Genomic DNA, 56,922 nt, shown 5'->3' with positions numbered 1-56,922 from the left:
TCCTTCAAGTCGGTTGCTACCGGTATCTCCCGACAGGATATCGTCGTGGCTGGAGCCCAGAAGGTTCTCAATACTCGTCAGCCGGTCGATCCCACCGTACCCGTTGCTTGCCGTGCCTTTAGCCAGATCTACGACCACGCCGGTTGGGGCGCCTTCATAACTGGCCATATCATTACCGGCACCACCGCTCAGCACGTTGTTTCCGCCCTTGCCCGTCAGAACATCATCACCGGCCCCACCATTGAGTACGTTGTCCCGACTGTCACCGCTCAACCGGTCAGCGAAAGCACTGCCGTTGAGGTTTTGCACATGGGTAAAGCCATCAAAATCCCGTGGCGTGAGTGAGTCAAGTTGCGCAACTATCCCTTTGCTTGAACCGGAGTAATCCACGGTAGCAACACCTAATAGATTGTCGTACAGGGAGAGAGCATTGAGATTGACCCCGGTTAAGGTCAGTAAAGGAGTGCCTGGCGAGAAAGACAGACGGGCCTGCGCCGAAGCATCTTCATCCAGGTAAGCCGTGCTGGAGGCTGAACTCAGCAGCAATCGGTCGCCTGAAACTCCGGCCTGAAAAGCATTGATGCGGTGACCGGTTGCTCCCGCCGACTGCGTGAACAAAAACATATCGCGGCCTGCACCGCCGGTCATGCCATGCCCATTCCCGGCGCCTGAAATCAATAAGCTTGCGGACGCAGCAGCGACCGCTGAGACTTGGCTACCCGAAACGAACTGAACATCAGCGTAACCCAACACCGATCCCAACGCCGTTTTGTAGGTTTGCAGACTGGCGCTTGCTTGGGTGTACGCTTCTTGCGCACTCGCCTGAGCCGTTAGCAATGCATTGGCTTTGTCCCTATCGACAGTAGACGCCCATTCGTAACGGCTGGTGCTGGTCACCGTTACCCAGTGTGCCGGAGTAAAAGGCGGAAATAGACTCTTGGTAACGTAACGTTGTGTTGTCGTAACGACAGTTGGCGGCAGGATGCTTGCGAGGTTGGCCGCTGTTTGAGCGATCAGCGCCGATGAGCCTGCCAAGCCATCGAGTGCATTTTGATAGAGTGAAACCGTACTGCCCAACCCGCGCTCAAATACGGTCGCTGCCTCTTTGGCTGAGTGTGCGGTCGCGGCACTTTTCGTGTCATTCGCGTTGACCGCCTGGCCCAACGCAGATTGCCGAGCGCTGGCTGAAGACGCCACTGCTTGCCCCACGCTCGTAGTCAGCGACAGTGAACTGTTGATCGATGCGAAGGCGGCAACAGAGGCGGCAACAGCACCCACGCCACGTTCCAGATAGGGGTTGCTGGTCGTCGAGGACGGCGGAGAAGATACCTCGAAAATATGCTTTACATAAAAGGCATCCGCCTTCAGCGCGCTGATGCGCTCGTAGCTGACCACGCTCTTGGGTCGGCCCGTCATTGGGTTGGTCGAATCGAAATTGAACTGTGTCGTGAGGATATAGGCCTGTGGGTCCTGGCTATTGTAATAACGGTAGGTGTTCATACTGGGGACCAGGTAAATCAGCGACACCTGACGGCCAAGGCTGCTGGCCTGAGCACTCTTGCTGCCCAACGCCGCAATTGCCGCCGCGGCCTGGTTGGCGGCCGTCGTCGCCAGACCTGCGCCTTGCGTGACCGCGCCCGACTCATAAACCCTACGCGTTTCGAGCGCGACATTTGAAATCGAAGGCACCAGTGGCACGTCCACATGGGCGGTAAAATAAGCGTCCAGCGACGGAGGCTTATTTATCGTCAATGGGTCTACGGGATTAAAACCGGAATTGGCTTGTTTCCAGGATTGTTGAGTGGCAATGGCCAGTTCCAACGCATCGTTGCCAAGCCTCAGACCGTTGGACAGTTCGATAGCCGCGAGCTGGCGGTAGTCGGCTGCGAACCAGTCCTGAATTTCGATGCGGTCACGGCTGCCCAACACAGCTACAAGCAGGTTGTTGCCTTCGCGTGCCAACCACAAGTCGGCCGCCTTTATACCTGCTTGTAACTTCAGTATCGAACTCGGCCCGGTATTGCCCGAGACACCATTGATCACTTTATCCTGGCCGTCTCCCCGATCGAAGACGTACACATCGTTGCCACCACCGCCTTCAAGCCGATCATTGCCTCGACCACCTGCCAACACATTATTGGCGGTGGTGCCTGTCAATGTGTCGCTCCACGCGGAGCCGATAACGTTATCGATGTTATACAGCGTACTTTCCAGGCTATCGCGTCCTGAGGACAAATTGACGTTCACACCGCCGGCTATCTCTGTATAGCTAACGACATCGGTGCCCGCTCCACCATCGATCCAGGCGCCTCGCCCGGTTACCAGAAAAGTATCGTTGCCAATGCCGCCTCTGAGCACAGAACTCCAATCGCCACTTATCAGCGTATCGCCGTAGCGTGAGGCAATGATCTCGTTGATATGCACTTGGCCGTCGTTGAGCCCGTTATTTCGCAGACTGCGTACTCCGGCCTGGTCATAGCCAGCGAACGACAGTGTGCGTACACCGCTGAAATTGGCAAACAGGCTCAAGTCCGATGCATTGGCGCCCAATAGATCAACATAGCGTTGGCCGCCGGCGGCTATTACACGCAGGCCATCTTGGGTGCGAATGAGAGAGGCGCTATCGCCAAGTCCAAGCAACTGAACCTGATCGCCAGCGCTGCCCGCCTGAAATCCTTGCAGAGTCACCTGCCCGGAAGCCTGGCTGACCAGCACGTTATCGACACTGTTATTGAGCACGAAGCGTTGCGCGCCGCTGCCCGCGAGAATCAAGTTGTAGCCTTTGTCGACAGCCACTGTCCCTCCCGCCACACCGGTGTAGGCCTTGGCGTAACCCGCTGATTGCGCGAACGCCCCAAGAGACGTGTCGATACCGACTTTGAGGTCCCTGGACAATTGCAATAAGGCGGCGTAAGCGGTAAAGGTATCCGCAGCGAAACCCGCATCATCGGGGGAGAAAAAAGTATTATTCCCGGGTAAATGGCCGATTGAATTCTTATTCACCGGAACCAGGCTGTTCACTTGGCCGCGCAAGGCTTCCAACCTGCCGGTGTAAGCAGCCCACGCCTCTGAGGTGGTCAAATACGAGGCCGCTGCGGCGCCCCATGAGATAGCGGCAGAATGTGCCTTGGCTTGGGCGGTCGAACGCGCCTCAGCGCTCGGCACGGCGTTGCCAATTTGCGCCGCAGTTTGCGCCTGCTCCAGCGCCATCGTCCCCGCATCAACGGCTTGCAGAGTGGCGCGAACAGAGCCGTAGTACGTCGAGCCCTGCTGTAGCAATGCCATCACTTGCTTACCGGCAGTGCTCCCTTGTTGGGCACCACTTTCACCTTCATAGAAGGTGATGAGCGTTCGATCGCGCACCCCGAGCAAAGGGTTGGGAAACCCCTGGCTACTGCGATAACGCTGCTTGACTGACCAGGCCTGCAACGCGGCCGTATAACCTACAAAGTCAGGCGCCGTCGTTGCCAGCGCCGCGTCAGCACCGCGCGCCTGGCCTGCGGCCATCGACGCGTAACCTTTGGAGGCGTAATCGGCAAATATCAGGGTGCCTGGGTTGATGGGCGCGGCCCCTTGAGCAGCCTCGGCTTTCTCGGCCAACCCAATATCGGCAATATCTCTTCGTGTGCCATTGGTGAACGTAAAACCGGCGGTGGAATCGATTAACCCCCCTCCCACCTGACGGCCGTCATGCGTCGATATCAGGTCAATGGATGCGATACCCAGAGACGTCAATGTTTTCAGTTCGTCAGGTGTAGAAATGCCATTCTGATCCGCATCCACCCAAACTTTAACGGCGTCAAAATAACTGCCCCCGGTCGAGGGGTTGATCAACGCGGTATCCCGAGAGAAAACCGCACTCCCAGAAGCGGCGAGGGTCGCCAGTGCGGAAAAGCCATTTTGCCCTGCAGGTGCCTTGCTTCCAGGTACCGAGAAGGACTCCCCAAACCACTCGGTTGCATTATCGATAGCGCCATTGCCATTGGTATCAAACACCAGGATGCCGTTGTCCGCCCCGACCCATCCCACCGCGCTCTTTATCCCATCGGCGTTATGATCGAACATGGCGTTGCTTTGTGACGGTGGGAGCATTTTTATGCCGTTGCCTGCCAAGTCCAACACCAGCGGCAGATGGTATTGGCCAGATCCCGATACCTCCAACGGTAGGATGGTGACGACCCCAACGTTGTAAGTACCCCAGCCTTGCTGAGCAATATTGAGTACTTGCTGGATTGCCGCCTGTAAGCCGTTCGACAATCTCAGTGCAAAAGGAATACTGGCGCCCAATGCAGTGGGTGACCAGCGATCAGAATAGGGTTCCTGGGCCAGGCGATGCTGCAGAGCCTTCAAGGACAGGGCATTTTCTGCAGCAGCGAATGCCCCCTCGGCAGGTGCAGCCAATAGGGCTCCTATTTGTGTCTGCTGAGATGCCAGGGTCTGGGACAAGACCAACGCGCCAGCTTGGGTAGACGTCTGGCTGATGAACGCGGCCAGATCCTGTGCAGGTCCGGTGAACGTTTGACCGTTCTGCTTCCAGGTGGTGTTTACAGGCAGTCCATCGAAACCGTAGGTCTGCTCCACCGCCAATCCACCATCGGCGTTTCTCCATGCGACGGCTACCCCTTGAGCCGTCAAACGATAGGTAGCCGACAAGTCGCCATAGCTGTGTGATACAGAAACGTTTTGCTTTCCAACGGTAATAGTCGAATCTTTCGGGACCTCCATTAAGGAAATTCCGGCGACGCTGATTTGAACGCTATCTTTCTTGTAGAGCAATGTCGCTTCACCAACAGCACTGGATGCAAGCGGCACCATCAGTTGCACATTGCCGTCAGCATTGACGTCGATGGCACGTATACCCTCGGCCGTGGCGAGTGTCGACGGCTGGAGGGGATTGTCGAGGGGCGCAAGCCCTAGGAAAGGCATGAGGATAAGTTTTTGCCAGTCAACTGTTCGGGTAACGATAATGACTGCTTCACCGGTCTCCTCTACGCCGTGGGCAAGCCATCGACCGATACCCGCGGCATTTTGTATAAGCGAAAAACCGTAATTGCTGACAAGTTCAGTGGAGGTCTCACCAGGGATCTGAACATAGTCATAACCGAGGCCACCGAGCGCAACCGGAAGTATATCGCCTACCGTTCCGGCCCACTGCCAACGTGCCAGTCCAAACTCATTTACAGCGGAGTTTACATCTTCGTCGAGAACGTTCTGAGTTTCAGGAAAACCGCCTAAAAATAATGTTCTGCTTAAAACAGAACTTGCCAGGTTATCTGACGCTTTTTGGAATTGAGCATCCGTAAGGCTACCCCCTGATAATGCAACAGCCGCCCACATGGAACCGCGTACCATCTCACTGGTAAACGAGCCATCATTCCGATTTATAGCACTCGCAGACTTGAGCCACGTGGAAGCAGCCTCAAGATCTTGCCTCACTCGCTCATCAGTCGTATGAAGTAACGTTTCATTTATCAGCAAACGCATATAGTCATACGCAGCCGGGTAATTTTTTTCGACTAAAAAGGCTCGAAGTGCTGAGTCTTGCTCGGCGTTAAAATTGACGATATTCATACATCAGCACCTCAGCGAATAAGATGTTCATCGAGAAAGGACAGAACAGCAGCATCCATGTCCTTAACGTTTTTATGGTTTGAAGAGTATTGGTAAGAAATAGAAATATCGTGCGCGAACAGACGTGTCGCCACGTAGGTATTACCCCAATCACTGACAAAAACGATGGCACCGTCTTTGCCTCGAAAACGATACACATCCAATGAGCCGACAACATAAACATCTATATCGTCTATGTGTCTGTCTGGCTTACGCCCTTCGATCACCCTATCTTGGTCATATCGCTCAGGATCAATATGGCTCATACGCAAAATTATCAATTCACCATCTAATACTCTTTCCTTGACTAAGCGCATTTCCGGGTATTGAACGGAAAGTGCCAACGAACTACCATCCCGAGTAAAAACTCGCTGACAGTCCTCCTCGGAAAAATTAAATTTAAAAGATAACTCGCCTCCGCGAGCGTTACTTCCAAAAGTACATGGCACTGAGGCGCTCCCTATAAGTGGAATAGTTGTAAGAAGTATCGCAGTGAGAAGTATTTTCAGTTTTAGCTGCACAGAGCATTCCATCGAAATTGAGGACCTTGAACCTAAGACTGTTCGAGCCGCGCCAGACCGAACCCCATCCATGAAAATAGTCCGCCTAGCGCTCTCTCAAACTCTCCTGAACATGCTGGCGCAAAGGGCTCAGGAAGTAATCCAGCACCCGACGCTGATCCGTCTTGACCTTCGCCGTCACCGACATACCCGGCGACAGCGCAACGCGTTCTCCCTTGATATTCAAATAATCTTCTTTCAGTCGAATCCGACTGCTGTAGACGGGCCCACGCTTTTCATCGTCTATCGCATCGTTGGACACCCCGATCACCTCCCCTTCAACGGTGCCATAACGGGTGAAGGTGAAGGTTTCCACCTTGATGGATTAGAATCAAACTCAACAAGATTCATACTCAGTCCCTCAGCGAACCAGTTTCTGACTTAAAAAACCCGTGATAGTCGCATCTAAATATTCAAGATCCTGATGGTTTTTTGAATATTGATAAAAAACAAATACGTCTCCCGCCACAAGCCTTTTAGCCAAATAGGTATTTCCCATATTCCTCACAAAGACAACTTCACCATCCTTGCCACGAAAACGATACATTTCGTCAGATCCAACATCATAAATATCGATAGTGCCCAAGCGCCTATCTGGCTCCCGCGTTCCGACGATTCCATTTTGGTCGTATCTTTCAGAATCAATATGGCTCATCCGCAAGACAACCACAGAGTCATCCACCACTCTGGCACCTATCAATTTCATCTCCGGATATTGAACTGTAAGCGTCACAACACTGCCGTTACGGGTTTCCACGAGTCGGCACTCTTCTTTTGAAAAATTAAACTTAAAAGACGGCCCACCACCCAGCCCCTTATTTTCAAAAGTACATGGCACTGTGGCGCTCCCTATAAGTGGAATCGTCGTAAGAAGTATCGCCGTGAGGAGTATTTTTAGTTTTAGCTGCACAGAGCACGCCATCAAAAGTGAGGACCTTAAACCTAAGACTGTTCGAGCCGCGCAAGACCGAACCCCATCCATGAAAATAGTCGCCTAGCGCTCTCTCAAACTCTCCTGAACATGCTGCTGCAAAGGGCTCAGGAAGTAATCCAGCACCCGACGCTGATCCGTTTTGACCTCCGCCGTGACCGACATACCCGGCGATAGCGCAACGCGTTCTCCCTTGATATTCAAATGATCCTCTTTCAGTCGAATCCGACTGCTGTAGACGGGCCCACGCTTTTCATCGTCTATCGCATCGTTGGACACCCCGATCACCTCCCCTTCAACGGTGCCATAACGAGTGAAGGTGAAGGTTTCCACCTTGACGGTCACCGCCTGGCCGGCGCGGACAAAACCCACATCCTTGTTTTCCAGCAGGGCTTCCACTTCAACGGGCTGGTCGGTAGGCACGATGACCATCAATGCCTGCGCTGGCGTTACCACACCACCCACGGTATGCACCGCCAGTTGCTGGACAGTGCCAGCTACCGACGCCTTGAGCTGGGTAAGGGTTTCTTGATAGCGGGCCTTGGTCAGCAGCTGAACCAGGCTCGCTTCCTTCTGGACAGCCTCTTGTTGCAGATCCAGCATGGCGCGTCGAGTCTGCGCCACCACGCCTTCGCGTCGACGTTGTGCTTCGCCCCGGGCAGCCGTGGATTGCAATACGCTGGCCTGTTGCACACTCAGTTGGCGCAACACATCCAAGCGTGCTTGTTCCTTTTGCAGGTACTCATGGCGGGCAACATATTGCTGGGCTAGCAAGAGTTGATAGTCCTTAGCCAACTGTGTCGCGATCGGCAACGCCTGACGCAAGCTGACCACCTGCACCTGCGCAGCCTGGATGTCCGCAGTGCGCTGCAGAATCTCAGCTTCTGCCTGCGCCAACTGGCTTCGATACTCTTGATATTGCCCTTGCAACCAGCGCTGGGCATTCAGCGTCTGCTCGGGGCTGAGATCCACCATGCTGTCACGCGCCAGCATCGGCTCTTGCTGGTGCTCGATAGCCTGCAGCATCGCCGTACTACGGGCGCGATCTATACGCGCTGCCAATAAGTCACCCTGCGTGCGTCGTACCTCAGTATCAGCCGAAGTCGCATCCAGTTCGATCAGCACCTCACCCACTTGCACACGCTGCCCGTCACTGACGTGGATCGCCTTGACCACCGCAGTTTCGATGGATTGGATCAGCTTGGTTTTACCACTGGGGACTATTTTCCCGGAGGCGACGGCCACCACTTCGATGGTTCCAAAGTAAGCCCAGGCAAGCGCCAGGACAAAAAACAGCATGATCCCCCAAACGAAGACTCGCGGGGCCGGATGCGCCGGGCTGTCCTGCAAGGTCAAAGCAGCCGGCATAAACGCCAGCTCATGGGGTAGTCGCTTGGGCGTTTCCATCCTCTTGCGCTGGCCCCAGGACTCTCTCCAGACTTGCCGATAACGCTGTAGCAGTGCCAATGCCATGCTAACTATCTCCCTGCCCTGTTTTTATCCTTGTTGCATGCGGTGCAGGCGTGAGTAATGTCCTGCCTGATGTGCCAACAATTCAGCATGGGATCCCTGCTCGACAATTTGTCCGCGGTCCACCACCAGAATGCGGTGGGCGTCACGCACTGCGGACAGCCGATGCGCAATGATGATGACGGTGCGACCGGCGCAAATGCTTTGCATGTTCTGCTGAATGACGCGCTCCGACTCATAGTCCAACGCGCTGGTGGCTTCGTCGAAAATCAGGATGCGCGGGTTGCCGATCAACGCGCGAGCGATGGCGATTCGTTGACGCTGGCCGCCAGACAAGGAGGCCCCGTGCTCCCCGACCACGGTGTCGTAGCCTTCAGGCAGTTCCAGGATGAACTCGTGGGCGCCGGCCATCTGTGCGGCCTGCATGACCGACTCCAACGCGATACCGGGGTCTGTGAGTGCGATGTTTTCCCGAATGCTGCGGTTGAACAGCATGTTGTCCTGGAGCACCACACCAATCTGCCTGCGCAACGACGACACATCGGCCAACGCCAGATCCATGCCGTCGACCAGTACTCGCCCACGTTCCGGAACATACAAGCGCTGGAGTAAACGCGTCAGCGTGCTCTTTCCAGAACCCGAACGCCCCACCACGCCAATGACTTGCCCTGCCTCGATCTGCACGCTGATACCGCGCAAGACTTCAGAGCCATCCACCCGATACCGGAAATGCACTTGGTCAAATTCAATATGACCTTTCAACGGTGGTAGCGCACTGCGCGCCGCCTGAGCCATTTCCGTGCGCGAGTTCAGAATATCCCCCAGGCGCTGCACAGAAACGCCGGTCTGCTGAAAACTGGTCCAGAGCTGCGCCAGACGCATAATCGGTTGGGAGACCCTGCCGGCCATCATGTTGAACGCTATCAGTGCGCCCACCGTCAATTGACCGTCAATCACCAGGCGTGCGCCCATCCAAAGCGTCGCTACCGTGACCAGTTTTCCAATAAAGGACACACTCTCGTTGGCAATCGCCGACAGGTTTTGGGTCTTGAAACCTGCGGCAACGTAGCCAGCAATCTGATCCTCCCATTTGCGGACGACCTGAGGTTCAACCGCCATGGACTTCACCGTATCGATGCCATTCACGGTCTCGACCAGAAATGCCTGGTTTTCCGCACCGCGTGCAAAGCTATCTTGCAAACGCGCACGCAGGACGGGTGTAACTATCAGCGATACCAAGAAATACAAGGGCAGCGACAACAGGACAATCAAGGTCAGCCACGCGCTGTAGTAGAACATCACAGCAATAAAAACCACTGAGAACAGCACATCGAGCACCACCGTAATGGCGTTGCCGGTGAGGAAGCTGCGGATGTTTTCGAGCTCACGCACCCTGGCCACGGAGTCCCCAACCCGCCGAGCTTGAAAGTACGCCAAGGGCAGATTGACCAAATGACGGAACAGCCGCGAACCGAGCTCGACATCAATGCGGCTGGCGGTGTGGGCAAACAGGTAAGTGCGCAGGCCACTCAAGGCCGACTCGAAAATCATGATGCCCAGTAATCCGGTGGCAACCACGTCCAGAGTCGTAAGCCCGTTATGGACCAATACCTTGTCCATCACCACCTGGAAAAACAGTGGCGTCAGCAGCGCAAACACTTGAAGTACGAACGACACCAACAGCACTTCACCGAGCAACTTGCGGTACTTGATGATGGCTGGAATAAACCAGGTGAAATCAAACCGAGAAGGTTGATTGGACGACCCCGTTTCGGATCGCAGGAGAATCAACTCGCCGGTCCATCGTAACTGCAACGTTTCATAGTCGATGACTTCGGCACGCGCCTGACGGGGATCGTGAATCAGCGCCTTTCCCTGGTCGACCCTGGCAATGATAAAGAAGGTGCCATCAAGGTCTGTCGCAATCGCCGGAAGTGGGGTTTGGTCGAGGCGCCCCGTCGTCGTGTGGATAGCCTTTGCCTTGAGGCCCGACTTCATCGCCGCCAATAGCAATTCCTGTTTTGCACAAGAGCGGCCTTCGGGGCCAAATTCGTGAGCCAACTGCTCGGCACTCACCGCAATGTCATGCAGGCGCGCCAGCACCACCAAACAGGCCAGCCCCGTGTCTACAGGTAATTCCGTATGTGAGCCTTGTTCGCTCATAGCGCATCCATGCCAGTTCAAAAGTGTTCAATCAAAAAGTGCAGCACACATCTACGCCAGATTCATGGTGGTTGTGTGACAGTGGGGTCTTGTGGAAGCTTGAAGTGCGCACCTTGATTAACGCTGATTTCGTGCATCCACCGGCAGAAAGTCTCTATCGGCGTCGTAGTTTTTAGTCAGGTACATAGCCAGGCTGGAGAGATCGGCTGGACTCAGCGTCCCAGCGGCCTGTTTGAGTTTCAACGTGTTGATGATGTAGTCGTAGCGTGCGTTGTTGTAATCCCTGACCGCGTTGTAGAGTTGACGCTGGGCATTGAGCACGTCGGCCGTATTGCGTGAGCCCAGTTCACGCCCAACCTGGTTGGCTTTAACAGATGCCTGGCTGGACAAGATAGTCTGGCGCCTCGCGATCACTTGCTCGGTATCGGAGTTGACGGCGCGGTGCAAATTACGCACGTTCTGCACGACTTCACGCCGTTGGTCTTCGCGCTCATCCTCGCTCTGTGCCAGACGCTCGGTGGCTTCACGCACCTGGGAACGCGTAGAACCACCCGAGTACAGCGGAATATTCAACTCAAGCCCCACACTGCGTTGCGCGACGTCGCCGTAATAGCCGGAACGCCCAAAGTCCGTGGGATTGCTGTAGCCGAAATTGTCGTTATCGCCCTTGCGATAGGAGACCACCGCATCCAGCGTCGGCGCAAAACCCGCCTTGCGTTGGCTACGCGTATGCTCGGCGGCGGCGACGGCATAGTTGCTCGCCGACAACGCAAGATTTTGTTGCACAGCCCGGCTGACCCACACATTTGAGTCGTTGGGCTGAGGCGTTTCTATTGGAAGTTGATGCGCAATCGCCTCAATGGACGAATAACGCTGTTTCGTCAGTCGAGAAAGCCCCTCGAAGGCATCCTCCACTTTTCGCTCAGCCAGCTTGCGATTAGCGGTGGCCGTGTCGAAGGCAGCCTGCGCATCCAGTAAATCGGTAATGCTTGAAGCGCCATTGTCCAAACGAGCCTGCGCTTGCTGCTGCTGACGCAGCAACGCGGCCTCTTCAGCCTTGGATGCAGCCAATAAGTCCTGTGCGCGCAGCGTTTCAAAGTAAGCCTGCGCAGCGCTTAACATCAATTCCTGCTCTTTTGCCGACAGCTCCAGTTCTGCCTGAGCGGTACTCGCCTGCGATGCTTCAAGCGCAAACCAGCGATCAAGCCGGAACACCGGTTGATTTAAATTGGCTTGGAATACTTTTTGATTACGGGTACGCGTCAACGAAGGTTGGTCGCGTTCCAGTCGCACCGCTTCCACCGACCCGCCAGCGCTGAGGGTGGGAAGTAACCCCGCTTGCGCTTGAGGGATAGCCTCACGTTGCGCACCGAACGCGTGTCGGGCGGCGGAAAGCTTTGCATCGTTAATGACTGCTTGCTGGTAAACACTCATCAGGTCTGCGCGCCGAAGCTGATCCTCGGCTAGTACCGGATTGAAAACGCCCAATACACAGGCAATCACACAGCAAATCCTTGTGCAGTTACTCATGACAATCCATTTTCAAAACCATGCCTCTCGGCATTCGTGGGGCTACAGGTATCGCAAATCGGCAAGGATTGTAGAGCGTTAATTGTTACCGTTTGGAGTTTGCGCGCATCCGCGAATTGCCAAGAATCACTTGCCGTTGATCTATAGGGCACATCCAAAAAAACGCAAGCGGCCGGGGAAGGCCCGTAAACCATCGTGCATCCTAAATCGGATGCTCACGATGTGAGTGAGTAAGCCATTTGCGGCGCTCGACATCACTAATTGATTCGGGATAATCGTTACCGATTGAGGTACTAGATTCTTAATGCGGCATAACCTGCACCTTACGCCAAATGGTTTGAATCGGTCCTTCTTCCGTAGACGCTTTCAAAGGACCGCTTCTGGCCGACTGCTGCCCTTCGCGGTAGGCTGCTTAGGATCCCATACGACCGCAGGGAAGCCAGCTAAACGATCCGTCCGATGATGGCCGTTTTCTGACTTTCACGACGAGCAGAAAACGACCGAAAGCTGCCCTTGGCTGACTTACCCAATCACTACCTCACTGTCGGGGCAGTCCTAGCGTTTCAAGTGGCTACCTCATGCAGCTAATACGCCGTTCCTACTCCAAACCCTTCAAAGGCTAGGTAATTCAGTAGTGTGCCCGGCCCGATGCTTTGATTGCCAGTGTCGGATTCAGCACGCAATGGCAGGCTCAGCAGTTTCTGGTGCAGTTGCAGGAACGGCTGGCCAGGTTCGGTTTATCGCTCAACGCTTCGAAGACACGGCTGATTGAGTTTGGTCGTTTTGCTGCGAGAAATCGTAGAAAGCGAGGCTTAGGTAAACCGGAGACGTTTGACTTCCTGGGTTTCACGCACTGTTGTAGTACCAACAGAGGCGTTGGGTTTCAAATACTGCGACTGACGGTCAAGAAGCGAATGCGTGCGACGCTGCTGGCTATTCGGGATGAGCTGAAGCGCCGACGTCATGAACCCATCCGGCCTCAAGGGCAATGGCTCACTCGGGTGGTGAGTGGTTACTTCAATTACCACGCGGTGCCAGGAAACTTGAAACTACTGAGTGGTTTTAGGAAGGCCCTATGCCGATATTGGCGTCAGGCTCTCGGGCGACGCAGCCAGCGAAATCGGCTGCAATGGTCTCGCTTCGGGTTGCTCACAGATCACTACATACCGAGCCCAAAGAATGCACACCCGTATCCTGAGGATCGCTTCGCGTCACGTACCCAAGGCAGGAGCCGTATGCGGTAGTTCCGCACGTACGGATCTGTGCGGGGGGTGGCAGGTAACTGCCATCCCTACCGCGACCAGAAGTTCTCAGCCGTGCTGCTAATCGCTGGTCACTGGGAATCGTCCACATACTAGGTGTGGCGGGACGGTTGTCGCATGCAGAGATAGTCAGGTGCATGAGCGGCGAGACGCAGCAAATATTGACCCGTAGCTTTCGCCAGTTGGAAAGAGACGGTTTGGTAAAATGCCAGGATTACAACGAGGTGCCGCCACGTGTCGACTACGAATCATCCGAACTGGGGCGGGGCCTGCTAGCGCGGGTGACTCCATTGTGGACGTGGGTGGCAGAGAACAGAGAAGGTTTTCGCGATGCTCGCATTCTTTACGACTTTGACATCTCGAGTGATACGACGTGACGGCTTCTGGCCGATTTCTGCCGGTCAAGGCTAACCAGTGTGCTGGTCAAGTCAATGCAAACGACCGGTCAAGTCCATGCAATTACGCATATGCGCAAGTGCTTAGGGACGTCAGCTGAAAAAAGGTCAAACGCGATGCAGCTAGCTAATAGAGGGTTGGATCAATGCAATGACGTATGGGCACCCCTTAGATTTTTCGCGGGAAAATGGAGGTGAAGTATGGACATCAGAGATCAGAGTCAACAGCAGACCATGACTGCTCTGTGGCTATGTCCATAGTTCACAATCTTCCCTTTAGATTGATGAGATTTTCTGCGACCTGACAGGCATGCCTGGCGACCTCACGGAATTCGGCCGAAAGATCCGTGCCAAAGTCCTAAAACACACCGGGATCCCAGTAGGTGTGGGAATTGCCCACACCAAAACCCTGGCGAAACTGGCCAACCACACCGCGAAACGGCTGCAGGCGCAAACTGGGGGCGTTGTGGATCTGTGCGACCCTTTCAAACGCGACTGGGTGTTGCGCAACACCGCTGTTGAGGAGGTATGGGGCATAGGTCGACGCATGACGGCGCACATGCAGGCCCTGGGCATTCACACGGCCATGGACCTGGCCAAGGCGGATCCTGTCTTGCTCGGCCGCAAATTCAGCGTTTTCCTGGAAAAAACCGTGCGTGAGCTGGCCGGCACGTCGTGCCTGGCGCTGGAGGAAGCGGCGCCGGCCAAGCAGGAGATCTGCTGCAGCAGAATGTTCGGCGTGCGCCTGGAGAAGATTGAGCCGATCAAAGAGGCGGTGGCCACCTATGCGCAGCGTGCGTCGGAAAAGCTCAGGGCCCAGCATTCGCTGTGCAAGAAGATCCGCGTCGGCATCCGCACCGGCATGTTTAACCCCGACGAAGCCCGCTACGCTAACGGCGTGCTGGTGGAGCTGCCTTATCCTACCAACGACGTGCGTTTGATCACCAAGGCCGCCACACAGGCCGTGGAACGTCTTTTCCGCCCAGGGTTCCGATACAGCAAGGCTGAGGTGTTGCTGATGGATTTGCGTCAACCAGGTGAATTTACCGATGATCTGTTTGCGCATACCCAGCCGGCTGCGGCCGACAAGGTGATGAGCGTCCTGGACGAAATCAACAACCGATGGGGACGCGGCACGCTGCGCGCCGCGGCTGTGCCGGCGGCGCCGGCCTGGGCAATGCGCCGGGAATTGAAAAGCCCGAGTTACACGACCAGGCTCGACCAGTTATGGACGGTAAATGCCAATTGAGGCGTCAGGATCCGGAGGAATTTGTGTATGTGCAGCCATTACGAAGCACCGGCGCCGCAGCGAGTGGCCGAGACATTCGGCATCGAGCCTTTCGAGCAGGGCAAGTTGGAACTGTACCCAGGCTACACCGGCCCCTTCGTTCGCCAGGTGGAGCACGTCGAGGTCGATGCGGATTCGCCGGCGCCGGTGGAAGGGCTGGCAGGCTCGTTCGGACTGATTCCGTCCTGGAGCAAGGACATTAAAATCGCTCGGCACACCTACAATTGCCGATCGGAAACAGCCAGTCAAAAACCATCGTTTCGCACGGCTTGGCGCAAGGCCCAGCATTGCATCATTCCTGCTGCAGCTATTTACGAGCCTGATTGGCGATCAGGGAAGTCAATTTCAACGCGTATCACCCGCGCGGACGGCGAATTGTTGGGCATCGCGGGACTATGGGAGCAATGGCGCGATCCCGGTACCGGGAAGATCCTGCACAGTTACACTATGTTGATCATCAATGCGGACGACCACCCCTTCATGCGTAACTACCATAAGCCTCAGGATGAAAAGCGCATGGTGGTGATTTTGCCTAAAGGGCTGTACGCCGATTGGTTGAAAGCCCCGGCCGTGGATAGCATGGAGTTTATGCGCCAGTACCCGGCCGGCCGCCTGGCCGTCGCCATGTAGTCCTGGGTGCAACCCACCACATGACCCGACCTGATACAAATGAGAGTGGTTGAATGACCAAAGATGAACTGCGACAACAGCTGCAGCAGCAATTTGAGCAGCATCTGCAGACGAATCCCGATGCTGTGACGCTTTATGCGGCAGAGCCGGAACCGGAAACACGACCTTGGAAAAAGAAACCGAGCCTGCTCGACCAGGCGTTTGCACAAGACCTGGCCGAGATTGAAAAAGAACTGCAGGCCAAAGACTAACTTTCCGAGAACACCAGGCAGGGCCTGCGACAGCCTGCAACAAACGTTCAGTCGGCTTTATCGGCAAGCAGGCATCAAGCTTGGATCGTCACATAGCTAGCCAAGGTGCTGACTGCAACCGGCGACTTTGAGACTGTTCCAACCATCCTTGGCCACGCCCAACTCGATCATACCAAGCCTTATCTTTCAGTTGATCCGATCACTATACGGCGTGCTGTTGAATTTGCATTGTAGAGACTATGTTTATACAAAGTGCTTGAGATTGCTGCGCTGCGTATCTACAATGTGTCTACGATATGGAGGTATTTATGCAAGTGAAAATACAGCAGTGGGGCAATAGTCAGGCGATCCGTTTGCCGTCTACCGCTCTCAAGCAGATGAGCCTGGTCAATGGAGATGTCCTGATTCTTGATGTGTCAGCTGAAGCTATGACGCTCAAGCCAGCCAAGGCTAAACCTCATTACCGTCTGACCGATTTGATGGCGCAATGCGATTTGACCGCACCAGAGCCAGCAGAGCTTGCTGCTTGGAACGCAATATCACCGGTAGGACGTGAAGCGTGAAGCGAAACAAATTTAACCGTGCTGACATTATTCGTCTGAATCTGAATCCCACCGCGGGCCGCGAGCAGCAAGGTGATTTTCGTCCGGCGTTGGTCCTAACGCCGGCGGCCTACAACGCCTCTGGGCTTGCAGTTATTGCCCCAGTCACGCAGGGCGGCGACTTTGCTCGCTATGCCGGATTTGCGGTGCCATTGAGCGGTTCAGGCACCGAAACACAGGGGGTTGTCCTGTGTAATCAGATTCGTACTGTTGATCTTGAGGCTCGTGGCGCTAAGCGAGTTGAGTCAGTGCCCGAGATGGTGATTGACGATGTGCTGGCTCGTGTCCAAGCGCTCTTTGAATAACAGGGATGCGTCGATGAGCACTCCAAAAACACACCTGCCTGCATTCCAGGTCGTCACCTATGCGCGTGATTTCCTGCGTGCTGCTCAAATACTTGAGCAGCACGCAATCGGCGGAGAAACCGATCTTTTCTCGGTAGCCGCTATGACTGCGGGGCTTGCTTCGGAGCAGTATCTGAAGTCATTTCTGGTCGAGCAGAACCCAGCGTCACCGTCATTTTTGAAGCTCGTTTCAGGGCTTCCCCAGAACAAGCATGACCTCTTTGGCCTGTACCAGAAAATTCCACCTGACCTATGCGCCCTTTTGCATGACGTATCCGAACGGCTTAGCCCAGGATTTCCATTGATTGACCGGATCAAGCAGTGTTCTCAGCTTTTCACGCACACACGCTACGGATATGAAGCGGATTCCCTTGCAGTGCTGCGGTCGGAGGTGTTTGAGCTTGCACCTCATCTGGATAGGGTTCTTACAGAACTGACAAAGTCCGTCGTTGCATGAGATAGCCAACGATCAGGGAAAAGCCATGAAATACAAAATTTTAGCTTCGTTGATGGCTGTGAGCCTGAACACCGTAGCGGCTCAGAAAAGCTTTGAGCTGCAGAGTTGTGATGTAGAAAGCCAGCGTGCAGTGGTTGGTGAAACTGGCGGTAAGATCAGTGACACCAGACAAGCCCACATATCAGTGAGAGCAAACGTTCTGAGTGCTGATATCAGCACAACGCGAAAAGCGCGCAAGCTTACCCAGGTTGAAGCTGAACGTATGCTCAACCGTGTTGAAGCGATCCGGGACCAAACCAATCAATTCGTCGAGCAGCAGGGTTTCTTGAGCGCGGCAGAGAAAGCTAGCTTTGACCGCGAATTCGATGCTATTGCGATGCGGCTGTGTAAGTAGGAAAAGAAGCAATAACCACAGGTCAATTAGATAAATGACATCCTCCTGCTTGGAGTTAACTATGCGCGATGCGCTGCCCCCTCTAGAAAAAACATCGCACCAGTTGCTCTATCTCATCTACGGCGACCAGGCTGTCTACCGGCGCGAAGCAAAATTCAGCATGCTGACCGCCTTGGCCCAGCTCAAACGGGGCGAGTCGCTGTGCATCAGAGTTATGACTGATCGCCCGCAGGATTACGCCGGTTGGCCGGTTGACACAATCGCCCTGAGCAATCAGACCATGATCCAATGGCAAGGTGAAAACGGCTACCACCACCGACGTAAGGCCTGCGCGATCGCGGAAGGGCTAAAACTGGCAGAAAAAACCCTATTCGTAGATACCGACACGCTGTTCCTGGATTCCCCCCACCGTATATTCGGACGGATTGATCAAGGACGGTATGTGATGGATCGCTTTGAATACGACTGGAGCTATGTCTGCGAACGTCCAGACTATGTAAAGCTCGGTCAGCGGCTAGAAGCATACGGTATCTCGGCCAGCAATAGTTTCAAGCTGTACAACAGTGGTCTGTGTGGTCTCAATGACAGTGATACGCCGCTGCTCGAAGAGTCGATTCGACTGATCGACGAGTGGACTCAAGGATCATTCGATATCCATACTATCGAGCAAATCGCCCTATCATTCGCGATGCGCAACAAGCCAATTCAGGAAGCGAAAAACTACGTTTATCACTACTTCGCCGAAAAGCGCTTCTTCCATGCTATGCAAAAGCACTTTTTCAGTCGACATGGTGAACAGTTTCACCCTGAACTGCCCGCCCTCTGCACTGAAGTGCCGCGCTGCAAACCTGTGCCGTCACCCTGGCAGCGCCTGCGGATCAAGTGGAAACTGCGTAATACACGCAAAGGCATGAAAAAAGTCTGCCGTGATCTACTTTACGGAAGCGCCGCACCTAACCATCCGTACTTCGAAGTGTGCCGTCATGAATGGTGGGAATCAGCCTCCCGGGAGATTTTGCGTTGGGACGAAGGCCAACAGAAAAGATTTTTCGGCGCGGAATATGGTCGATGGCCGAAACACCTGCCCAAACCGAAACGGTCGACCGACGAACAGACCATAATCGCCTACCTGCGCGAGCGAATGGGGCATTAACGACTTCTTGGATTGCTGCTCCAAGACTCGCAGATGCTCCAGGCGGCCTTTGATGATCAAACAGGCTGGCCAACGCCGCCAGTTTGCACCGGATCGTGGCGCCGGCCAGGCCTCAGGTTTCCAGTTGAGCGCGCCAGGCCAGCACGCGCGCGGGTGACTGCGGAACTCATCGGCGCCGGTGAGCCCGACAAACCTCAGAAGTCTTCCAGGTCGTGTTGATAAGCGCGTCGGGGGGCGTGGGTTGTCGATATTGGCGCACCATTCCACCGCCGCCGGCACGCTGGCCAAATGCTGGAATTCACCAGTGCTTAGAGGACATTCGCCGATCGGCAACAGCACGGCGGTGGACTGGGGGGAGTGAGTTCTTTCATCGTATGCCCGGGCCTGCAGGCCGACCTGCCGCGTGCTCACTGGCGACCCATTCCCAGTATTTACGGTGGGAGCGGTCGTTTACAGATTCCGGCACCAGGTGCTGCCAGCGTTGCTTTTCCAGGTCTTGTCGCTCGTCGCCGCGCAGCTCCTCACCGAGCACGGCGCCGGCCGCTGCGAATCGCCGGCGAGCCCGGTACCAGAAACCATCGGATGAGGTGCACTGATCCAGCGGCACAATCGGCACCTGGTGTGTGCGCCACAGCTGCCATAGCACTGCCAGGCCGATGCCCTGCCTCCGCTGCGCCCGTTCAATTTCGATCATGTTGATGTACACGCGATCGCCCAGCGGACTGATGCCGTAATCGACGTGGCCAACCGGGTGGCCACCGACCTCGATGTTGTCCTGGTAGTCGGTACCGGGAAACACGAAGCGTAAGCGTCCGAACTACACCGCCTTGCATCTCAGACCTTAATCCCCTTTAACCGCTGATTGACGCGCTCACACTCAAAAACTGCGAAATTGCACCCCACTTGACCACCCATTTGCGTTGCAACTGACCAATCATTTGCATTCGAAGTGATCAGGACTCTCGGCTCTGTAGGGTAAGAGCGTGGCTAAAAGCAGACCGTAGGTTTGGCCAGTCAACGGGGCTCATTGAGCGCCGCTCTTTTCCTGTTCAAGCCGACAAACAGGGGGGCAATGAAACGGGAAATCGTAGGCTAAGGCGCGAAATTTTCGTGGCTATCTATTCCATGCAGCGAATCGATCAGCGGGCAGCTAACCGTCCCGTGGCTCGCGCAACAGTCATCAACCAACTGCGCCAGGACCAACTCGATCCGCCGCAGATCCGCAAGTTTCCCCCGCACGTCTTCGAGCTTCTGCTCGGCGTGCACACGCGCATCATTGCAGTGCGTACCGTCATCGAGCCGCAACAGTCCGGCCACTTCATCGAGGCTGAAGCCCAGCCGTTGTGCGGACTTCACGAATTTCACCCGTGCAATATCCGCCTCGCCGTAGCGACGAATGCTGCCGTAGGGCTTGTCCGGTTCGGGCAACAGCCCTTTGCGTTGATAGAACCGAATGGTTTCCACGTTAACCCCGGCTGCCTTGGCAAAGACGCCAATGGTCAGGCTTTCCGCAGTGTTTTTCATACCGCTTGACTCCGTACCTGACTACGGAAATAACCTTAACCCATCGATCAAACATTCGAAAGGTTGAACCCATGTCTGAATCACAAAAGGGCCGTGGTGCACTCCTCGCTGGAGGTCTGGCGGCGATCCTTGCGTCCACCTGCTGCCTGGGCCCGCTGGTGCTAATTGCCCTGGGCTTCAGCGGCGCCTGGATCGGTAATCTCACCGTTCTGGAGCCCTACCGCCCGTTTTTCATCGGCGCGGCATTGTTGGCGCTGTTCTTCGCTTACCGGCGCATTTTCCGCCCGGCTCAAGCCTGCAAACCCGGTGAGACCTGCGCAATTCCGCAGGTACGAACTACCTACAAGTTCATTTTCTGGCTCGTGATGGCACTCGTGCTGGTCGCGCTCGGTTTCCCCTACATCCTCCCGTTGTTTTACTGATCAGGCAGGAGTCTCCCATGAAAAAGCTGTTTGCCGCTCTCGCGCTCATTGCCGTGGTTTCCCCGGTGTGGGCCGCCATCCAAACCGTCACCCTGTCGGTACCGGGCATGACCTGCGCCGCCTGTCCGATCACGGTCAAGAAAGCGCTGACCCAGGTCGAGGGCGTGACCAAGACCGAGGTGAGTTTCGAGAAACGCGAAGCCATCGTGACCTTCGACGATGCCAAGACCAACTCCGAGGCCCTGACCAAGGCGACCGAGGATGCCGGCTATCCATCTACCATCAAGCAATAGGAGGAAATACCAATGAGAAATCCTCTCAATCTGTTCACGCGGATCGGTGACAAAGCCAGTTCCGTCGGTGTGCTGGTTTCAGCCCTAGGCTGCGCCGCGTGTTTTCCTGCTCTGGCTAGCTTAGGCGCTGCAATCGGTCTGGGCTTTTTGAGCCAGTGGGAAGGCCTGTTCATCACCACGCTACTGCCCTTGTTTGCGGCCCTGGCGCTGCTCGTCAATTCCCTTGGCTGGCTCAAACATCGGCAGTGGCAGCGAACTGCACTCGGCCTGATAGGCCCTGTCCTGGTCTTGGCTGCGGTGTTTTTGATGCGGGCTTATGGCTGGCGGAGCGGTTGGCTGCTCTATATCGGTCTGGCCCTCATGCTTGGGGGCTCGATCTGGGATCTCGTGTCGCCCGCCCACCCCCGTTGCGCCCCGGGTGCCTGCCCACCACAGCCAAAACAGTAATGCCGCAAAGAGACCCATTTGAGGAAGTAAACGCTATGACCACACTGCGAATCCACGGTATGACCTGCGCCTCCTGTGCCGACCGCGTCAGAGATGCTCTGGAGGGAATCTCCGGCGTGCACCGGGCGGACGTCTCCTACGCCGGTGGGAAGGCCGAAATGACGGCCGACGCGGCTGTCAGCCGTGAACAAATGCAAGCCGCCGTCGAGGCCCTTGGGTATCAAGCGTCGTTCGAAGTCGCCTCGCTACAACCGCGCCCCGGCCAGCTCGATAAGGCGCTGGGCTGGTTGCGCAGCGACACCGAGGTCGGCAAAAACGGCGACGCGCTACACATTGCAGTCATAGGCAGCGGCGGTGCGGCAATGGCGGCCGCCTTGAAGGCGGTGGAAGCCGGCGCCCGCGTCACTCTGATCGAGCGCGGCACCATCGGCGGCACTTGCGTCAACGTCGGCTGCGTGCCGTCGAAAATCATGATTCGCGCCGCGCATGTGGCTCATTTGCGCCGCGAGAGTCCGTTCGATGACGGAATGCCCGCCACGCCGCCGACCGTCCTGCGCGAGCGGCTGCTCGCGCAACAGCAAGGCCTTGTCGACGAACTGCGTCACGCCAAGTACGAAGGCATTCTGGAGAGCACACCAGCCATCACCGTGCTGCGTGGCACCGCTCGCTTCCAGGACGGCCACACGCTCAGCGTCGAACTGGTCGAGGGGGGCGGGCGCGAAGTCGCGTTCGACCGCTGCCTGATCGCTACCGGCGCCGGTGCGGCCGTGCCGCCGATTCGCGGGCTGCAAGACACCCCCTATTGGACCTCGGAGGAGGCACTGGCCAGCGCCAGTATTCCGCAACGGCTCGCCGTGATCGGCTCATCCGTGGTGGCCTTGGAGCTGGCGCAAGCCTTTGCCCGGCTGGGTAGCCGCGTCACCATCCTGGCGCGCAACTCGCTGTTCTTCCGCGAAGATCCGGCCATCGGCGAGGCGCTGACCGCAGCCTTCCGCATGGAGGGCATCGACGTGCTTGAGCAGACACAAGCCAGTCAGGTGACCCACGCCAACGGCGAATTCGTACTGACCACCAACCACGGTGAACTGCGCGCCGACCAACTGTTCGTCGCCACCGGCCGCACGCCCAACACCCAAAGCCTGAACCTGGAAGCGGCGGGTGTACTGTTGGATGAACGCGGCGCCATTCAGATCGATCAGGGCATGCGCAGTAGCGCAGTGGATATCTATGCAGCCGGCGACTGCACCAACCAGCCGCAGTTCGTCTACGTCGCGGCGGCGGCTGGCACCCGTGCGGCGATCAACATGACCGGCGGCGAAGCTACGCTTAATCTCGATGCCATGCCGGCGGTGGTGTTCACCGATCCGCAGGTGGCCACCGTCGGTTACAGCGAAGCGGAAGCACAGCGCGCAGGCCTCGAAACCGACAGTCGCACGCTGAGCCTGGACAACGTGCCGCGTGCGCTGGCCAACTTCGACACGCGAGGGTTCATCAAGCTGGTCGCCGAAGCGGGTTCTGGTCGGTTGCTCGGCGTGCAGGCGGTGGCCCCGGAAGCGGGCGAGCTGATTCAGACGGCGGTGCTGGCTATTCGCAACCGCATGACCGTGCAGGAGCTGGCCGACCAGTTGTTCCCCTACCTAACCATGGTCGAGGGCCTGAAGCTCGCGGCGCAGACTTTCACCAAGGACGTAAAGCAATTGTCCTGCTGCGCTGGATGAATGGAGAGCACCATGAAATTTGCCCGCTACATTACCGAGATCGCCGAACGTCTCACCCCGACCAACCGGCCCAAAGGTTTTGCGGAGTTCTTGGTCGCGCTACTGGGTGAACTTGCCAAGGGACGCCCGATTTCGCGAACTACGCTTGCCAGGACTCTTGGCTGGCCCGCTGAGCAAGTGGCGGCTGTGCTCGAACAAGCCACCAGTACCGAATACGACAACGATGGGAACATCATCGGCTATGTCCTCACCTTGCGCGAGACGTCGCATGTCTTGGAAATTGACAACCGCCGGCTGTATGCCTGGTGCGCGCTGGACACCCTGATGCTCCCGGCGTTAATCGGCCGTACAGCTCGCGTCTCGTCGCATTGCGCTGCAACTGGAGCACCCGTTTCGCTTACGGTTTCACCCAGCGAGATACAGGCTGTTGAACCTGCCGACGTGGCAGTGTCACTGGTATTGCCGCAGGAGGCGGCCGACGTTCGTCAGTCCTTCTGTTGCCATGTGCATTTCTTCGCATCTATCCCAGCGGCAGAAGATTGGGCCTCCAAGCATCAAGGATTGACTATCGTAAGCGTCCAAGAGGCGTTCGGCGTGGGCCAGGAGCTTAATCGACATCTGTTGCAGACCCTTCCAATGAGAACATCGTGATTGGATTTCGACTCAATGTCCTACGGAGTGGGCATCGGATTTCTCTTTCCGACTTTGATCCGGTGATCCCAGCCATCGCCAAAGTCATAGACCTAGCGGAATGTCCTTTTCCCGTTCAACGCTTTGATCAGAGTCTTGCGGGTCTCCGAGTTCACGGGAGGCCCCCATCCATCGGAGTCGGGAATACCGTAACTCTCACCAGCTATTTCAAACTCATGCAGATGGTCATCGTGCCAGCCCATTGCGATCTGGATCACCGCGTGCAATTTGCCTAAGGTGATGTTCTCGGGCACCGCCACACGGCGCCAGATGGCAGGTTCGATCCACTTCAATTCAATGTGCAGTAGCAACAAATCAGGTTCGGGTTTTGGCAAGCGAACAGTTTTGACCATGGATCAGGCGGCCTCGCAGAGTTCCGTGGAGGCGAGAGAAACGTTCCAGGGCAGCAGTTCGTCGACCCGATTGATCGGGTGGTCGGCGATGCGCTCCAGCACGTGTGTCAAATAGGCTTGCGGGTTCAGGTCGTTGAGTTTGGCTGAACCCACCAGGCTGTAAATCGCAGCCGCTCGTTCGCCGCCGGCGTTGGAACCGACGAACAGATAATTTTTTCTGCCTAGCGCGACAGCACGTAGCGCGCGTTCGGCAGCGTTGTTGTCGATCTCAATTCGCCCGTCATCGCAATAGCGCACCAAGGCCTGCCACCGATTGAGGGCATAGAGAATCGCACCGCCCAATGCCGATTTTTTCGACAGTTGAGTCAGCGTCTGGTTGAGCCACGCGTGGAGTTGTTCCAGCAGCGGACTGGCTCGGCTTTGCCGAACCACTTTTCGCAGGTTGGGCGGTTGCCCTCGAATCTCGCTTTCGATGGCATACAGGGCCGCAATCCGTTGCAGCGCCTCGGCGGCAAGTGGTGAAGCCAGGTCTTTGTAGACCTCGTAAAACTTGCGCCGGGCGTGAGCCCAACACGCCGCTTCCTCAATGGTGCCCGTGGCATATAGTTGAGCAAAACCGGCATAGCCGTCCGCCTGCAAGATCCCGCTGAAGCGCTTGAGATGCGCGCGGGGATGTTGCCCCTTGCGATCCGGCGAGTAGGCAAACCAGACCGCCGCCGGTGTCGCGTCCCCCGTAGGTCGGTCGTCCCGCACGTACGTCCACAGGCGCGCCGATTTGGTCTTGCCGTTGCCCGGCGCGAGCACGCCAATCGGCGTGTCGTCGGCATGGACTTTGTGTCCGCTCATGACGTGGTGCTCAAGGGCGTTGATCAGTGGTCGCAGCAACTGACTGCTCTGGCCAACCCAGTCGGCCAGGGTTGAGCGCTCCAGCTCCACGCCCTCACGGGCGTAGATCTCGGACTGCCGATACAACGGCAAATGATCGACAAACTTCGAGACCAGCACATGGGCCAACAACCCTGGGCCGGCAAGACCTCGGGCGATCGGGCGACTCGGTGCCGGCACCTGGGCGAAGTGCTCGCAGCAGCGGCAAACCCACTTCGGACGGACATGGCGAATGACTTTGAAACGTGCCGGAACGTACTCCAGCACTTCGGACACATCCTCACCTAAATGGCGAAGCGTCCCACCGCAGCCAGTGCATTGCGACTCGGGCTGATGAACGTGGGTTTCGCGAGGTAGGTGTTCAGGCAATGGTTTACGGCGCGAAACTGCGCGAGGTGCCGGCTCGACTGGAGGTGTCATTTCGGCTTGGCTGATTTGCAGCTCATCAAGGCTCAACTGGAGCTGGTCGATCATCGCTTCCAGTTGCTCGGAGCTGCGACCGAACTGCGTACGACGCAGCTTGGCGATCATCATCTTCAAGCGCTCAATCTCTGCGTGCTGGGCAGCGATCAGCGCCTTCAAGGCTTGAAGATCATTCGGCAGGGAGTCGGTCACGAGGGTCATGCCCGAATATTACTGGGGATTTTTTCAGCGCGGCAAGTCAGACCGCGAGGACGGGTGCTGTACGAATTGGCCGGCGCCAATCAATGCCCTCCAACAGCATCGACAACTGCGCGGTCGTCAGCGACACGCTGCCGCTGGTTGCTTGCGGCCAGACAAAGCGTCCTTGCTCCAACCGTTTGCAAAACAGGCACAAGCCGTCGCCATCCCACCACAACAGTTTGATCCGGTCACCACGCCGTCCGCGAAAGGCGAAGATCTGACCGGAGAAGGGATCGGCTTCCAGTTGAGTCTGCACCATGGCCGCCAAACCGTCGAAGCCACGACGCATGTCCGTGACGCCAGCGGCGATCCAGATACGGGTTCCAGCGGGAGGGGCAATCATCGCACTAACTGCTGCAAGACGAGTTGCAGCGTCTGCGGGTCTGGTGCTCCGGTGATACGCAACTTGGCTTTTCCTACCTCAACTGCGATCTCGGAATGACACTCTGCCTGTGGCTGGAAGACTGGCGGCAGATCCATTGGCGCCTCGATCACCTGGACTGGCAAAAACGAAGCACTCTGGCTGACCGGGCCGAATAGCCCTTCTTGGTATTGCTGCCGCCAGCGAAAGACCAGATTGGCATTGACGTCATGTTCGCGAGCGATCAATGACACGGAGGCGCCAGGCTGGAAGGTGGCCTCGACGACTTGGCGTTTAAAGTCCAGCGGAAAGTTGGGGCGGCGACCGGCTCGACGGGCTGGGGCAACTGTATCCAAGATAGTGTCCACTAAAAAATGGTGTCCACTATCTTGGCCAATTTGGAGGGCTGTCAGGAGAGGGTGCTGGCCGGACGGTTACCACGAAGCTGCCCCGGGGGGATTCGCTGCGCAGGTTCACCAGCTGTACGCCGCCGGCTAACGCATCGAGGCGTACGATCTGACGGCGCTGGAAGAAGTCGCGTAGCGGGTCAAATAGGAGCATGGGCCTATCCTCGCGGGGGGCGGGTGTCAGATCCGGTTGATGTACTGGTTAGCCGGAACCGCTCCAAGGCCGTAACCTTCTACAACCAAATTCCAGTGCGTGGCCTGCTTTTTACCAGTGGGGGCATTGGAGCCGTAGACCTCACCAATGTTCAGGAGCTTATTGCCTCTATCCCACACGATGTAGTTTCCAATGCGGATGGTGTTTGCAGGATGACGCTGGACGATATGCATGACGCAGGAATAGTCGGTCATGGTGATATTGATCAATTGGCCACATTCAGTGCATGTCCACGTCTGGTTATCAAGATGGGTCGCGCCACTGTTGTTGTTATGACCATTTGGGCAGGAATAGTACGAATCGTAAGACGGAGAGATGTAAAACGTCATGGTGAGCCTTCCAGGGCTGATTAGGGTGATAACCTATTTTATCGCCACATTTTTTAAGGAGAGTTTTGGAGTCTGGCAAGCAAGCTTTGAAAAACATATTCATTGGGAAACCTATTTTCTGCTGCGCCAAATGAGCCCGTTTGAGAGGGTTGCCTCGTTTTCGCGCGAGGATGCCCATGAACCTACCACGCCCTACTCGAACCACTGCAATTCTCAGTGTCTGCCTAGTCATTATGGCGGGCATATTGGGCTATGAGCATCATCAACTTTCCCAGCTCAGCAATAGCTTAGCTGCGACTGCAGACAAAGAGTCGCTGGATGCACTGCTGACTCGGCTGGGCAAAGTAGATGAGCGGCTGGACACGGTAGACGGCAAGCACCTGGTGTCCAACGAGGACTTCCGCTCCGGTCAGCAGGCCTTGTCGAACCGGATCGACGCAGCTCAGGCCTACGCTAAGCAAGCTACCGAAACAGCCAAGGAACTCTCGCTAAATGCCGCGTCTGCAGGGGAGCTAGTAGTGCTCAAGGCCAGCGTCGAAACGCTCGATAGCCGTATTCACGAACTAAGCCAATCCCAGATCAAGCAGGCTGCTGCGGCTCCCTCCAAACCGAAAGCCATTATCCGCAAACCATCTCCCGCTCAGAAGCCCAGTACCAGCGTCGTTACACCGAAAACGCCCCCCTTCACCGTTATCGGCATCGAGTACCGGGGAGGGGAACGCTTTTTGTCCGTAGCACCGCCAGGCAGCACACAGTTAAACCAGATCTATCTAATTCGTCCTGGTGACGCCGTGGCGGGTACTGAGTGGCGCCTCAACACACTGGACGGCAGGTCAGCACGCTTTGACGTGGCTGGAACACCGCAAACTGTAACCGTCGCGCAATAGGACCTCTTTTATGTATTTCCCAACGGCCATCTCAAAAAAGCAGAGATCCACGGGCACCTCGCGGCTCACTACAGGCTTGGCTATCCTTGCCTTTGCCTATGGCTGCCATGCTGCTCCGGAACACGCTACGTCAACTACAAACACTCAAATCAACGAGCTCGGCATCCAGAATCCTTCCCAAGGTGCCAGCCAGACAGAACTCGCCCACTCTTGGGGGTTAACCCCCCAAGAGTGGACCCGTTATCGAACGGTTATGGAGGGACCACGCGGCATCTATTCACCAGGACTGGATCCGTTGACCGCACTTGGCATCGAAGCCAAATCGGCTGAAGAGCGTAGACGCTACGCAGAACTGCAGGTGCAGGCCGAGCGACAGCGTATCGATAAAGAGCTTGCCTACCAAAGAGCTTATGACCAAGCCTTTGCTCGCCTCTATCCCAATGAAAAAGTCATCCAAATATCGTCTGGCCCAACATCTGCGGCGGGCTCTGGCACCGCCACTGCTCTGAAAGGCACAGGGCGATTAGCTGTTTTTGTTCAAGACAGTTGCACCGCCTGTATCGCTCGAGTGAAAGACCTTCAGACTCAGAAACAACCCTTTGATCTGTACTTCGTGGGTAGCCAAGGTGACGACGAGACCATTCGCCGTTGGGCCATCCTGGCTGGCATCGAGCCAACCAGCGTGCGCAACCGCCAAATCACACTGAATCACGACGCCGGCCGCTGGCTCGGCCTTGGACTCGGCGGCGAGCTACCAGCTGTGGTGCGCGAGGTGAATGGGCAATGGCAGCGTCAGTAGTACGCGCAGCGCTGGCTGGCTTTCTTCTAATTGGCGCGGCAATGGCTAACAGTGCCGAGGTCCCACCACCGGCCTATCAATTGATTGCGTTGCCTGCCGGCGTTCCATCCGAGGTGCTCTATTCGGTCGCACTGCAGGAGAGCGGTACGCGACTGCGTGGCCAGATCGTGCCCTGGCCATGGACATTAAATGTCGCCGGTGCCGGCTACCGCTTTGCGACCCGTAGCGATGCATGCAGGGCACTGATGCTTGCGATTCAGACCGCTGGCCCCAATCGGGTCGACGTCGGTCTAGGGCAAACCAATATCGGTGCCAATGGCCATCGTTACAGCTACCCCTGCGAAGGACTGGATCCTTACAAAAACCTTTCGGTTACGGCTCAGATCCTGGCCGAGCAAAAAGCCAAAGGCGGGGATTGGATCACGGCCGCTGGCCGATACCACCGCCCGGCCGGCGGCGAACCCGCTGCCCGCTACCGCCGCGCATTTGCCAAACATCTTAGCCGGGTCACCGGCATCAACCTGATGGCGAACAACCCATGAATGGACTGTTGAGTTTCGTGCTTTTGCTGTGCTTGGCCACCCCAATTATGGTGAACGCAAGCTCGTTGATTGTAGTTGAAGACCGGGGCGGCGTTTCAGCCCTGCCCTACTACCAAGACTTAGCGCCTGAACCTACCGCGCAATCCGCACCAATCGAAACGATGGGGGTACGTGGCCATGGGTCTTTTCCCGTGCACTCAGACCAGCTTGTCCCCGGCCAAGAGCAGGGCCGGGTTATAAACGCGCCAGGCCTACAACCTCTTTTCCTGGTGGGTGACGATGAAATGTCCAGAGCCTGGCTGACTCAACGCCGTGAGCAACTGCAGCAGTTGCAAGCGGTAGGCCTGGTAGTGAACGTGGCCAGTGCCGAGCGATTTGCAGAGGTACAACGATGGGCAGGCGACCTGCAGATGGTCCCAGCGCCGTCAAATGACCTGGCGCAGCGCCTTGGAATCAAACACTACCCACTGCTCATTACTGCAACAGCCATTCAGCAGTAGGAGACAGGGATGCCACCGCCTCAGTCACTCACCGTGGTGATCAGACAACCGGAAGATCCGCGAACTTGCCAGCTGATTTTGGAGCAAGTGACCTACGTGGTTTGGCTTTATGGCGGCCGCGTGACGTCCACAGAACAGGGTGACGCCATCGCTATGCGCGAGAAGCTAGCCGACCGAATACCGGAACATGAGCTAGCACTGGTGAAACAGGAGCTGGACGAGCAGTTCCCCTTAAAACTCAATAAGCTTTAAAGGCACGCAACCATGGCCAGCCCCTTCACTATCGAGTCATTGCTTCGTCCTGCCGTCGAGCTTTACACGGTCTGGGTTTGTGCTGCTGCAGCGCTGCTTTGTATTTTCGCGCCCTGGGCATTTGCACTGACGCCTTTATTTGGAGTGGTTGCCGCTACTGGCTTTTTAGGTCTTGGGTTTGTTCGCCTGAAGCAGGCCCTGATGGTATTGCGCTACCGACGCAATATCCGGCGCCTCCCCCACTACACCATGACCAGCAAAGAAATTCCGGTCAGCAACGAGCGGCTTTTTATTGGCAAAGGCTTTCGCTGGACTCAAAAACATACCCAGCGCTTGATGGACACTTACCTCCCCAAATATGCCGAGTACGTCGAGCCAACCTCGACCTACAACTGGGCAAGGCGGCTTGAGGAACGATTGGAATTCGACCCCTTCCCACTCAAGCTTCTGGCCAAGGCCACCTCTTGGGATGTCGCGCTTAATCCAGCACGTCCGCTGCCACCCGTAGGTGGCCTACCGCGCTTACACGGCATAGAACCGAACGAGGCTGACGTCAGCTTGCCATTGGGTGAGCGGGTTGGGCACTCCCTGGTACTGGGGACTACAAGGGTGGGCAAGACCCGTCTGGCCGAACTGTTTATCACTCAAGACATCAGGCGCACCCGCAGACGGCCCCGGCGGCGTGTTCAGATGGGTCGCCGTGTTCAGCCTGTTCATCGGAGCCAGCGCAGCGTAGATAAAATTGATGAGATGAACCTTGATCGCGAGGTGGTGATTGTCTTCGACCCAAAAGGTGATGCCGACCTCCTGAAACGCATGTACATAGAGTGCAAGCGTGCCGGCCGACTGGATGAGTTTTACGTATTCCATTTAGGCTGGCCCGACCACTCCGCTCGTTACAACGCCGTTGGCCGATTTGGTCGAATCTCAGAGGTGGCGACCCGGATTGCCGGTCAACTATCAGGAGAAGGCAACTCGGCCGCGTTCCGCGAGTTCGCCTGGCGTTTCGTCAACATCATCGCACGCGCCTTGGTCGCCCTCGGACGCAGGCCAGACTATGAGCAGATCCTCAAGCATGTGACCAACATCGATGCGCTCTTCATCGAGTACGCACAGAAGTACTTTGCCGAGCATGATCCCAAGGCCTGGCAAACCATCGTCGAAGTCGAAGGCAAGATCGATCGTAAAAACCTCAGTTTTGCTATGAAGGATCGACCGCTGCGCGTGGTGGCCCTGGACATGTACCTCACTCAGCAACGCATCTCCGATCCTGTGATGGAGGGCCTGCGATCAGCGGTACGTTATGACAAAACCTATTTCGACAAGATTGTGGCCAGCCTGCTGCCACTGCTGGAAAAACTGACCACGGGGCGCATTGCAGAGCTGCTGTCTCCAGACTACATGGACCTTGAGGACCCACGACCAATCTTTGACTGGATGCAGGTCATCCGCAAACGGGCAGTGGTCTATGTCGGTCTGGATGCCTTGTCCGATACAGAGGTGGCTGCGGCAGTGGGCAACTCCATGTTCAGCGATCTGGTGTCAGTCGCGGGCCACATCTACAAATTCGGCATCGATGATGGTTTGCCCGGGGCAAGCGGTGGGAAGGTGGCGATTAACGTGCACGCTGACGAGTTCAACGAACTGATGGGCGATGAGTTCATTCCAATGATCAACAAAGGCGGCGGCGCCGGCATGCAGGTTACTGCCTACACCCAGACCATGAGCGACATCGAGGCCAAAATCGGTAACCGCGCAAAAGCGGGCCAAGTCATCGGTAACTTCAACAACCTGTTCATGTTGCGTGTTCGTGAAACCGCCACCGCCGAGCTGTTGACCAACCAGTTGCCCAAGGTCCAGGTGTTCACCAGTACACCGGCCAGCAGTGCCAATGATGCGATCAATGGCAAGACCGCTTTCACATCCAACACCCACGACCAGATCCAAAGCGTCAGCGTGCCGATGATCGAACCGGCGCACGTCGTTGCGCTGCCCAAGGGGCAATGCTTTGCCCTGATCGAGGGCGGAAACCTGTGGAAGATTCGTATGCCGTTGCCGGCAAACGATCCCGATGAAGTCATGCCCAAGGATCTTCAGGCATTGGTTGAAGGTATGCGCAAAGGATCCGGAACGAGCAGCGATTGGTGGCAAGCGCCGGGTTATGAAGCATTAGGCGAATCGCTTCCAGATGATCTGGTCAATGATTTCCGCAAGTTGGCCACCGACGAGAAAGGCGCATAAGCCTGAAGGAGCAAGGCCATGGCCGATATCGCGGAAAAAGCCCAGCAACAGCAGGAAGGTCAAAAAACTTTCCTGGGCATGCTGTTCTCGGCTCCCTTTCACTTCCTGGGGGTGATGTTCGGCTCCCTGCTGGGCGCCGTCATCGTTGAATGGCTATGCATGTACTTGTTCTGGCCTGATGCTGGCTGGAAACATGCCCAGCAGATGTTTCAGCATGAATTGAGCTGGCTATCCCAAGACTTGCTACAGAGCGTTGTGATCAAAGAACCTGGACGCACAGCCACCTGGCTGGCAGAAACCGTGTATGACTGGCTGATGGTGAAAACCGGCCTGCAGGACAACATCAATGCGCTGACCCAGTACGCCCGATCCATATCGCAACAACAAGCAGGCACCTTCAATCTCCGCTACGAGCTCGGCCGAGTCATGATCAAGTTCCAGGACTACGGCTTGGCTGCGCTGTATTCCGTGCTGACCTTCTGTGTACGGATGGTCATCCTGACACTGACACTCCCACTCTTTGCACTGGCCGCGTTCACCGGACTCATCGACGGCCTGGTGCGGCGGGATCTACGCAAATTCGGCTCCGGCCGTGAGTCCAGCTACCTGTATCACAAAGCCCGAGGGACGATCATTCCCCTGACCATAGTGCCCTGGACGGTCTACCTGGCCATTCCCATCAGCGTCAGCCCTCTTTTGATTCTATTGCCATGCGCAGTGTTATTGGGCGTGTCCGTCTACATCACTGTATCCAGCTTCAAAAAATACCTTTAGGAGCCGTCCATGCAATGGACTCAAGAACAGCAGCCCATTATCCATTCAACAGCTGACAAGCTGCTGGTCCAGGCCTTCGCCGGCACAGGCAAAACCACAACACTGGTTGGTTACGCCACCCATCACACCTCGGTGAAAATGCTGTACCTCTGCTACAACAAATCCGTCGAGCTCGCGGCCAAGGGCCGCTTCCCTCGCAATGTGGTTTGCAAGACAGCGCATGGGCTTGCCTACGCGGTCTACGGCAGTCAGTACGCCGCTAAACAGACCAACAATATGCGGCTCACTGATATTGCCAGGGCCATCAATACTCAGGACTGGGAGCTCGTGCGGGACGTCCTCAGTACGCTGAACAACTTCATGGCCAGCGCCGACGACGAGCTATGCCGTGGGCATTTCCCCAGGTTCCAGGAACAACGAATGCTCACCAGCGCACAGGAGCGGTTTCTGAACAATGCTCTGAGCGTGGCAAGGATCATCTGGAAACGGATGATCGATCTGCAAGACACCGGCATTTCGATTACACACGACGGCTACCTGAAGCTGTATCAACTGAGTAAGCCCGACCTGAGCGAAAGGTTTCACGCCATCCTTCTGGATGAGGGACAAGACGTGAACCCGGTTATTGCCGACTTGGTAAAAACACAACGGATCCGCAAGGTGACAGTCGGCGATCCCCATCAGCAGATCTATCGCTTCCGCGGTGCCGAGGATGCGCTCAATAGCGATTGGATGGCCGGTGCAGAACGTCATTACTTGACCCAGAGTTTTCGTTTCGGCCCTGCGGTCGCTCACGTGGCCAACATCATCCTCTTCTACAAGGGGGAGACACGAAAGCTGCAGGGGTTAGGCTCCAACACCCTGGTTAAAAGGACGTTGCCTGAAGATCTACCGCATCGCACGTTTATCCATCGCACCGTTACTGGCGTTATCGAGAACGCTTTGCTCTTGGTCGCGATCAACTCCAAGATCTTCTGGGTTGGTGGTATCGACAGCTACTCGCTGCGCGACCTGGAAGACCTGTACATGTTCAGCCACAACCGCAATCAAGAAGTCCAGAACCGCAAGCTTTTGCGGGATTACCGAGACTTTGCACAGTACGTAGAAATTGCCGAGGTCAGCCAAGACACCGAGATGCTGCGCTCGATCAAAATCATCGCAGCCTATCCAGATCTGCCTCAGCGGATACATACACTGCGAGTTCGTTCTGTGGCCAATGAATTGGATGCCACAATCACGCTGACTACGGGGCATAAAGCAAAAGGGCTGGAATGGGACTTTGTCAGTCTGTATGACGACTTTAGCGCTGATCCGCTGTCGCCCGATATTGATCAGGGACGTCGAGATGACGAATTGAACTTGCTCTACGTAGCTGTGACACGAGCCATGAAGATTTTGGCGCTGAACTCGATGGTGTTGTCCATAATGCAGCGCTATGTTGATGCGAGGTCATCTCTAACAGGGCAATCACACTAGAACAAATACGCCCAGCACACAGCATTACAAAACTTTTGTAGATCGGACCGCTGATGCGAGCTTCGCAAGTGCGATTACTGATCAAACCGGAGATCTTCAGGCGAAATGAAGAAAAAACTCTCTTCAACACCACATTCCTTGATGGCCTGTTCGAGTGAGACGTAGTCCCAAGCAGGATTCGCCCCACTAGCAAAACTCACCAGGGCGTAAGTGTCATCGGAGGATCTGCCCGTTCCTTTAGGGTAATGCTCCACCCACCGGCTGCAAGCCACGATTTGCGAGAAGCTCAGTTCACGATTTACAAGACCGGCCTTTTTAAACTCTCTCACTGCCTTAGCGAAAATTTCCTCAACAACGCTCGTAACGGGCGTGCTTGTGTAGTTTTTGAGTTGAGAGCATAGAAAGATATACGTTCCATCCGGGTTCACCCGCCCCCTTAAGAAGCACGTGCCTGTCTCTCCAAATCCGGGAAACTGAAAACGTCGAAAGTCTCTTTGAAATACAGCCATAAAAGCCTCGAAATGAGGTCAACGCCAATCCGATGCTACAACAATGAAAATAGATCGTCAGCTAGCAGGAAACTAAAAACCATCAGCTAGCTGCCGACTATTTCCAATTGAAGTCACGCTCTCGTTGTTGAAAAGCTGACACCTCCGTCATTGAGGAGGTCACCATGATTCGTCAGACATTTGAGTATCACACCGAGTTTTCCCCGCTTGAGTACATCGTTCAAACCAAAAAACTCTTGATGTTCAAGTCCGAAGAGCCCACCGCTGAGCCCGACACTCAGGGTTTCCTGCAAAATCAAGACCGCAAGCAACGTCTCGCTCAGTTAGGCCGCGAAGGCTGGGACCTGGTCAGCGTCCAACCCGTGGTCAGAGGCGAAATCAAGGTTGGCAATCACAACGCCCAAAGCTGGGCCTACGGCTTCGCATTGCCCACCGGTTACTTACTGTTCTTCAAGCGACAGATCCAAAGCGTATAGCCGGCAGATGGCAATCTGAAGAAATCAATCAGGACCTGAATATGTTTTTCTTGCGGCGTGGGCTGGGATGAAAACGGCAAGCTGACGGCATCAGGAATTACCAGAGCCCAGCCGTGATCCAGTATCCACGCCTCACTGCACTCACTTGCCGACTTGCCTTTACAGGCCTCATTGCGCTTTTTGGATGGGGTTTGCCTATCCCCTATGCAGCGGCTGCCTCGGCCTCCGAACAGGCCAACCTGGAAGTGATGATCCGCCAGTTAAATGCCTTGGAGGACACCGCACGTCGTAGCGCTCAGGTGGCCGACGAGCCAGGCAAGCGTTACTTCTTCGATTACCAGCGCCTGGCCGGCGATATCGCTCAAATTCGCCACGGTCTTGAGGGTTACCTGACCCCTAGCCGAGCTCAGCCTCGTGATCCTGTGGAGCTTTCCGGCCAATACACGGCTGAAGGACACAAGCCATGAGCATGAGTGGTGCTCAGGCGTCCGCCTTTCAGGCTGCGGGAGGATTCCCTGCCTCGTCGAGCTACCTATTTTTCGTCGGCGTGGCCGTGGCCATCGTTTTCCTGTGGGGGGCCTGGGCCGTCTGGAGCTGCTACCGAGGGTGGGCCACCGGCAATCTTGACCGGACGATTGCTTCGACGTCGGTTGTTCGCATCCTGCTCCTTTGCATGATCCTCACCACGTTTGTTCTCAGTTAACTCTATCGGAGATTCACCATGCCTTTGCTCTCAAAAAAACGCAGCTTGCTGATCAGCATTCTTGCGCTCCCTCAACTGACCATGGCTGCGCTACCCCAGTCTCAGCCCCCCACACGCGGCGAAGGCTCCAATCTGATGCAAACCATGCAGAACTATGCCTTTGACGGTTTTTCTCTGCTTGGCCTCGTCATCTGCGCCGTTGTTTTCAGTGGAGTTGCATGGCACGCCTTCGGCGTCTACCACGAGATCCAACTCGGCAAAAAGAAATGGATGGACTTAGGCGCTACCGCCGCTGTCGGTGTGGCCATCTTGGGCGTCGCCATCTTTCTGGTCACTAAGGCAACAAACATTCTTTAAAGAGCCTTGGCCATGACAGAACTCTCTGACGACGGAACGCTTATGTTTCTACCGGTGCGGCTGAACAATCAGCCAGTCATCATGGGCGGTCTCACCGCCGATGAGATGTGGGCCACCTTAGCGCTCAGTGCCGGCGCCGGGCTGGTTGTTGGTGTTCTAGCAGCGATCCTGACCCATATCTGGGCGCTTATTATTGCCGCTGCCATGCTCCTCGCGGTCCTCGGACTGACTCTTGCGAGCCGCTTTTTAAGGCGTTGGAAACGTGGTCGACCTGATACCTGGCTATACCGGCAAATGCAACTGAACGTCGCACGATATCTTCCGACCTGGAACAAGGCCCACCTGATCACACGTACGGGTGCGTGGACCTGCCGTAGAACGGAGGCTCAATGACGTACCGTAAAAAAGTAGATGCACAGCTCGCACATATCAACAGCCTGCGCCTGGTCATTGGCCTGCTGATTGCCCTGGGTCTGTACATGGCGTATGGCTGGCAGAGCGCACCGCGTGATCTGACAATTCATGTACCGCCAGACCTGCGCTCAGGTAGCACACGACAGTGGTGGGATATTCCCCCCGAGTCGGTATATGCCTTCGGGCTGTACATTTTTCAGCAGATGAATCGCTGGCCCGTTGACGGTGAAACCGACTACGAGGACAACATCACCCGTCTGGGGGGCTACCTGACGCCCAGTTGCAAAGCCTATTTGCAGAAAGATTTCGAGCTACGTCGCAACAGCGGTGAGTTACGCAAACGCGAGCGAGGTGTCTTTGAGATTCCAGGCAGGGGCATTGACGATAAGTCAGAACAACATATTGAGCAGCACAGCATCAACGACTGGACCGTCAACCTGGATATCACAGCTGACGAGCACTACGGCGGGGAACGCGTGAAGCGGGCACTGGCTCGTTATCCCCTGCACATCATTCGTTCCGATGTTGACCCCGAAAAGAACTCCTTTGGCTTGGCTTGGGACTGCTACAGCGGTAACCCTCAGCGCATCGAAGTCTCCGCTGAACCTGTCCGGTCAGGAGGTAAATGATGATGCGCCGGCTGCTGATTATCGGACTGCTCATGCTGAACTTCTGCGGGATGGCCAAAGCCGTTGAGATTTTACGCTGGGACCGAATTCCACTGGCACTGCCCTTGATCGTCGGCCAGGAACGCATTGTTTTTGTCGACCAAAATGTTCGAGTGGGTCTGCCCCGGAATTTGGTCGATAAGCTGCGCGTACAGAGCACTGGTGGCGCACTGTACCTGCTGGCCAAAGAACCCATACCTCCGACTCGCCTGCAGCTCCAAAATATGAGCAGTGGCGAAATCATGCTGGTGGACATCATTGCAACAGAAGGCAAACCAAATCAGGCCGCCCCCGAGCCTGCAAAAATTGTTGCCGGTGAAGGTCCCTCGCCTCGTTACGGGCAGGCCAGCTCTAAGCCGTTGACCAGTCGAGCTCCGGCCCCAACATCGCAGCCCACCGTTCAAGACGAGGATCCGCCGACGCCGCGCCGTGAGACGCCTCTCCCTGTGGTCATTACACGCTATGCCGCACAGATGCTCTATGCCCCTCTGCGCACCGTTGAGCCTGTGGACGGTATCGCCCAGGTCAATCTTAAGCGGGGCCTGAACCTCACCACTTTGCTGCCAACGTTGCCGGTCGATGCCTCTGCTTTAGGAGCATGGCGGTTAGACGACTACTGGGTGACGGCCGTGAAGCTGCGCAACACGAGCACCCAGCACCTTGCACTGGATCCTCGGGATCTGATGGGGGACTTCATCACGGCGACGTTTCAGCACCCTTACCTCGGCACCAAGGGTGATGCAAGTGACACCACAACGGTATATCTGGTGACACGTGGCCATGGTTTGGCCGAATCGTTGCTGCCCGCAGCCGTCAGCCAAGTCGACCCAAAGGGAGGTCGCCGTGAAGAGTAATCCCCTGGTTAAATTCCTGGTCATCCCTTTCGCCATCCTGACTTTGTTCGTGGTGGTCAAACTATTCAGTAAGGGTAGTTCTGAGAAACAGGCTCAGGCTCCAGAAACGCTCGTGCTCAGTACGGGTGAAGCTAAAAAACTTGGCGTTGACGGCGATACGCCCGGCGACACCCTGCGCACCATTGTTGTGGAAAGCAGACAACTCAAAGACCAGGTCTCCAATGCGCTCAAGAACAATGATGAGTTGAAGCAACAAAACCTTGAGCTGCAAAGACGTTTGCAGTCGATCAATGACAACGTCGACAGCAAGCTTCAGAACGTCCAGCAAACAATGAAACAGGAGTCACAACAACAAAGCCAGACCATCCTGGATACGCTGCAGCAGCAGTACAACACCCTGAGCAGCAAATCAGCTAGCAGCAATCCCTCTGGATCGGATTTGCCGATCGGATTCGGCGTACAGCCAGGTGATGGGCAAGACTTCAAAGGAGCGCCTGGACCGGATGTTGTATGGATCGAGCCGCAGGACGCGACCCCTGTCGATATCAATGGGAAGCCCATTGCGGCCGGTTCCAATCAAACCGCCTCGGGATTCAACTTCCCAACTTCCTTCGGCGAGTCAGTAGACCGTGGGCAAAATGCTCTACGTACGGGCGCCCAGAATGTTGCGAATGAGATCTCGCCGCAGGAGGCCCGCAAACAGGTTCGCAAGGTCTATACCCTGCCACAGAACTCCACACTGATGGGTTCTGTCGCGATGTCCGCGCTGATTGGCCGAGTGCCCATCGACGGCACCGTCAACGACCCCTACCCGTTCAAGGTATTAATCGGCCCAGACAATCTCACGGCTAACGGTATCGACCTGCCCGACGTCGCCGGCGCGGTGGCCAGTGGTACGGCCTCCGGAGATTGGACTTTGTCCTGCGTGCGCGGGCAGATCAAAAGCCTGACCTTTGTCTTCAATGACGGCACTGTTCGCACGCTGCCACAGCCGCAAGAAGAAGCAAATGGCAGTCAAAACAGCAATAACCAGAACAATGGAAACCAGTCCACCATTCAGGGTGGCCTGGGCTGGATCAGCGACTCCTATGGCATTCCCTGCATCAGCGGTGATCGTAAAAGTAACGCCTCACAATATATCGGTTCCCAGGTACTCATAACTGCGGCCGGCGCCGGTGCGGCCTCCCTGATCAAATCGGATGGCAACAGCAGCTCGTTTATAAATCCGCAGTCCGGAACCATCGGTTCTGTCGGTGGTTCAGGCAGTGAGGCCATGGGCAAAATCATTGGTCAGGGCGTCAATGATGTCTCCAGTTGGGTAAACAAACTCTACGGGCAAGCCTTCGCTGCGGTGTATGTGCAGCCAGGCGCCAAGATCGCCGTGCACCTGGACCAACAGCTGACCATCGACTACGAACTCAATGGCCGCAAGGTCGACTATCGCTCAGGAGCCCGTCATGCCTCGACTGCGCTTGACTAACCATGCCTTGAAAATTGGCACCTACTTGGTGATCACACTGCTCGGGGCTGGCTGCTCCACCAGCAAAGACGAACTGCTCCCCCACGGCGACAACAATATGATGGACGTGTGGAATCAGGGATCCAGTGGTTCAAGCAGCACGAGTAGCCGCCAACTGCTCGATGCCCGCCAAGACCTGCGTAGACCCTTGCAAACAAATCAGGCGGAAGTGGACGAAAATGCAAAGTTTACGCGCACTGCTCAAAACGAGATCAACAGCCAGTTTAAGCGCCTGCCCAATCCGGATCTGGTGATGTATGTGTTTCCGCACCTGGCTGGCTCTGATCCAGCTCCGATCCCAGGCTACACCACGGTATTTCCGCTGTATCAGCGCATTCAGTACGCCATGCCAGGTGAACGCACGGAGGCATATTGATGGGCCTTTTTGAGCGACTCAAAGCGCGGCGGACATCCGACCGCGTTGAACCTGACGTCTCAGCCAATGGGACCGAGTCTATAGACGCACAGCCATCAGCGACCGAGACTTTTGAGGGCGCGACCGAGCGTTATTACGAGCGCCTTGCCGCGATGGGCATTCCATCACCGAGCGATTGGCGTAACCCCAAAAAAAAACCAGCCACAACTGCTGACGTCGACCGTTTGTATGACGTCAACCCGTCGTTCGTGGACCTGCTGCCCTGGGTAGACTACCTGCCGGGGGAAAAAGCGATGCTGCTGGAAGACGGCGTCTCTCGCGCTGCTTTTTTCGAGCTGATTCCAATTGGCACTGAAGGTCGAGATCCCGAATGGTTGCGCAAAGCCCGGGATGCTCTGGAAAACGCGCTGCAGGATTCGTTTGACGAGCTGGAAACCTCCCCGTGGGTCATTCAGTTGTACGCCCAGGACGAAACCAGCTGGGATGACTACCTGCAGCAATTGCACGACTACATTCAGCCTCGCGCACAGGGAAGCGCCTTCACCGAGCTTTATTTGCAGTTGATGAAGCAGCACCTGGAAGCTATTTCCAAGCCTGGCGGGCTGTTTGAAGACACCAAGGTCAGCCAATTGCCTTGGAGGGGCCAGCAACGGCGCGTCCGTGTGGTGGTGTACCGACGCACACAGGGGGCGCAGGCGGACGTTCGCGGTCAAGCCCCTGGCCCTTACCTGAAAATCATCTGCGATCGCTTGGTGGGGGGCTTGGCGAACGCTGGCATAAAAACCCATCGCATGGATGGCAACGCCATCCGCCACTGGTTAATTCATTGGTTCAACCCACGCCCCGATCATCTTGGCCCGACCGATGCTGATATTCGACGATTCTATGAACTGGTATGCAAACAGGTCCCGGTCGCGGAGGAAGGTGATTTACCGCTGGCCAGCGGTACTGACTTTTCACAGAACCTTTGTTATCGCGAACCGCTGTCGGACACCGAGAAAGGCCTGTGGTACTTCGACGGTCTCCCCCACCGTGTGGTGATGCTCGATCGTCTGCGCGAAGCTCCAAAGACTGGACATCTAACCGGCGAGACGCGCAAGGGCGGCGATGCACTTAACGCGCTGTTCGACAAAATGCCAGAGGACACCATTCTCTGTATCACCCTCGTCATCACACCGCAGGACATCCTCGAAGGGCACCTGGAACAGCTCTCTCGCAAGGCCGTTGGCGACACCCAAGCGTCGATCTTGACCCGCGAGGATGTCGCCACAGCCCGCCAGTTGCTCGGCCGTAAGCACAAGCTGTACCGAGGTAGCGTAGCGTTTTACTTGCGCGGGAAAGACGACGCGCAATTACAGGAACGCAGTTTGCAACTCAGCAGTGCATTACTGGGTGCTGGAATGGAACCCGTGGAACCCCAGGATGAAGTTGCACCGCTCAATTCATACCTCAGATGGCTGCCTGGCAACTTCGACCCCAACGCACGCAAGGCACTGGAGTGGTATGCGCAACTGATGTTCGCTCAACATATTGCGAATCTGGCCCCCGTCTGGGGGAGGTCGACCGGAACCGGGCATCCGGGGATCACCCTGTTTAACCGGGGGGGAGCGCCCATCACCTTCGATCCGCTGAACAAGCTGGACCGCCAGATGAATGCGCACCTATTCATCTTTGGGCCCACAGGATCAGGAAAGTCCGCCACCGCGACGAACATCCTCACCCAAGTCATTGCCATCTATCGACCGCGCCTGTTCATCGTAGAGGCCGGTAATAGCTTTGGCTTGCTCGGTGAATTCGCCAAGAAGCTGGGACTGACAGTTAACCGAGTTCGTCTGGCCCCTGGATCTGGAGTCAGCCTGGCGCCGTTCGCTGATGCCGTGAAACTCATCGAGCCGGACCAAAACGTGAAGGTTCTTCAGGCTGATGATCTTGAAGCTTCCGATCTACATCTGGCCAGCCAGACCGAGGATGAACAACGGGATATTTTGGGCGAGATGGAAATCACGGCCAGGCTCATGATCACGGGCGGCGAAGACAAAGAAGATGCACGTCTAACACGGGCCGATCGAAGTGCTATCCGCCAATGCATTCTCAACGCCGCGAAAAAGTGTGTAGCCGAACAACGAATCGTTCTTCCCGAAGATATTCGTGAAGCCCTGCGAGAAACGGGACTAGAACCGGGTATCCCGGCCGCTCGAAGCGCACGCTTCTTGGAGATGGCGGAAGCCCTATCCATGTTCTGCATGGGCACCGAGGGCGATATGTTCAACCGCCCTGGTACTCCCTGGCCAGAAGCGGACATCACCATTGTTGACCTGGCCACTTATGCGCGAGAAGGCTACAGCGCCCAGATGGCCATCTCCTATATTTCCCTGCTCAACACAGTGAATAACATCGCAGAACGAGACCAATTCAAAGGTCGCCCCCTGGTCTTCTTCACCGATGAAGGCCATATCCAGTTGAAGGTGCCACTGCTATCCCCCTACTCCGTCAAGATCACGAAAATGTGGCGAAAACTCGGGGCCTGGTTCTGGATGGCTACCCAAAACGTCGACGACGTTCCACCGGAAGCCTCGGCTCTGTTGAACATGATCGAATGGTGGATGTGCTTGAACATGCCCCCGGACGAGGTGGAGAAAATCGCACGTTTTCGTGAACTGACCCCGGCGCAGAAGTCGATGATGCTGTCAGCGCGCAAAGAAAGCGGCAAATTCACCGAAGGCGTGGTGCTGTCCAAAAGCATGGAGATGTTGTTCCGGGCGGTGCCCCCCAGTTTGTACCTCGCCCTGGCCATGACAGAGCCAGAGGAGAAAAAACAACGCTTCGACATCATGCAAGCCAAGGGCTGCAACGAACTAGATGCCGCCATTGAAGTCGCTGCAACGTTAGACCGTCATCGCGGTATAGAACCGCACATTATCACTTTCCCCGAGCAAGTTACGGCCTTGGAGCGCCAAGCATGAGAGCATTAAATTCCCTGACCCAGAACCTGATTGAAAGTCTGATTCACCTGCTTGAACAGCCCGGAGAGGACGCCCTTCACACCCTGGAAGTATGCGCGCCCGTATTGATAGAGCAATTGCAGCAGGTAGTAGTACGAGCTGTGGATCGTCGCGACGTCGAGTCCCAGCTTCAAACGGTCTTGGCCAACTGGCTCAGGCAGCATCCACAACCCGAGGGTGCTGAAACCGAGCTACTTGAAGCCCTGCGTAAACAAGCGCTTCTCACATCGAAGTTAGTTGAGGCTGGGGCATGACTCGCCCTCGTTTGAGAAGGGTAATTCTGGGGTGTCTGTTGTCAGGCCTCACGTTGGCCTGCATTGCCTTCATTCGAGATGAGATGAAAACACCAAATTACGCAGGTCCCTGGGTGTATGGTTCACCCGATGCTCGTTGGACTGTGACAGAGTTTGCGGATCTGGAGTGCCCCTACTGCAAGACGTATACACCGGCACTGAAGAGTTGGATTCAGCAGCAGAAAGATATAAACCTGCAGTGGCACCACCTGCCTCTGGATTTACACGGCCCGGTTGCAGTACACGAAGCTATGCTAGCTGAATGCGCAGGGAGATTGGGCGGCACTAAGGCATTCTGGCAAGCCATCGACCAGACCTTTGAACGCACCCGCAGCAACGGCCAGGGTTTCAATGGTCATCTCGACGTCGATGGAGTTGATCAGCAAGACCTAGTTGCCTGTACCGCAAGCGACAAACAGATCGCTTCGCGAATTAGCCAACAAGTCGGAGAAGCCCTCAAAGCAGGTGTCTCAGCAACACCAACTTTGCTGGTCAGAGACAATATGACAGGCAGGTCCATAAAGCTTGAAGGGCCTGCTGATGGCGTGCTATTGCTATCGGCTATCGACTTTTTGGCTCAGAAAAATGAGTAGCTAACTCCATTTTCTAAAGGTTAATAGATGGGAATTCCCCTTTCGCGCGGCCATAATTTATTGTTCAGAGTAGTTTATTTGCGGCAGATCTATGTACCGTCCGATCTGTAAGTCATCAGGTACTGGAAGGCCGCTTGGGCTGATGCACGTAGGGAGTTGATCAAATTTGATCAACCGAGATAGCCGTGATACCATTCATTCCAAGAATAGCCCCCACGCCTCGGGCAGGTCCAGGACCTGTACTGCGCACCAGGGGGTTAGTTTTTTCTAGCTTCAAAATCCCCTTCCCGTAAATGCCCAGCAGGACGCCATGGCATGCCGCATGCCCTGATCAGTTTCCATAAACCTGCCAAATCACCTAATGCCCTTCTGCGTCACATGCAGCTCAAAGGCTTAGACACACGAAAACAGACAGCTAAAGCCCTCCAAGCCCTGGAGTTCATAGGATATCACCGGCTGCTCATTTATATGCGACCGCTGCAAAATCCCCAGAAGCGTTTCTTTGCCAACGTCCAGTTCGACGACATCCTGCAATTGTACGACTTCGACCGGCGCCTACGTTTGGTTTTTCTGGATGCGATTGATCGCATTGAGGTCGCATTTCGCTCTGCCATCATCAATACCTTGGCTTTAGACAAGGCATGTGGCCCACACTTCTATCTAGATGCAATTCACTTCAATGATGGTCAGGCCCACCGCAATCTCCTGAAACAGGTTCTAGGCCTGCGTGACAGTGGTAATGCGTCACTTAAGCATTACTACGACACATACAATACACCAGCTCTACCGCCGGTATGGACCGTGCTCGAAGCAATGACAATTGGCCAGCTATCCCGTCTGTTCAGCGATCTGCACCTGGATCACCGCAAGATGATTGCAGCCAAATTCAGCTACGACGAATCCGTATTGTCGACATGGCTACAGAGCTTAACGTTACTGCGAAACGTCTGCGCCCATCATGGCCGACTATGGAACGCGTCAATCACGGCAGGCGCTCCAAAGTATGCGAAGGCCATCGCTAATGAGTTTCCTCCCCACCATGATCGAGGTCGGGTTTTTGCCAGAGCGGTGGTTGTTCAGGCTTTGCTAGCGAAGATCGATCCGACCTCCGATTGGAAATCTCGATTCAAGCACTTGATAGCAAGCCTGCCCATGACCGCACTGGCCAAGGCTGGCCGGACCACGGCTGATCTTGGCCTTGTTGCTGGCTGGGAAAACCATCAATTCTGGTCCTAGTCTGCTCCGCTAAACAGCTGGAGGCACATCGGCAAAGCGCTCTTACATGCTTTGTTTAAACCTTATGGCGTCAGTTCGAATTGGGGGCACCAGGAGCAGCAACTTTAATACCCCTCGTCGGGATCCGCCTTCTGGACGATGCCCCCTCCGTGATGGAAACAGGACGGCTACTTTTGCCTGAATTCAGCACTACCAAATACCTCTCCCCCCCTAACTCCTATTTCTTGATGCACCCAAGACCACCATCCGGTTTTCTGTACCTGAACTCATCTCAGGTACGGTGCAATGCTCCAGATCCTTACCCACCTTAGCGAACCTCGGCACTGGCTGCTCCCGCTGCTACTGCTCTTGCCCACTGCTTCCCACGCAGAGACGTGGGTCATTACCAATCAGGCGCATCCGGTATCAGCGCCCTCCGGCACTCGCATCATTCTTCTGGATGATCAGCAACGTCTTGAGGAGCAACTGTCCCAGGTACTACCTGCAGATCCGCGTCAGGCTGAAGCAACGGTCCAACGTTACCTAGCCAGCCCTGCCGGCAAACGTCTCCAAAGCGACCTGGCTCAGGCGCAGCAGGGGGTCACAGACGCTTGGAGCCTGGGAATCGTAAAGCTCCCGGCCGTAGTCGTTGACCGTCGCTACGTTGTGTACGGCGAGCCGGATGTCGCTAAAGCCGTCACGCTGATTGATCGAGCACGGAGCCTGTCTAGATGAGGCGATTAGGTTTTCAGATCAAGTCATTGTCGCTGGCCATCACTTTCAGTATGTCCTTTAGCGCATCAGCTGCGATCACCTCTGCATCCATCATTGCGTCAACGCTGTCGCCGACGTGCCTGGAATACAAGGTTGTTGGTATCTGCTACTGGCTGCTCTGCACGCCTTTCGGCTGCAAAGTCAAAACCTCGACCAAGGTTCGTCACTATGTGCCAGACGCAGTGGTGTCTGCATACTCAAATACAGGGGCTAATCCGTGGATAGAGATGTCACCCCTTGGCACACCCAACGCGATGGCTCAGGCAGGCAACGACGGCACCACCAACCACGTCGCTGAAAACAACATCATTAAGTTCAAGGAGGCCGACGTTATTGGCCATCCAGGTGGGGCGACGTTAAGCCAATTCGCCAGCGCCTCGGGCTACGTTTGCAAGGGTGCAACATTGCCGCTTGTGCCCTACTTCCTAAGCACGCTTGACCCCATTGCCTGGCGGTACGGTGTACCCGAGTCCGTATATCCAGAGGCACTCATTCCAGGGATGCGTGAAGTCGGCAGTCTGCTCACCGCAAACAGCTGGGGAAATGTTTATCCACGCAGCGGTTTTCTCAACCAGACCGATGATTACAAGACCGGCGCAGTGATTGCGCAGCGTGCCGGCGACGTGGTCACCCGCCCAGGCCAGGTACATGTCTACTTGCCGATGCTCGCCCTTCCCTACCCCGGCTACTGGCCTGCAGGGCCGCTACGCGAAGGTGACGCCTCCACTGGCAAGTGGCAAGAGCTTGCCCCAGTCCTCAACCCGACTTGCGCAACCTTTCCGACCATCACCCCCAACATCGATGCACAGGACGGTGGTTACGCCTGGGCGCTCTGGCGCCCGTATTCGTGCTGCCAGCGTCGTGGCCAGACCTTCCTCGGCAGTACGGACTTCCAATGAATTTCAGTGATCGGAGCGCAACATGAAAATCACCTCCTTAACAATTGGGCTCATGTGCTGCCTGAGCAGTGCGCTAGCGTTTTCTGCTGATCCAATCAACGTCTCATCCTCCGGTAGCGTCATTGGTGATGACGTGCTGTACAACATCGGCGGGGGTAACGCCGTGACCATGGGTAGCGCCGGCAACATGGACAGCATCTCCGTTGGCGGCGGTTGGAACAACAATCTGGTCTGCGGAAATATGAGTATGAGCAACACCCTTCAGAACCAGTTGAATGGGGCCACTTCGGGATTCCAAAACATCATGAGTTCAGTGGTACAGAACGCCACCAGCGCCGTAGCTTCGCTGCCGGCGTTAATTCTCCAACGCGCAAACCCGGCGCTGTACAACCTCATCACCAACGGCATCTTGCAGGCCCGACTGGATTTTGATCGATCCAAAGGCACTTGCCGCGCCATTGGCGAAAAGATGGCCGATATCGCCGGCAATCAAATGGGTTGGGGCAAGCTTGCTGAGGGTCAGGCCATGAGCCAGGCGCTGACATCCAACACGGACGCAGTATCTGCTGTGGAGCAAGTCGAAAAGAAAGGTGGCAACGATGGCGTCACTTGGGTTGGGGGGGATCGAGCTGGAGGTTCCGGTCAGAAACCTATTCGAATTGTGGGGGACGTCACCAAAGCGGGCTACAACCTGCTGAACAAACGTGCCGCCGGCGATACATCCTCAATCAGCAAGGACAACTGCAACAATGGCATGGTGTGCAATGTCTGGTCATCACCACAAGAGGCCACGACCTTCGCCACTCGTGTGCTGGGGGAACAGCAACAGCAGACCTGTGACAGTTGCCCTAAAACGGTTACAGCCGCAGGCGTAGGTCTCACGCCGCTGATCCAGGAAACTTACGACACCAAGCTGAAGGCTCTGCAGGAGCTGCTGAGCGGAAGCAAAACCTTGTCGGTCGACAACCTGGAAGCGGCAAGCAGTAACTCCCTGCCCATTACCCGAGGGGTGGTGGCGGCCCTCAAGGACGAGCGTGATCAGGACGTGCTTGCTCGCAGGCTTGCCTCCGAAGTCGCGCTTTCTGATGTCTTGGAGAAAGCCTTGACCCTGCAGCGCACGCTGATGGCGGGCAGTCGCGAGCCGAACGTCGCAGCTAATGATCTCGCAGTCCAGGCAGTCGGTCAGCAGAGCTCCTCGCTGCAGCAGGAAATAGGCAATCTAAAGATGGAGCTTGATATGCGTCAGCAGCTCGCTAAGAACTCGCCTCTCACCATCATCGAGCGCGGTAAAGCGCGGGCCGAAGACTCGCGTGGCGTGTCTCAGGGAGCCTCTGAAACAAATCGATTAGACCAGTTGCAGTCACCCGCGAAGAACAATCAGTGAGAAATAGGCCATGACCGATTCTCAGGATCCCGTGACCATGCCCGGCCGTTCACAGACTCGACGAGTCGTGCGGTGCATTATGTTGGTTCTGGGCACATTGCTCTCAGCTACCGCTCTCATGGTACTACTCAGTGCCATCTTGATGAGCGTGTTCGAAAGTGCTGAACAATGGCAAGCCTGGCGTACCGACCATTACTGGACCCTCGCTACCTGGCGCCTGGTGGTCTACGCCTTCCTTGTCGTGAGCTGGCTCAAGCTCAAAGCGCAATTATCCAAATCTAAACGGACTGAGGCCAGAAAGGGGCTCAGGAGGTTAGAGATTATGATTGTGCTGCTGTTTGTCATGATCGAACTGAGCAAAGCGTTTTTCCCCAGTGGAGGCATCCAATGACGCTCTACACCAATGACTATCTGGAGTACTACCTCACGCTGGTGGGCTGGATCATCAACAACGGCATCTGGGACATGATTTCTGACACCGGCTTGTTCGCCCTGCCCTTCTGCATCATTGTTATTCGAGAATGGCTGAAGGTGCGGGGTGAAGGGGCTGATGAGGGCAACAAAGGGGTACTTTCACTGGCCCGGATCGAGACCCAGATTTACGTGGGCTACATCGTCGTCGCATTCTTCGCTGTACCAGCTGTCAATGTGAGCTTTGATACCTTGGCATTTGATCAAAGCAGAGCTCAGCAGTGCCAGTACAACTTACCTAAACCATCCGATACAGGCTGGAACACAACATTCAGTACACTGGCAGGTAAGAGCGCACAAATGCCCATGTGGTGGGCCTTTATGCATGCCCTGTCGAAGGGGTTAACAAGCGGTGCTGTAGCAGCAATTCCTTGCGGAACCGATTTGCGGCAAGTTCGTATGGATGTGAACAACACCAAAATCAATAACCCATTACTGGCTCAGGAAATCGGTGACTTTACCCATGACTGCTATGGCCCCTCCCGCGCACGACTCTTCATGCGTCAACCTGATCTGGGCGCGAAAGCCGATGATCCAAAGTTCTTGGAGGATCTAAGTTGGATCGGCTCGCACTTCTTACTTAACACCTCGGGTTACTACGACACCGACTACTCTAAGACACCAAGAGCCTCTTGGCCGTACAACTCAACCCGCGATGTGGCTTTACCGCAAGTGAGCGGCGGCGGCGGATACCCAACCTGCAAGCAATGGTGGTCCGATAGCGGAGTGGGGCTGCGAGATCGTATCAAGGCTCAAGTATCGCCAGACCTGATGACCAGGATGCTCGGCTGGGCCAAGTGGTTGTCACCTGAAGACGTAACCGACTCGCTTGTTCGGCAACTGGTCTCACCGTCGAATCAAGTGAAAGGAGATGTATATTCGGACTACGGCGGGCAAATCAACGGAACCGTGTGGAATGGCGCCGCCCGGGCTGCTGGGACTCTAGGCGTTGCATTAGGGTCAATGGCCTATTTCCCAGCTATGGACATGGTTCGTCAGGCGTTACCGATGGTGATGGCATTCTTGAAGATGGCCATGGTGATTTGCATACCGCTGGTACTGATTGTCGGCGCCTATCAACTGCAGGTTGCCATGACATTAACGGTTGTGTTTTTTGCACTAATTTTCGTCGACTTCTGGTTTCAACTGGCCAGGTGGATCGACACCACGATCTTGGATGCCTTGTATGGTTCGGGCTCGCCGCACTTATCATTTGATCCAGTAATGGGGTTAAACGCCACTACTCAAGACGCGATCTTGAACTTCGTGATGGGGGCGATGTTCATCATCCTCCCAGTATTTTGGGTAGGAGCACTGGGTTGGGCGGGCATAAAAGCGGGTTCAGTTCTAGGCGGATTGCAAACCGGTACTGACGGAGTTCAAAAAGCCGGGGCTCAGGGGGGAGGCCTAGCTAAGCAAGCGGTAGTTGATGTGGCTGGAAGAAAAAACTGAGATGAATCGGGAATGATTAAGAAAACTATAAGTTGCCTTGATCATTCCTCTTCTGCGTCAGTACGAACACCATTCAAGTACTGACCATAGCCATACAGGCCATATCGAAAGCCGTCATCCTGGCCAGATAATTCATCTTGACTCATCTTCAAGGAAGAAGAATCTCCTTTAACCAACGCAAGCAAAACGAGCCCGGCGGTTAAAAGTGCCATAAACAAACTTGCAACCCAGTGGAACAAACCTGCTGAATAAAACACCGCCGCTGCGATCAGGGCCACACGCTTGACCCAACGCAGTGTGCGGTTCTGACTGAACCAAACGGCGCGCACGATAACACCCAAGGCATAGCCCAACCGGCCTGCGACTCCCTGAGAGGTATGTGTGGTCATTAAGCGTCTCCTTTCCTGCTCGATCTAAAGGCGAGTTGACATTAGTTATAATCCTGATTCTGCTCTGCCGCAAGACTACTGGACAAACGGCCAGCCTTACTGCACCAGAGGCATCGCCTCACTGCCTGCAGCAAAAATGGCCCAAAAGGTAAAAGGGTCTGCCAGAGCGAATGGAATGGTTCACAAGGGTAAGAGCCCTACCCGAAAGGGCCGCCGTCAGCGGGGAAAAGCAAAAGGCTGCACGACGCCATTGCGTCACCGCTAGAGAATATTCACTCTCGCCCCGTCAAAAGGTGGCAAATAGCCAAAGAAATACCTGCGACCACTAATGTTACTTTTACCTTGTTCACTACCCGCCAGATAGGCGAAAAGCCCGCCCCATAAGTCAATTATGGAGCAAGCGATGTTCTCTATTTTCCGTCGCAAAAAAGCGCTACCCGCCCAAGGCCCCTCTCCTAACGGCTTCTTGCAGCCGGCCTCCAGCCAAACACTGCTGGCATCGCCACGTCGTCAAAAACTGCTGGAGAATATCTGGCAGCGAGCATCGTTATCCCGCTCACAATTTGCAGAACTCTATCGGCTTCCACTTGAGCGCTACGCGGAGTTGGTCCAGCAGCTCCCTGCTTCGCAGAACCACCACCATGCACACCCTGGCGGCATGCTGGATCACGGGCTTGAGATCGTCGCCTACGCCCTGAAGATTCGACAGACCTACCTGCTCCCCATAGGCGCGCCACCGGAATCTCAATCCGCTCAGGCCGAAGCATGGACTGCCGCAGCAGCTTATGGGGCTCTGATACACGACCTCGGCAAGATTGCCGTCGACGTGCACATCGAACTGGAGGGAGGTAAAACCTGGCACCCGTGGCATGGCCCGATTAACCGTCCTTACCGCTTTCGCTACGTGAAAGGACGTAACTACCAGCTACATGGCGCCGCTGCCGCACTGATTTACGCCCAGATCCTCACCCCGGAGATTTTGGACTGGCTCAGTGACTTCCCAGAAGTGTGGTCGCAGTTAGTCTTTGTCTTGGCCGGTCAATACGAACACGCAGGAATTCTGGGAGAGATAGTAGTCAAGGCCGACCAGGCGTCTGTAGCCCAGGAACTGGGCGGAAACCCAGCCCGCGCATTGTCCGCGCCCAAGCAGTCTTTACAGCGGCAATTGGCAGAAGGGTTGCGCTACTTGGTCCGGGATACATTCAAATTGAATCAACCCGACGGACCGTCTGATGGATGGCTGACACAGGATGCTCTTTGGCTGGTTAGCAAACCTATTGCAGATCAATTGCGGGCCTACTTGCTGACTCAGGGCGTTGAGGGCGTGCCCAGCTCGAATGCGCCCTTCTTCAACATGCTGCAGGATCAGGGGGTTATCCAGACCAATGCCCAAGATAAGGCAATCTGGAAGGCCACGATCGACAATGGTCGCGGCTGGCGAAACACCTTCACTCTGTTGAAGCTTTCGCCGGCACTGATCTGGATTGATCCCACCGATCGACCAACTGCATACGCTGGCACCCTTGAGGTAGAAGCGGGCAATTCGGGAGAAGAGTCTTCGGCGGGAAGCAGCATCTCCAAGCGACCAGAGACCTTGCCCCTAGACGTTAAATCTAACGGGGCGCAAACAGATTTAGCACCGGCAGAAACAATACCATTTGACCTCCCGCAGCCTTCTTCCAGCGATCCCGCTGAATTTGACGAACTACTGGCCCTCCTTGGTAATATCAAAGAGCCACTAGCAAGCAATGATAACCATAATGTCTCAGCGGCACACACCGCCCCCCTTCAACTGGATGATTCTCAGCCTTGCATGCGCGCCAATGAAGGGGTCTCGCCACTCGCAACTCCAATAGAAGTAACATCGATGCCAAGGAATAACACCGATTTCGGTAAGGGATTTGTTGAATGGCTTAAAAAAGGCATCGCATCCCGAAGCATCATCATAAATGACGCCAAAGCACAGGTTCATACGGTGGCGGGGACTGCCATGCTGGTAACGCCTGGAATATTCAAGCGTTATGTCCTGGAGTTCCCTCACATTGAACTGCAGGCGAAAGCACAGCAGGTAAATGCTTGGCAGATGGTTCAGCGGAGTTTTGAGAAGCTGAAACTCCATAAAAAAACTGAAAAACACCTGAATATCTGGACATGCAATGTTGTTGGGCCTCGAAAATCCAAGCAGCTCAAGGGGTACTTACTTATTGACCCGCTTACGATTTTCTCTGAAGTCCCCTTCGACAACTTAAGCTTGTCTCTGAAATCAGAAATGTTGGAATCGCCAGAATGACCACGCCTTTAAAGTTAACGGAGGAGTACATATTTGCTCACGACCTTCGCGAAGCTAGTGCGAAGATCTATCGTGCATCGACCAAAGCATTACTTAAACATTTCCGAACAACTCCGATTGAGGAGATTGATCATCGCGCGGTACTGGCATGGAGAAAGAAGATTCTTGAGAATGGATTATCCAAACGAAGCTGGAACACCTATTCGAATCATCTGCGTACTGTTTGGGGCTATGCAATTGAGCACGGCCTGATGACCCACACCACGATCAATCCATTCAGAAAAACAAGCGTTGTTCCACCCAAACGAGCCAGTAAGACAATCAATGGAGAAGCAATACAACGAGCTCGCAACTGGCTCACATCTCTTGTTGGGCAAGAGCGCTGTACTCAAGAGCGTACCCAGATAACACCAGCTTGGTTCTGGCTAGCCGTTTTCGAGATGTTTTATTACACCGGTATTCGATTAAATGCCCTGCTATGCCTTCGCTACAAGGATATCGACTGGGACAACAAGATGATCCTAGTTCGCGGTGAAACAGAGAAAACCCATCGCGAGTTTTTCCTACCCATCATGGAGGGACTTGCTCCACACCTTTGCAGAATCCTGGGAGAAGCGGAGAAGATAGGTTTTTCACCGGACGATCAGCTGTTTAACGTCAACCGATTTTCGAGGCACTATCACGGTAAGGAAATGAACATCGATCAGGTTGAGTCGATCTACCGCAAGCTCACCGATAAAATCGGCGTGCGGATGACCCCTCACCGCTTTAGGCACACCCTCGCCACGGACTTGATGAAACAACCAGAGCGGAACATTCATCTCACCAAAAGTCTGCTGAACCACTCAAATATTGCAACGACGATGAACTACATCGAAGTCGACTACGACCACATGCGTGCTGTTCTGCACGAGAGAAGTCTGGCTCAGGGTGCTTTAAGCCGAGTTAGAAGGGTTGATTCAAGCGGTACACCACCGACTTCAGCCATTACAGCCCCTTCCGCTCAAATAAGATTGCCTTCGCGAAAAATTGCCGATCCAAAGCCCACAACGTTGCAGCCTCCACAACAACAGGCGGCTATCGAAGAGGTCATAATTGATAGACCTAGCAGATCGAGTGGCCCAAGTGCGCTTAGGAAGGCTCTTGAGTTCGCATCGGCACAACTACATAGCGGCTCAATGGAATCTGCCACAGATTCGCCATCAGATCAGATAGATCAGAATCTGTTGTTAACGCTAATGGCAAGCGGGCTAGGCGTCGGCACATTCCGGAAACGCACCCAATCTGAGAGATCGATGGGAAGCACATCGTTCTCCCGGGCGTCTCCATAGCACGACACCTAGGTCAAGCCGCACCGCAGTAGCGAGCTCTGGATAACCAGAGGCTTTCGCGTGCCTGTCAAATAATTAGCGGACAAAATCAACCGGGTTAGCAGATTCGAGATATCTATCTGATCCACAAACGAAAAAAGGCGCCATAAAGGCGCCTTTTTTCTTGAATAATGGTCGGGGTAAGGGGATTCGAACTCCTGACATCCTGCTCCCAAAGCAGGCGCGCTACCGGACTGCGCTATACCCCGGAATGTGCAGCGGAAAACCGATGCACATTGACATCATTACGAAGCGAAACTAATGTTCGCCTCAGACGGCTGCATGTCTACGGCGATATCTAAGTGCTGTAACACTTTCCAAAACCGTAAAACCGCCTTGATCAGAGCTTCAACCTCTGATCCTAAGATTTGATTCCAGCGCTAACTGGTCTCAAAAATGGTGGGTCGTGTGGGATTCGAACCTACGACCAATTGGTTAAAAGCCAACTGCTCTACCAACTGAGCTAACGACCCAAATATGGTCGGGGTAGGGGGATTCGAACTCCCGACATCCTGCTCCCAAAGCAGGCGCGCTACCGGACTGCGCTATACCCCGGTTTGAAATTGGCTCCGTGACCAGGACTCGAACCTGGGACCCAATGATTAACAGTCATTTGCTCTACCGACTGAGCTATCACGGAACTACATATTTCAAATTTACAACTTTTACTGCTTTGTAACCTTCCTCTTCGACCCTGTCCGTATCGCTACGTTAGCGTCTCTGAGGCGCGCTATTCTACAATCTTAAAAACCCCTGTCAACCCTTTAAATTGCTTTTAAGACAATGATTTGCGCTTCTTTCTGATTTCTTCTTGGGGAGAAGAAACCCGTGGGCTGACGTTGCTGCGGGGCGCACTTTACAAGCCTTTTCCTTACAGTTCAACGCCCTATCGAAAAAAAAGGCCCCGCGATGCGGGGCCTTCTCATATTTGCCTGCCATTTAGGCTCAATGAAAGACGATTTCGTCGTTTTCCACCGTCGCTTCGACACTGGTGCCAGGCATGAAACTGCCCGACAGGATCAGTTGCGCCAGCGGGTTCTCGATCCAGCGCTGAATCGCACGCTTCAAAGGCCGTGCGCCATACACCGGGTCGTAACCGACCGCGATCAGCTTGTCCAACGCCTCGCGGCTGAGCTCCAGCGACAGCTCCCGCTCCGCCAGGCGACCGCGCAAGCGGCCCAACTGGATCTCGGTGATGCCCGCGATCTGATCCCGCGCCAATGGCTCGAAGATCACCACTTCGTCGACCCGGTTGATGAATTCCGGGCGAAAGTGCGTAGTCAGCGCATCCATAACAGCAGCGCGCTGAGCCTCACGATCCCCTACCAGTTCCTGGATCTGCGACGAGCCCAAGTTGGAGGTCATTACGATCACCGTGTTGCGAAAGTCCACCGTACGCCCGTGGCTGTCCGTCAAACGACCGTCTTCCAGCACTTGCAGCAAGATGTTGAACACATCCGGGTGCGCCTTCTCGACCTCATCCAGCAGGATCACCGAGTAAGGCTTGCGCCGCACGGCTTCCGTCAGGTAACCGCCCTCCTCGTACCCCACGTAGCCTGGTGGTGCGCCGATCAGGCGAGCGACCGAGTGCTTCTCCATGAATTCGGACATATCGATCCGCACCATCGCCTCTTCGGTATCAAAGAGGAACTCGGCCAAGGCTTTGCACAGTTCAGTCTTACCCACACCGGTGGGGCCGAGGAACATGAACGAACCGCTTGGACGATTCGGGTCGGACAACCCGGCCCGGGAACGCCGCACCGCGTTGGACACCGCCACAACAGCCTCTTCCTGGCCGATCACGCGCTGGTGCAACAGGTGCTCCATCTTCAACAGCTTGTCACGCTCGCCTTCAAGCATTTTCGACACCGGGATACCGGTCCACTTCGAGACGACCTCGGCGATTTCTTCTTCGGTCACCTTGCTGCGCAGCAACTGGTTTTCAGGCTTGCCGTGCTGATCAACCATTTGCAGGCTGCGTTCCAGGTCCGGAATGACCCCGTACTGCAACTCGGCCATGCGGTTCAGGTCGCCCTTACGGCGTGCTGTCTCCAGTTCCTGGCGGGACTGCTCGATCTTTTGCTGGATCTGCGCAGA

The 56,922-nt window shown here is 55.5% G+C and carries 55 protein-coding genes, 4 tRNA genes and 5 pseudogenes (2 of these 64 cut by a window edge); 42 read left to right on the top strand and 22 right to left on the bottom strand.

What is annotated here, in order from left to right; genetic code table 11:
* The 7 genes and pseudogenes from PspS35_RS04300 to PspS35_RS04270 all read right to left on the bottom strand — a co-directional run.
* Positions 1–5,571 carry the 5' portion of a calcium-binding protein gene (locus PspS35_RS04300; RefSeq protein WP_159932915.1) on the bottom strand. It extends 432 nt beyond the left edge of the window, so only the first 5,571 of its 6,003 coding nucleotides appear in the window; it begins with the start codon at positions 5,569–5,571; its stop codon lies off the left edge, out of view.
* Between the two features lie 11 nt (positions 5,572–5,582).
* Positions 5,583–6,131 (bottom strand): hypothetical protein, encoded by a 549-nt coding sequence (locus PspS35_RS04295; RefSeq protein WP_159932914.1) that lies wholly within the window; start codon positions 6,129–6,131, stop codon positions 5,583–5,585.
* A gap of 85 nt (positions 6,132–6,216) precedes the next feature.
* Positions 6,217–6,495: pseudogene (locus tag PspS35_RS04290) on the bottom strand (hemolysin secretion protein D); the annotation flags it as partial.
* Between the two features lie 36 nt (positions 6,496–6,531).
* Positions 6,532–7,080, bottom strand: a complete 549-nt coding sequence (locus PspS35_RS04285) for a hypothetical protein (RefSeq protein ID WP_159932913.1) — start codon at positions 7,078–7,080, stop codon at positions 6,532–6,534.
* Between the two features lie 84 nt (positions 7,081–7,164).
* Positions 7,165–8,574: an HlyD family type I secretion periplasmic adaptor subunit gene (locus PspS35_RS04280; RefSeq protein WP_159932912.1), complete on the bottom strand. Its 1,410-nt coding sequence runs from the start codon at positions 8,572–8,574 to the stop codon at positions 7,165–7,167.
* Positions 8,575–8,598: 24 nt separating this feature from the next.
* Positions 8,599–10,734, bottom strand: coding sequence for a type I secretion system permease/ATPase (locus PspS35_RS04275; RefSeq protein ID WP_040266316.1), 2,136 nt, complete (start codon positions 10,732–10,734; stop codon positions 8,599–8,601).
* A 117-nt stretch (positions 10,735–10,851) separates the two neighbouring features.
* Positions 10,852–12,264 carry a TolC family outer membrane protein gene (locus tag PspS35_RS04270; protein ID WP_159932911.1) on the bottom strand — a complete coding sequence of 471 codons (1,413 nt, stop codon included), beginning with the start codon at positions 12,262–12,264 and terminating at the stop codon, positions 10,852–10,854.
* Positions 12,265–13,546: 1,282 nt separating this feature from the next.
* Here PspS35_RS04270 and PspS35_RS04260 point away from each other — a divergent pair.
* From PspS35_RS04260 to PspS35_RS04220, 9 genes and pseudogenes are all read left to right on the top strand, one after another.
* Positions 13,547–13,903: a helix-turn-helix domain-containing protein gene (locus PspS35_RS04260; protein ID WP_159937977.1), complete on the top strand. Its 357-nt coding sequence runs from the start codon at positions 13,547–13,549 to the stop codon at positions 13,901–13,903.
* Between the two features lie 298 nt (positions 13,904–14,201).
* Positions 14,202–15,170, top strand: a pseudogene (locus PspS35_RS04255) (DUF4113 domain-containing protein); the annotation flags it as partial.
* Positions 15,171–15,197: 27 nt separating this feature from the next.
* The gene (locus PspS35_RS04250) at positions 15,198–15,839 is read left to right on the top strand and encodes an SOS response-associated peptidase family protein (RefSeq protein WP_159932909.1); all 642 of its coding nucleotides are present in this window, start codon (positions 15,198–15,200) and stop codon (positions 15,837–15,839) included.
* 53 nt (positions 15,840–15,892) lie between these two features.
* Complete coding sequence (locus PspS35_RS04245) at positions 15,893–16,090, top strand: hypothetical protein (RefSeq protein ID WP_159932908.1); 198 nt, start codon at positions 15,893–15,895, stop codon at positions 16,088–16,090.
* Positions 16,091–16,398: 308 nt separating this feature from the next.
* Positions 16,399–16,653 (top strand): AbrB/MazE/SpoVT family DNA-binding domain-containing protein, encoded by a 255-nt coding sequence (locus PspS35_RS04240; protein WP_159932907.1) that lies wholly within the window; start codon positions 16,399–16,401, stop codon positions 16,651–16,653.
* Positions 16,650–16,997: a type II toxin-antitoxin system ChpB family toxin gene (locus PspS35_RS04235; RefSeq protein ID WP_159932906.1), complete on the top strand. Its 348-nt coding sequence runs from the start codon at positions 16,650–16,652 to the stop codon at positions 16,995–16,997. The genes PspS35_RS04240 and PspS35_RS04235 overlap by 4 nt, the downstream gene beginning before the upstream one ends.
* A gap of 13 nt (positions 16,998–17,010) precedes the next feature.
* A complete protein-coding gene (locus PspS35_RS04230) occupies positions 17,011–17,493 on the top strand; it encodes a hypothetical protein (protein WP_159932905.1) in 483 nt (160 codons plus the stop codon).
* Between the two features lie 25 nt (positions 17,494–17,518).
* A complete protein-coding gene (locus PspS35_RS04225) occupies positions 17,519–17,887 on the top strand; it encodes a hypothetical protein (RefSeq protein WP_027606810.1) in 369 nt (122 codons plus the stop codon).
* Between the two features lie 61 nt (positions 17,888–17,948).
* Positions 17,949–19,040, top strand: coding sequence for a hypothetical protein (locus PspS35_RS04220; RefSeq protein ID WP_159932904.1), 1,092 nt, complete (start codon positions 17,949–17,951; stop codon positions 19,038–19,040).
* A 52-nt stretch (positions 19,041–19,092) separates the two neighbouring features.
* Here PspS35_RS04220 and PspS35_RS30185 read toward each other — a convergent pair.
* The 3 genes and pseudogenes from PspS35_RS30185 to merR all read right to left on the bottom strand — a co-directional run.
* A pseudogene (locus tag PspS35_RS30185) lies at positions 19,093–19,379 on the bottom strand (integrase); the annotation flags it as partial.
* Between the two features lie 28 nt (positions 19,380–19,407).
* Entirely contained in the window at positions 19,408–19,839 is a 432-nt protein-coding gene (locus PspS35_RS04215; RefSeq protein ID WP_178123087.1) for a GNAT family N-acetyltransferase, read from the bottom strand.
* Positions 19,840–20,132: 293 nt separating this feature from the next.
* Positions 20,133–20,564: an Hg(II)-responsive transcriptional regulator gene (gene merR, locus PspS35_RS04210; RefSeq protein WP_003425050.1), complete on the bottom strand. Its 432-nt coding sequence runs from the start codon at positions 20,562–20,564 to the stop codon at positions 20,133–20,135.
* A gap of 71 nt (positions 20,565–20,635) precedes the next feature.
* Here merR and merT point away from each other — a divergent pair, with 71 nt between their 5' ends.
* From merT to merB, 5 genes are read left to right on the top strand one after another with little or no spacing between them, the layout of a single operon-like run.
* On the top strand, positions 20,636–20,986 hold the full coding sequence (merT, locus tag PspS35_RS04205; protein WP_003425049.1) for a mercuric ion transporter MerT: 351 nt from the start codon (positions 20,636–20,638) through the stop codon (positions 20,984–20,986).
* Between the two features lie 17 nt (positions 20,987–21,003).
* Complete coding sequence (merP, locus tag PspS35_RS04200; RefSeq protein ID WP_003425048.1) at positions 21,004–21,279, top strand: mercury resistance system periplasmic binding protein MerP; 276 nt, start codon at positions 21,004–21,006, stop codon at positions 21,277–21,279.
* 12 nt (positions 21,280–21,291) lie between these two features.
* Positions 21,292–21,726 (top strand): organomercurial transporter MerC, encoded by a 435-nt coding sequence (gene merC / locus PspS35_RS04195; protein ID WP_003425046.1) that lies wholly within the window; start codon positions 21,292–21,294, stop codon positions 21,724–21,726.
* 35 nt (positions 21,727–21,761) lie between these two features.
* Positions 21,762–23,444, top strand: coding sequence for a mercury(II) reductase (merA, locus tag PspS35_RS04190; protein WP_003425044.1), 1,683 nt, complete (start codon positions 21,762–21,764; stop codon positions 23,442–23,444).
* A 12-nt stretch (positions 23,445–23,456) separates the two neighbouring features.
* Entirely contained in the window at positions 23,457–24,095 is a 639-nt protein-coding gene (merB, locus tag PspS35_RS04185) for an organomercurial lyase MerB (RefSeq protein WP_003425042.1), read from the top strand.
* Between the two features lie 95 nt (positions 24,096–24,190).
* Here merB and PspS35_RS04180 read toward each other — a convergent pair.
* The 5 genes and pseudogenes from PspS35_RS04180 to PspS35_RS04160 form a co-directional block, all read right to left on the bottom strand.
* Positions 24,191–24,487: pseudogene (locus PspS35_RS04180) on the bottom strand (plasmid pRiA4b ORF-3 family protein); the annotation flags it as partial.
* A 3-nt stretch (positions 24,488–24,490) separates the two neighbouring features.
* Entirely contained in the window at positions 24,491–25,996 is a 1,506-nt protein-coding gene (locus tag PspS35_RS04175; RefSeq protein WP_003425038.1) for an IS66 family transposase, read from the bottom strand.
* 37 nt (positions 25,997–26,033) lie between these two features.
* A complete protein-coding gene (gene tnpB / locus PspS35_RS04170) occupies positions 26,034–26,378 on the bottom strand; it encodes an IS66 family insertion sequence element accessory protein TnpB (RefSeq protein WP_003425037.1) in 345 nt (114 codons plus the stop codon).
* Between the two features lie 197 nt (positions 26,379–26,575).
* Positions 26,576–26,764: pseudogene (locus PspS35_RS30495) on the bottom strand (transposase); the annotation flags it as partial.
* A 219-nt stretch (positions 26,765–26,983) separates the two neighbouring features.
* The gene (locus PspS35_RS04160) at positions 26,984–27,346 is read right to left on the bottom strand and encodes a hypothetical protein (protein ID WP_159932903.1); all 363 of its coding nucleotides are present in this window, start codon (positions 27,344–27,346) and stop codon (positions 26,984–26,986) included.
* Between the two features lie 176 nt (positions 27,347–27,522).
* Here PspS35_RS04160 and PspS35_RS04155 point away from each other — a divergent pair, with 176 nt between their 5' ends.
* From PspS35_RS04155 to PspS35_RS04120, 8 genes are read left to right on the top strand one after another with little or no spacing between them, the layout of a single operon-like run.
* The gene (locus PspS35_RS04155; RefSeq protein ID WP_159932902.1) at positions 27,523–28,233 is read left to right on the top strand and encodes a methyl-accepting chemotaxis protein; all 711 of its coding nucleotides are present in this window, start codon (positions 27,523–27,525) and stop codon (positions 28,231–28,233) included.
* Positions 28,234–28,243: 10 nt separating this feature from the next.
* The gene (locus tag PspS35_RS04150; protein ID WP_159932901.1) at positions 28,244–29,032 is read left to right on the top strand and encodes a TIGR03759 family integrating conjugative element protein; all 789 of its coding nucleotides are present in this window, start codon (positions 28,244–28,246) and stop codon (positions 29,030–29,032) included.
* On the top strand, positions 29,017–29,574 hold the full coding sequence (locus PspS35_RS04145) for a lytic transglycosylase (RefSeq protein WP_033899010.1): 558 nt from the start codon (positions 29,017–29,019) through the stop codon (positions 29,572–29,574). Before PspS35_RS04150 ends, PspS35_RS04145 begins: the two co-directional genes overlap by 16 nt.
* Complete coding sequence (locus tag PspS35_RS04140; RefSeq protein ID WP_033899014.1) at positions 29,571–30,074, top strand: integrating conjugative element protein; 504 nt, start codon at positions 29,571–29,573, stop codon at positions 30,072–30,074. Before PspS35_RS04145 ends, PspS35_RS04140 begins: the two co-directional genes overlap by 4 nt.
* A gap of 9 nt (positions 30,075–30,083) precedes the next feature.
* Positions 30,084–30,326 (top strand): hypothetical protein, encoded by a 243-nt coding sequence (locus tag PspS35_RS04135; RefSeq protein WP_033899017.1) that lies wholly within the window; start codon positions 30,084–30,086, stop codon positions 30,324–30,326.
* A gap of 12 nt (positions 30,327–30,338) precedes the next feature.
* On the top strand, positions 30,339–32,567 hold the full coding sequence (gene traD / locus PspS35_RS04130; RefSeq protein ID WP_159932900.1) for a type IV conjugative transfer system coupling protein TraD: 2,229 nt from the start codon (positions 30,339–30,341) through the stop codon (positions 32,565–32,567).
* A gap of 18 nt (positions 32,568–32,585) precedes the next feature.
* Positions 32,586–33,341, top strand: coding sequence for a TIGR03747 family integrating conjugative element membrane protein (locus tag PspS35_RS04125; RefSeq protein WP_159932899.1), 756 nt, complete (start codon positions 32,586–32,588; stop codon positions 33,339–33,341).
* Positions 33,342–33,350: 9 nt separating this feature from the next.
* Positions 33,351–34,817, top strand: a complete 1,467-nt coding sequence (locus tag PspS35_RS04120; RefSeq protein ID WP_159932898.1) for a UvrD-helicase domain-containing protein — start codon at positions 33,351–33,353, stop codon at positions 34,815–34,817.
* A 74-nt stretch (positions 34,818–34,891) separates the two neighbouring features.
* On the opposite strand, the gene PspS35_RS04115 is transcribed toward PspS35_RS04120, so the two are convergent.
* Complete coding sequence (locus PspS35_RS04115; RefSeq protein ID WP_159932897.1) at positions 34,892–35,326, bottom strand: hypothetical protein; 435 nt, start codon at positions 35,324–35,326, stop codon at positions 34,892–34,894.
* A gap of 164 nt (positions 35,327–35,490) precedes the next feature.
* Here PspS35_RS04115 and PspS35_RS04110 point away from each other — a divergent pair, with 164 nt between their 5' ends.
* From PspS35_RS04110 to PspS35_RS04025, 18 genes are all read left to right on the top strand, one after another.
* A complete protein-coding gene (locus PspS35_RS04110) occupies positions 35,491–35,802 on the top strand; it encodes a hypothetical protein (RefSeq protein ID WP_159932896.1) in 312 nt (103 codons plus the stop codon).
* Positions 35,803–35,972: 170 nt separating this feature from the next.
* Positions 35,973–36,269 carry an RAQPRD family integrative conjugative element protein gene (locus PspS35_RS04105; RefSeq protein WP_235865564.1) on the top strand — a complete coding sequence of 99 codons (297 nt, stop codon included), beginning with the start codon at positions 35,973–35,975 and terminating at the stop codon, positions 36,267–36,269.
* A complete protein-coding gene (locus tag PspS35_RS04100) occupies positions 36,266–36,505 on the top strand; it encodes a TIGR03758 family integrating conjugative element protein (protein WP_074843714.1) in 240 nt (79 codons plus the stop codon). Before PspS35_RS04105 ends, PspS35_RS04100 begins: the two co-directional genes overlap by 4 nt.
* Before the next feature lie 18 nt (positions 36,506–36,523).
* Positions 36,524–36,862: a TIGR03745 family integrating conjugative element membrane protein gene (locus PspS35_RS04095; protein WP_074843712.1), complete on the top strand. Its 339-nt coding sequence runs from the start codon at positions 36,524–36,526 to the stop codon at positions 36,860–36,862.
* A gap of 12 nt (positions 36,863–36,874) precedes the next feature.
* Positions 36,875–37,255 (top strand): TIGR03750 family conjugal transfer protein, encoded by a 381-nt coding sequence (locus PspS35_RS04090; protein WP_159932894.1) that lies wholly within the window; start codon positions 36,875–36,877, stop codon positions 37,253–37,255.
* Positions 37,252–37,905 carry a PFL_4703 family integrating conjugative element protein gene (locus PspS35_RS04085; protein WP_159932893.1) on the top strand — a complete coding sequence of 218 codons (654 nt, stop codon included), beginning with the start codon at positions 37,252–37,254 and terminating at the stop codon, positions 37,903–37,905. Before PspS35_RS04090 ends, PspS35_RS04085 begins: the two co-directional genes overlap by 4 nt.
* Complete coding sequence (locus PspS35_RS04080; protein WP_159932892.1) at positions 37,905–38,798, top strand: TIGR03749 family integrating conjugative element protein; 894 nt, start codon at positions 37,905–37,907, stop codon at positions 38,796–38,798. Before PspS35_RS04085 ends, PspS35_RS04080 begins: the two co-directional genes overlap by 1 nt.
* Positions 38,788–40,278, top strand: coding sequence for a TIGR03752 family integrating conjugative element protein (locus PspS35_RS04075; protein ID WP_159932891.1), 1,491 nt, complete (start codon positions 38,788–38,790; stop codon positions 40,276–40,278). Before PspS35_RS04080 ends, PspS35_RS04075 begins: the two co-directional genes overlap by 11 nt.
* A complete protein-coding gene (locus PspS35_RS04070) occupies positions 40,256–40,693 on the top strand; it encodes a TIGR03751 family conjugal transfer lipoprotein (protein ID WP_159932890.1) in 438 nt (145 codons plus the stop codon). Before PspS35_RS04075 ends, PspS35_RS04070 begins: the two co-directional genes overlap by 23 nt.
* Positions 40,693–43,656, top strand: coding sequence for a conjugative transfer ATPase (locus PspS35_RS04065; RefSeq protein ID WP_159932889.1), 2,964 nt, complete (start codon positions 40,693–40,695; stop codon positions 43,654–43,656). Before PspS35_RS04070 ends, PspS35_RS04065 begins: the two co-directional genes overlap by 1 nt.
* On the top strand, positions 43,653–43,949 hold the full coding sequence (locus tag PspS35_RS04060; RefSeq protein ID WP_159932888.1) for a hypothetical protein: 297 nt from the start codon (positions 43,653–43,655) through the stop codon (positions 43,947–43,949). Before PspS35_RS04065 ends, PspS35_RS04060 begins: the two co-directional genes overlap by 4 nt.
* Positions 43,946–44,581 (top strand): DsbA family protein, encoded by a 636-nt coding sequence (locus tag PspS35_RS04055; RefSeq protein WP_159932887.1) that lies wholly within the window; start codon positions 43,946–43,948, stop codon positions 44,579–44,581. Before PspS35_RS04060 ends, PspS35_RS04055 begins: the two co-directional genes overlap by 4 nt.
* A gap of 315 nt (positions 44,582–44,896) precedes the next feature.
* Positions 44,897–45,817 (top strand): Abi family protein, encoded by a 921-nt coding sequence (locus PspS35_RS04050; protein ID WP_159932886.1) that lies wholly within the window; start codon positions 44,897–44,899, stop codon positions 45,815–45,817.
* Between the two features lie 285 nt (positions 45,818–46,102).
* Positions 46,103–46,531, top strand: a complete 429-nt coding sequence (locus PspS35_RS04045) for a TIGR03757 family integrating conjugative element protein (protein WP_159932885.1) — start codon at positions 46,103–46,105, stop codon at positions 46,529–46,531.
* The gene (locus PspS35_RS04040) at positions 46,528–47,469 is read left to right on the top strand and encodes a TIGR03756 family integrating conjugative element protein (RefSeq protein ID WP_159932884.1); all 942 of its coding nucleotides are present in this window, start codon (positions 46,528–46,530) and stop codon (positions 47,467–47,469) included. Before PspS35_RS04045 ends, PspS35_RS04040 begins: the two co-directional genes overlap by 4 nt.
* A gap of 22 nt (positions 47,470–47,491) precedes the next feature.
* Complete coding sequence (locus PspS35_RS04035; protein WP_159932883.1) at positions 47,492–48,853, top strand: integrating conjugative element protein; 1,362 nt, start codon at positions 47,492–47,494, stop codon at positions 48,851–48,853.
* 10 nt (positions 48,854–48,863) lie between these two features.
* Complete coding sequence (locus tag PspS35_RS04030) at positions 48,864–49,244, top strand: hypothetical protein (RefSeq protein ID WP_159932882.1); 381 nt, start codon at positions 48,864–48,866, stop codon at positions 49,242–49,244.
* Complete coding sequence (locus PspS35_RS04025) at positions 49,241–50,776, top strand: conjugal transfer protein TraG N-terminal domain-containing protein (RefSeq protein ID WP_159932881.1); 1,536 nt, start codon at positions 49,241–49,243, stop codon at positions 50,774–50,776. The genes PspS35_RS04030 and PspS35_RS04025 overlap by 4 nt, the downstream gene beginning before the upstream one ends.
* A gap of 41 nt (positions 50,777–50,817) precedes the next feature.
* Here PspS35_RS04025 and PspS35_RS04020 read toward each other — a convergent pair whose 3' ends face one another.
* Positions 50,818–51,165 carry a hypothetical protein gene (locus tag PspS35_RS04020; protein ID WP_159932880.1) on the bottom strand — a complete coding sequence of 116 codons (348 nt, stop codon included), beginning with the start codon at positions 51,163–51,165 and terminating at the stop codon, positions 50,818–50,820.
* 403 nt (positions 51,166–51,568) lie between these two features.
* Between PspS35_RS04020 and mobH the strand changes: the two genes are divergently transcribed.
* Positions 51,569–53,455, top strand: coding sequence for a MobH family relaxase (gene mobH / locus PspS35_RS04015; protein WP_159932879.1), 1,887 nt, complete (start codon positions 51,569–51,571; stop codon positions 53,453–53,455).
* The gene (locus tag PspS35_RS04010; RefSeq protein WP_159932878.1) at positions 53,452–54,786 is read left to right on the top strand and encodes a site-specific integrase; all 1,335 of its coding nucleotides are present in this window, start codon (positions 53,452–53,454) and stop codon (positions 54,784–54,786) included. Before mobH ends, PspS35_RS04010 begins: the two co-directional genes overlap by 4 nt.
* A gap of 171 nt (positions 54,787–54,957) precedes the next feature.
* On the opposite strand, the gene PspS35_RS04005 is transcribed toward PspS35_RS04010, so the two are convergent.
* From PspS35_RS04005 to clpB, 5 genes are all read right to left on the bottom strand, one after another.
* Positions 54,958–55,034: transfer RNA gene (locus PspS35_RS04005), tRNA-Pro, on the bottom strand.
* Positions 55,035–55,222: 188 nt separating this feature from the next.
* Positions 55,223–55,298: transfer RNA gene (locus PspS35_RS04000), tRNA-Lys, on the bottom strand.
* A 5-nt stretch (positions 55,299–55,303) separates the two neighbouring features.
* Positions 55,304–55,380, bottom strand: a tRNA-Pro gene (locus PspS35_RS03995).
* A 9-nt stretch (positions 55,381–55,389) separates the two neighbouring features.
* Positions 55,390–55,465: transfer RNA gene (locus tag PspS35_RS03990), tRNA-Asn, on the bottom strand.
* Between the two features lie 305 nt (positions 55,466–55,770).
* Positions 55,771–56,922 carry the 3' portion of an ATP-dependent chaperone ClpB gene (clpB, locus tag PspS35_RS03985; protein WP_159932877.1) on the bottom strand. The gene runs 1,413 nt beyond the window's last position, so the window shows 1,152 of its 2,565 coding nt (coding positions 1,414–2,565); its start codon lies beyond the right edge, outside the window; its stop codon occupies positions 55,771–55,773.

It is taken from the genome of Pseudomonas sp. S35, assembly GCF_009866765.1.
Lineage (GTDB): Bacteria > Pseudomonadota > Gammaproteobacteria > Pseudomonadales > Pseudomonadaceae > Aquipseudomonas.
The sequence above is the reverse complement of the archived record's forward strand: the minus strand, read 5'-3'. Positions and strand labels throughout refer to the sequence as shown.

What these genes read in the sequence shown, in the direction of transcription:
- PspS35_RS04100 (WP_074843714.1), top strand. Translation starts at nt 36,266, where the DNA reads ATGAGCATGAGTGGTGCTCAGGCGTCCGCCTTTCAGGCTGCGGGAGGA.
- traD (WP_159932900.1), top strand. Translation starts at nt 30,339, where the DNA reads ATGGCCAGCCCCTTCACTATCGAGTCATTGCTTCGTCCTGCCGTCGAG.
- PspS35_RS04125 (WP_159932899.1), top strand. Translation starts at nt 32,586, where the DNA reads ATGGCCGATATCGCGGAAAAAGCCCAGCAACAGCAGGAAGGTCAAAAA.
- PspS35_RS04150 (WP_159932901.1), top strand. Translation starts at nt 28,244, where the DNA reads ATGTATTTCCCAACGGCCATCTCAAAAAAGCAGAGATCCACGGGCACC.
- PspS35_RS04240 (WP_159932907.1), top strand. Translation starts at nt 16,399, where the DNA reads ATGCAAGTGAAAATACAGCAGTGGGGCAATAGTCAGGCGATCCGTTTG.
- merR (WP_003425050.1), bottom strand. Translation starts at nt 20,564, where the DNA reads ATGAAAAACACTGCGGAAAGCCTGACCATTGGCGTCTTTGCCAAGGCA.
- PspS35_RS04140 (WP_033899014.1), top strand. Translation starts at nt 29,571, where the DNA reads ATGAATGGACTGTTGAGTTTCGTGCTTTTGCTGTGCTTGGCCACCCCA.
- merB (WP_003425042.1), top strand. Translation starts at nt 23,457, where the DNA reads ATGAAATTTGCCCGCTACATTACCGAGATCGCCGAACGTCTCACCCCG.
- PspS35_RS04045 (WP_159932885.1), top strand. Translation starts at nt 46,103, where the DNA reads ATGCTCCAGATCCTTACCCACCTTAGCGAACCTCGGCACTGGCTGCTC.
- PspS35_RS04270 (WP_159932911.1), bottom strand. Translation starts at nt 12,264, where the DNA reads ATGAGTAACTGCACAAGGATTTGCTGTGTGATTGCCTGTGTATTGGGC.
- PspS35_RS04120 (WP_159932898.1), top strand. Translation starts at nt 33,351, where the DNA reads ATGCAATGGACTCAAGAACAGCAGCCCATTATCCATTCAACAGCTGAC.
- PspS35_RS04040 (WP_159932884.1), top strand. Translation starts at nt 46,528, where the DNA reads ATGAGGCGATTAGGTTTTCAGATCAAGTCATTGTCGCTGGCCATCACT.
- tnpB (WP_003425037.1), bottom strand. Translation starts at nt 26,378, where the DNA reads ATGATTGCCCCTCCCGCTGGAACCCGTATCTGGATCGCCGCTGGCGTC.
- PspS35_RS04025 (WP_159932881.1), top strand. Translation starts at nt 49,241, where the DNA reads ATGACGCTCTACACCAATGACTATCTGGAGTACTACCTCACGCTGGTG.
- PspS35_RS04065 (WP_159932889.1), top strand. Translation starts at nt 40,693, where the DNA reads ATGGGCCTTTTTGAGCGACTCAAAGCGCGGCGGACATCCGACCGCGTT.
- PspS35_RS04020 (WP_159932880.1), bottom strand. Translation starts at nt 51,165, where the DNA reads ATGACCACACATACCTCTCAGGGAGTCGCAGGCCGGTTGGGCTATGCC.
- PspS35_RS04110 (WP_159932896.1), top strand. Translation starts at nt 35,491, where the DNA reads ATGATTCGTCAGACATTTGAGTATCACACCGAGTTTTCCCCGCTTGAG.
- PspS35_RS04155 (WP_159932902.1), top strand. Translation starts at nt 27,523, where the DNA reads ATGAACCTACCACGCCCTACTCGAACCACTGCAATTCTCAGTGTCTGC.
- PspS35_RS04090 (WP_159932894.1), top strand. Translation starts at nt 36,875, where the DNA reads ATGACAGAACTCTCTGACGACGGAACGCTTATGTTTCTACCGGTGCGG.
- PspS35_RS04280 (WP_159932912.1), bottom strand. Translation starts at nt 8,574, where the DNA reads ATGGCATTGGCACTGCTACAGCGTTATCGGCAAGTCTGGAGAGAGTCC.
- PspS35_RS04160 (WP_159932903.1), bottom strand. Translation starts at nt 27,346, where the DNA reads ATGACGTTTTACATCTCTCCGTCTTACGATTCGTACTATTCCTGCCCA.
- merP (WP_003425048.1), top strand. Translation starts at nt 21,004, where the DNA reads ATGAAAAAGCTGTTTGCCGCTCTCGCGCTCATTGCCGTGGTTTCCCCG.
- PspS35_RS04245 (WP_159932908.1), top strand. Translation starts at nt 15,893, where the DNA reads ATGACCAAAGATGAACTGCGACAACAGCTGCAGCAGCAATTTGAGCAG.
- merC (WP_003425046.1), top strand. Translation starts at nt 21,292, where the DNA reads ATGAGAAATCCTCTCAATCTGTTCACGCGGATCGGTGACAAAGCCAGT.
- merT (WP_003425049.1), top strand. Translation starts at nt 20,636, where the DNA reads ATGTCTGAATCACAAAAGGGCCGTGGTGCACTCCTCGCTGGAGGTCTG.
- PspS35_RS04010 (WP_159932878.1), top strand. Translation starts at nt 53,452, where the DNA reads ATGACCACGCCTTTAAAGTTAACGGAGGAGTACATATTTGCTCACGAC.
- PspS35_RS04035 (WP_159932883.1), top strand. Translation starts at nt 47,492, where the DNA reads ATGAAAATCACCTCCTTAACAATTGGGCTCATGTGCTGCCTGAGCAGT.
- PspS35_RS04225 (WP_027606810.1), top strand. Translation starts at nt 17,519, where the DNA reads ATGAAATACAAAATTTTAGCTTCGTTGATGGCTGTGAGCCTGAACACC.
- PspS35_RS04080 (WP_159932892.1), top strand. Translation starts at nt 37,905, where the DNA reads ATGATGCGCCGGCTGCTGATTATCGGACTGCTCATGCTGAACTTCTGC.
- PspS35_RS04050 (WP_159932886.1), top strand. Translation starts at nt 44,897, where the DNA reads ATGCCGCATGCCCTGATCAGTTTCCATAAACCTGCCAAATCACCTAAT.
- PspS35_RS04060 (WP_159932888.1), top strand. Translation starts at nt 43,653, where the DNA reads ATGAGAGCATTAAATTCCCTGACCCAGAACCTGATTGAAAGTCTGATT.
- PspS35_RS04275 (WP_040266316.1), bottom strand. Translation starts at nt 10,734, where the DNA reads ATGAGCGAACAAGGCTCACATACGGAATTACCTGTAGACACGGGGCTG.
- mobH (WP_159932879.1), top strand. Translation starts at nt 51,569, where the DNA reads ATGTTCTCTATTTTCCGTCGCAAAAAAGCGCTACCCGCCCAAGGCCCC.
- PspS35_RS04085 (WP_159932893.1), top strand. Translation starts at nt 37,252, where the DNA reads ATGACGTACCGTAAAAAAGTAGATGCACAGCTCGCACATATCAACAGC.
- PspS35_RS04175 (WP_003425038.1), bottom strand. Translation starts at nt 25,996, where the DNA reads ATGACCCTCGTGACCGACTCCCTGCCGAATGATCTTCAAGCCTTGAAG.
- PspS35_RS04095 (WP_074843712.1), top strand. Translation starts at nt 36,524, where the DNA reads ATGCCTTTGCTCTCAAAAAAACGCAGCTTGCTGATCAGCATTCTTGCG.
- PspS35_RS04115 (WP_159932897.1), bottom strand. Translation starts at nt 35,326, where the DNA reads ATGGCTGTATTTCAAAGAGACTTTCGACGTTTTCAGTTTCCCGGATTT.
- PspS35_RS04135 (WP_033899017.1), top strand. Translation starts at nt 30,084, where the DNA reads ATGCCACCGCCTCAGTCACTCACCGTGGTGATCAGACAACCGGAAGAT.
- merA (WP_003425044.1), top strand. Translation starts at nt 21,762, where the DNA reads ATGACCACACTGCGAATCCACGGTATGACCTGCGCCTCCTGTGCCGAC.
- PspS35_RS04070 (WP_159932890.1), top strand. Translation starts at nt 40,256, where the DNA reads ATGCCTCGACTGCGCTTGACTAACCATGCCTTGAAAATTGGCACCTAC.
- PspS35_RS04030 (WP_159932882.1), top strand. Translation starts at nt 48,864, where the DNA reads ATGACCGATTCTCAGGATCCCGTGACCATGCCCGGCCGTTCACAGACT.
- PspS35_RS04145 (WP_033899010.1), top strand. Translation starts at nt 29,017, where the DNA reads ATGGCAGCGTCAGTAGTACGCGCAGCGCTGGCTGGCTTTCTTCTAATT.
- PspS35_RS04220 (WP_159932904.1), top strand. Translation starts at nt 17,949, where the DNA reads ATGCGCGATGCGCTGCCCCCTCTAGAAAAAACATCGCACCAGTTGCTC.
- PspS35_RS04250 (WP_159932909.1), top strand. Translation starts at nt 15,198, where the DNA reads ATGTGCAGCCATTACGAAGCACCGGCGCCGCAGCGAGTGGCCGAGACA.
- PspS35_RS04055 (WP_159932887.1), top strand. Translation starts at nt 43,946, where the DNA reads ATGACTCGCCCTCGTTTGAGAAGGGTAATTCTGGGGTGTCTGTTGTCA.
- PspS35_RS04230 (WP_159932905.1), top strand. Translation starts at nt 17,011, where the DNA reads ATGAGCACTCCAAAAACACACCTGCCTGCATTCCAGGTCGTCACCTAT.